This is a genomic window from Proteiniclasticum ruminis DSM 24773 (genome assembly GCF_000701905.1).
GTDB lineage: Bacteria > Bacillota > Clostridia > Clostridiales > Clostridiaceae > Proteiniclasticum > Proteiniclasticum ruminis.
In genome coordinates this window covers 57,672-115,342 of record NZ_KL370832.1, presented here as the reverse complement: position 1 = coordinate 115,342, position 57,671 = coordinate 57,672, and the positions used below count along the sequence as shown (strand labels likewise).

Here is a 57,671-nt window from a genome sequence, read left to right as displayed (position 1 = left end):
TTGATTTTAAAGTTGATACCAACGCCCATTGGCAGGGTAAATCTTCCTATTACATTTTCTACCATATGATCTGCAATTTCTTCAGGAAGGGCATCAGGATTTCTTAAAATATTACTTTCTTCATCACTAAGCTCTGCAAACTCGCTAATAATGCGTAGTCTTTCCTCCAATGGAAGTTTGTAAAACCCTCTATAACTGCTGCTTTTCATATTTATTCATCCTCCAGTTCAATTTTCATTCTCATAAATGCGGATGCCATAGACTTCCCCAGACTATCCAGCCTTAGAGATAGAGTAGCTCCTCCACCGAGAGCTTCATACATCACAAAGTTCATTCCACATAATGAATCAACTTCATACCGAATGATTTCCCCCTTTACCATATCACCAAAATGGTCTTTAACTTTTTCAATAGTGACTTTTTCTTTCAATAGTTCATAATCTTTAGGGTTTCTTGCGAATATACAAACATTGCTGATATTTCCTTTATCTCCGGATCTTCCATGTGCAAGTTCATTCAGGAATACTTGTCTCAATTATCTCACCTCCAGTACATGGGATGTCAGATTAACTGCGTCTCTAGGAATAAAGGTTGGCCATAATCCAATGACTTCACGAACCTTGGCGCGTCCGCCAAAGAAACTCGAGCCAGGAGGACCGTTGAGCTGTAGTGGGGCAATTTCAGGTACAATCTTCTCTGCTTCTTCTTTCTTCTCTGTGTGGATGGCAATTCGGAGCACCACTTCATTCAGATTCTTCACATGTTCTTCGCTGAGGTCTGCTGTATTCAGATGTAGAGCATTCAAGCCGATGTAGTCGATTCTGATGTCTTTATACACCAGGTTCTTACGTTTCATTTTTTTCATGATGATCTTAGAAGCGTATTCAGCTTTTTCATAAGCATCCGGATATGCAAAAGACAAGAACGTCTCGACTTTATAGCCATCTAGATAACCCACACAAAGCTTCAACTGATCTGGTCTTCCTTTTCCTTTGATGTCTTCTACCGCAACTCTGTTTTTCCCAACTTCTTTCAACTTGACAGCACTGATGTCTACGTTAACATCTGGTGTGATATAGTTCCCAGGATCATGTACTTCATATAGAATCTGTTCTTTCAGAGACTGCTCCGTGATCAGTCCTCCTGATGTTTCTGATTTTGTAATCACAAGACTGTCTTCTTCAACCTCAGCAATAGGGAACCCTAAAAGATCCATGTCAGGTACATTTCTCCAGTCATAGTCATAGTTTCCTCCAGAAGCCTGGCCTCCACATTCCAGAAGATGCCCTACCATAATCCCTCTTGCCAACTGATCGTAGTCGTCATTCTTCCAACCAAACTCATATTTCAATGGAGCCATAAAGAGTGCAGAGTCAGAGGATCTTCCTGTAATGACGGCATCCGCACCCATTCTAAGGCATTCTTCAATGGGCTCATGACCATGATACACATTTACATTAACGATCTTGTCTTTAATTTCTTCCAGCCTTCGGCCATTGTCTGTGTTGATAAATGGAATTCCTTGCTCCATATACATGGGCATTTTATCCATAATATCATCTCCAAGGACATAACCAATTTTATAATTAGTTACGCCCTTCGCCCGAACTACCTTTTCAAGCGCTTCCACCGCGCTGATAATATTGGTTCCACCAGCATTCGTAATAATCTTAGTTCCTTTTTTCTGAGCGGTTTCAATAATTTCATTCATAATGCCAATAAAGTCTCTTGCATATCCTGCTTTAGGATTTTTAAGTTTCTGTCGTTGCATAATTGATAAAGTCAGCTCCGCAAGAAAGTCCATGGCCATATAGTTGAGATGTTGGGAGTTTATCATCTCTATGGCCGCATCCGGACTATCCCCCCAGAACCCTTGCCCTCCACCAATTGTTATTTTTTTCTTCATGAAGCACCTCCAAATTTTCTCTTCACTTATACTATAGCAATTTCCATGCCAACTTCTCCAAAACACCGAAAACCTTTGGAAACGATTACCCACAGATTGGTATCTAAAATCACGCATAAGAAAAACCATGCCATTTCTGACACAGTTCACACTTTACAAATGCCAAATTTGTCACTAGTGCCAATTTTGACATTTTTTCTATTCTTTACCAACCTCTTCTTTAATCTCTTCTAGACGGCGATAAAAGGTACGCTTGGCAAGCCCCAGCTCCAGCATGGCTGTATTGTAGTCGCCTTTGTGCTTTTCTAATGTGTGGAGAATAATGGACTGTTCAAACTTTTTTATACGATCTTTGAGCGCTCCTTCTTCTTCCAATAAAGGATGCACCTCTTCCGAAACCATTGATCTCATTTCCGGTTCCATCTCAGTCATGCCCGAAGGCAAGTCCTCTAGAGTAATGAGGTTGTCTGCACACAAAAGCACTGAAGATTTCATACAGTTAATAAGTTCTCTCACATTTCCTGGCCAATCATAATTCATAAATGCATTGTAGACCTCTCTGGATATTTTGGCTTCTTTTTGGAACTCTTTGTTGAACTTCTCCAGAAAATACTGTGCCAGGAGGATTACATCCGTACCACGTTCTTTCAGCTGAGGTATGAATAATGAAATTCCATTCAAACGATAATAGAGATCTTTACGAAATTTCTTTTCTTTAATAAGAGTCTCCAGAGGTTGATTCGTAGCCGTGATGATCCGCACATCAATCTTTAGGCTTTTCTTGCTTCCTAAAGGCTGAATTTCTCCTTCCTGGAGAACCCGGAGAAGTTTAGATTGAAGATGCATCGGTAAATCACCAATTTCGTCTAGGAATAAAGTTCCTTTGTCTGCCAGTTGAAATTTCCCTACTTTGCCTTGACGAACTGCACCAGTAAATGCACCCTCCTCATACCCGAAAAGTTCACTTTCAATGAGGTTTTCGGGTATTGCGGCACAATTAAGGCTAACGATTGGCATTTTCTTTCTTAGGCTGTTTTTATGAATCAACTGTGCGAATATTTCCTTGCCAACACCATTCTCTCCTCTGACCATCACAGAAATATCCGTTGGTGCTACAATCAGTGTTTTTGAGATTACATCAAGAAATGGTCCACTTTCTCCAATGATATTGTGATTTTTCAGTTCTTTCAGCGCTTCATTTTGCCTTAAATAATCACTTGCTACATTTCTGACACGCCGCACTTCTCTACCAAGTTCTTTCAGTTCTGTTATGTCTTTAAAAATAGAATAAGCTCCCTCAATCTGTTCGTCTTCCATAATAGGATAGATTTTCACATCCACATATTTTCCTATGGATTTAATCCTAAGGTTTTTTTGATGAATAGGCTCACCGGTTTTTAGAACATCGAGAATTGACGCCCCCTCTTCAATCTCATGCATGAACTTCCCAATGACTTTATGGACTGGCACTCCTAAAATCACAGCATACATGGAATTCACATAAAAAATTCTTCCCGACTTATCGATAGCAACTATGCCTTCTTCTATATTTTCCAATACTACACTTTTCATGTATTCATTACATTTCTCCACGAGAAATACTATCAGCTCCCTCTTTACTTCCCCAATAATTTCTTTCTCTTCATTCACAATACCCAGTACTTCTTCCTCTGACTGTGCTATTTGTATTGAATTGGTTTTTGTCAGTGACTGATTACCTGATAGTAAAACTTCATATATATTTCGAGAAGGCTTCCTCATAATATCAACTAACTTCATTAAACTTCTCCTTAACATAATTACTGAAATATAAAAGTGAAACATCGCAACTACTTGTATGAAAAAGCCACCTATTTCTCATAAGGTGGCTTTCATAAAAAATTCTTACTTCTTAAAAGTTGGATAGATGAAGGTCTGAGTGAGTCCTTTTCCGCCCGCTTTGATATAGTCTTCCATCTGAGTTTTTAGTCTGCCCGCCTGCTTAATAGCCCATCCGAGATCCGTGGCATACTGATGGCTCATGTTCTCTGCCATGTTGAATCTCATCTTATATAGAGTATTCTGCTTGGTGGAACGGTTGATGTAATTCTCACTGATCCACTTGGCTCCACCCTTGATGGCGTCCTCGACGGTGAACCACCCTTCTTTATATGCTCTCTGGGCCCCCCAGAAGTTTGGATTCACATCCCAGGCACCTATTCCAAAGACATTATAGACATTTTTTCGTTGTTCCTCAGGCAAACCGTCCACAATGATGGTAGAATTATCACCGAATTTAGTGTAGGTATCTTTCACCATTTGTCCTTTCGCCAAAACAGAGGTACCGTGTCCAGTCTCATGGATGGCGTGGGTAATCAGGTAGAAAGGATTCACCCCATAAAGGTCTGCCCCATCAAGGAACGCTTGCCCCATTCCTTCCAGGACACCTTTTCCTTTGAGAATCAGATTCAGGTCTTCCGCCGTAATAGACATCTGTCCTTTGGTATAGTTCAGCTGAAGGAACATATACTTATCCGCATCGCTGTAGATGTAGTTTACAGGATCAATATAGGATTCAATGGTTCTGAAGTCTTTGGAGGACGTGATGCTATTGTTGTATTCAAGGGCTGCATACTCATCCCTGGTCTTGGACTGCTGCTCAGATACAAAGTTCTCCGTACCTGCACCCTTCAGAACAATTCCGCTTCTGTATACAGTGCCGTCATTTCCGGTGATTTCAATTGCCACTGTATTCATCCCAGCCTTGAAATCTCCTGCACTGACGTTAAAGGAGAAGTTTCCAGCTGGAAGCGTACCCTTCTGAACGCCATTGATGTAGTATCTTACGGATGAAACACCATCTACATAAGAGGTGGATCCTGTTACAACTGCTGTTCCCGATGGTACCGCACCGCCATCTGAAAGACCTCCGATGGTGACCACTGGAGATGGCTTGATCATGGTAAAGCTTAGTGAGCTCTTTTTCACTGTACCATCTTTTCCTTTACTCTCCACTTCGATCTTGTGTAGTCCAGGAGCTAAGGATGCCTTTGGTATTGTAAAGGTAAACCCAGTATTCTCCAGGTTATACCCATCGCTGTATAAAGTATTAAGATCCGGTCTTGCCACGCGTTTCACAGTCATATCTTTTCCATCCACTTTTACAGTGACAGAAACTATGCCATCATAAGACAGAGCTCTACCGCTCACGGTAACGTCCACATTGTTATAGCTGGACTTGAGATCTTCCAAAAGAAGCACTTGAGGCTTCTTTTCTGCCACTGGTGGTTCTGGTGTTGGTGTAGGCGTTGGTTCCGGAGTTGGTGTAGGTGTAGGTGTAGGTGTAGGTGTAGGTGTAGGATTCGCCACAACCTTTGTCAGGTAGGCGTTGGACACCCAACCGGTTTTTCCACTATAAGTCACATTGGTCCATCCACCAGAAACCTTCAGCACCGTCACGGTCTTTCCCTTTGGAATGGTGAGCAGGATGCTGCTGCTTGTGGATGCACTGGAGCGAAGATTGAGGTTCGCTGTGGTGCTGGCAGTTCCAACACCAGCCGGAGCTTCCGGCGTCGGTGTTGGCGTTGGTGTTGGAGACGGTGTGGTTGGTGCTGTTACTGTTACAGTTTTTAAGTAAGCTTTCGACACCCAGCCTGTCTTGCCGCTGTAGGTCACGTTGCACCAGCCTCCAGATGTGCTGTTCACAGTCACTGCCTTTCCTTTAGGAATGGTTAATATCACTCTGTTACTTGTAGAGGCACCAGTTCTCATATTAAGGTTCGCTGTGGTTGTAGTCTGACTGGTGGAAGGTGCAGTCGGCGTTGATGGCGCTGGCGTTGTAGGTGGTGCTGGCGTTGTAGGTGGTGCTGGATTTGAGGTTACATTGCTGTAAGATCCCAAATAGCGACTTGAAACATAACCAGTTTTTCCATTATAAGTCACCTGTGACCATCCATTGCTGGAAGAAAGCACTGTGACCTGTCCACCTCTAGGGATGGTCAGAATGATGCTCTTGCTTGTAGAGGCACCCGTTCTCATATTTAAGTTCGCTGTTGTCTTAGCTGTCTGTGTTCCTGCAGGGGATGTAGGTCTTGGCGCTTCTGGAGTCACCACTGTGGTTCCACCGCTGGCAGTAAAAGAAACATACTGGGTATTGGCTGAAATATAAAGACCGTTGGACAGTTTGTACATCTCTCTGCCGCTGACCAGATACTTGGCCACCACATTCAGTTTGGTGCCCTGTGAAAATACCTTGGTTCTTGCATTCCAGTCTGCTCTGGAATAAGACCATAAAGACTGTGCTTTTACCGTAAGCACTCCCTGAGTCTGATTAACCAGTGTGGATGCTTCCACTGTAACCGGTGTGCTGATGGCTGGATTTATGACACTACTTAAACCAAGCGTCAGTACCACGCCTGTCTTCACCAGTAAATTTCGTGTATTCTTACTTAACATCGGATCCCCCTCACTTTACAAAAACATATCTCATCACAATCTTAATAATACATACACCATCTAAAAACTCATCTATTCATACAAGGTATATGATTCTGATGTTACACCCTGAATTATAGCATTAACACCTTGATAATTCTATAATTATTAAGAATTTCTGTTAGTTTTTACAATTTAGTTCAATTTTTTTCTGAATCTACCAAAGACTCTTCTATCCCCCCTCTTCCTTCCTAACATTTTCATTCTTCATCCGTGTATTTCCCCTATACTCATCTATGTTTTCCATAGACAAAATGACACAAATTAGAAGATACCATGGAAACTTTCATCCATTATGGCGTATAATGAGGAAGAAATGAATAAAATGCATGAGGAGGACAACACGTGAATATATTTGTGACGGGAGGTACTGGCTACATAGGAAGCCATACCTGCATAGAACTGATTAAATCCGGTCATCAGGTGGTCATAGCAGACAATCTGGTGAACAGTAAAATTGAAGTACTGTCCCACATCGAAACCATTACGGGAGTCTCCATTCCTTTCTATGAGGCGGATGTAACGGACGAAGCCAAGGTCCGGGATATTTTCCAGGCACATAAGTTTGACGGTATCATCCATTTTGCAGGCCTGAAAGCCGTAGGTGAATCGGTGGCAAAGCCTCTTGCTTATTACTACAACAATCTGGTTTCCACCATGGTGCTGGCAAAACTTGCCATAGAGTTTGACATCCCTAAGTTTGTGTTCAGCTCTTCCGCCACCGTATATGGAGATCAGCCATCTCCACTGAAAGAGGATATGCCCCTCATGAAAACCACCAATCCCTATGGAGAAACCAAAGCCATGAGTGAGCGCATCCTCACTGATGCCGCTGCAGCCAATGACAGATTTGCTGTAACGCTTCTCAGATACTTCAATCCTGTAGGCGCCCACGAAAGCGGCCTCATCGGAGAAGACCCCAATGGTATTCCAAACAACCTGATGCCTTTTGTCACAAGAGTGGCCAATGGAAAACTTGAGAATCTCAGCATCTTCGGTGATGATTACGACACCGTGGATGGAACAGGTGTAAGAGACTACATCCATGTGGTGGATCTCGCCAATGGTCATGTGAAGGCCATTGAGCATCTCACAGAAGGCGTGCATATCTACAATCTTGGCACCGGAAAAGGCACCTCCGTGCTGGAACTGGTCCAGGCCTTCATCAAGGAAAATCAGGTAGAAGTGCCTTATGCCATCGTGGGAAGACGTCCTGGGGACATCGCCACCTGCTACGCAGACGCAGAGAAAGCGGAGAAAGAACTTCAGTGGAAGACCACCTTCACCATTGAAGATATGGTGAGAGACTCCTGGAACTTTGAGAAAAACGCAAAATAAGAAATAGCAAAAGACTTCAGAACGTGAGCTTTTTCAGCTTATGTTCTGAAGTCTTCTTTTCTTTTACGGATTCTCTTTTCGGCTGCGAAGACCCTCAATGTGCTTTACCTTCACATCATCTTTCTGAAGCGCATACTGGGAAAGGTGATAATAGAGTCCATCCACCGTCCAAGTGGTCATGATCTCCTCTCTTCTTCTTAAGTCTTTCTCCAGAAACTCCCTCAACTGGTTTCGTTTTATGACTTCCACTTCTTCTTTATAAACTTCCACATTCTTCAGCTCGCACCGTTCACTGAAGATAATATAGGATTTGAAAAGCTTCGGATGGTTCATCTTCACAACGCTTTCCAATGCTTTGATGTGACCGTCATTTTGCCATACGGGATTATAAAAGGAATACTTTTTTCCTCCGGGCAAGGTTTGAACCCACTCTTTTTGCCTATTGTTTCCAAAGATCCATCCACTGTAGTTTTTAGATTCAAAGACGTAGACTCCAGTTTCTGCGATCATGATGAGATCGATCTCCGTGGTGGTTCCATCTTCTTTTGGAATATACACATTGGTGAGAAGCTTGTGATATCCATCCAGTTTCTCCAGGGTCAAAAAGGTCTGGTATTCTCCATAGAGTCCTTTATCCCGAAAAACTTCCATCATGGTTTTTCCGCTGGCTTCCTTATATCCTGATGTCCTATACTCACGCCGTTTGGGTTCTAGAAATAGTATAAATAGAATAATTCCTAGTATCAGTATTTCCATACCTTATCCTCCAGAATACACTTATACTATTATTCTATAATAGAACGGATGATAATTCTATAATTACTTTTCATTCTTTTCTCTATCACATCCATCATGTTTCAGGCTAAATGAGAGATGTTCATAAATAAAGAAAAGAACTTCTCTTCCGGATATCATCGGGTTTGAAATTCTTTTCCTATGGTTTTTATTTCAGTTTTCTATCGCGGTGGTTTTGAGACAATCTTTCCTGGCACATGTCCTTCGGAAAGCTCTTTTATGCCCTCTGGTATCTGTTCAAATGGTATTTCTTTGAAAATCACAGGTTTTACAGATCCTTCTTCTGCAAGCTTAGCGATGAAGGCCAGATCTTTTCCACTGGGCTTTGCCATGAGCACTTGAAAGCTCTTCCCATCTTTTTTAGAGAGCAGTGAACCAAAGATGGACATTCTTAAGAGCTCTTTTGTGGAGCTGCTGCCAATGAGGACAAACCGCCCATGAGGTTTTAGAAGATCTTTCACGAGTTTCACCGGATAGTGCCCATTCACGCCAAGAATGAGATCAAAGGAGCCTCTGAGCTTCTCGTAATCCATGGTCTTATAATCCAGCACTTCCGAAGCCCCCAGTGCTTTCGCCTGGGAAAAGTTCTTCTTTGAGGTCACAGCCGTGATCTCTCCTCCAAAGTATTTGGAAAGCTGCACAGCATAGGTGCCAACGCCACCGGAGGCGCCTAAAATCAGCACCTTTTCTCCCGCTTTCAGTCTGCCTGCATCTCTAACTCCTTGAAGGGCTGTGACCGAGGCCAGAGGCAGGGCTGAGGATTCCAGAAAACTCAAGTTATGCGGCTTTTTCGAAAGAATGGATTCTTTAGCGGAAACAAACTCTGAAAATGCACCAAAACCGCTGTCAGCAAGGTCCCCATATACTTCATCTCCCACTTTCAGATTCAGCACTCCTTCCCCCGTTTCCACTACGGTGCCAGAGAAATCTCCGCCTTTCACGGGATTTTTGGGTTTGAACAGTCCTGAGCTGAACCTTATGATAAAGGGCTTTCCTTCTAGAAGCCTCCAATCCGGAGCATTGAGAGATACGCCCTGTACTTTTACGAGCACCTCTCCTTTTCCGGGTTTGGGCTTATTTACCTCTTCAATGGTAAGCACTTTGTAGTCTCCATATCTTTTCTGAACAATTGCTTTCATTTACCTTCACCTTCTTCTTTTCAAAGTCTTAGTACTACATTAACTTTATTCTGAATACTCTGTCAATAAATATTTATACTTATATCCACTCACTTATAACCCCCCATTGAAAACACTGCTCCTCTTAAAACCTTCCTCTATTAGCTTCCTGATGTATGACCTTCCTTTTCATCAATGAAAAAGGATCCTTCCAAAGTTGGAAGAACCCTTTCTGATGCTATCTTATATTTTGAACTTCTCAATGAGTTCTTTCAGACGGTTTGAGATCAGCTGCAGCTTTTCTCCACTGGCCGCAATCTCATTGATGGTAGCGGCCTGCTCTTCTATGGCTGCAGAGGCCTCTTCGGTTCCAGCTGCATTCTCCTCGGAAATGGCAGAGAGGTTCTGAGTCAGCTCAATGATCTTTTCCTTGTTCTCATTCATCTTAAGGGAGGAGCCATTGAGAAGCCTTAGCACCTTCCTGATATCGTCGATGGAACTTGCTATGGATTCAAACTTCTCTTCAGTGGTGTGGACACTGCTCTCCTGATCGCTGATGATCTCTACTACCTTTTCCATGACCTTTACAGCTGTAATAGAGTTTTCTTTTAGTTCTTTAATATCGTTTTTGATATCGCTGCTGAAAGTTCCAGACTGCTCCGCGAGCTTTCGGATCTCCTCTGCAACGACGGAGAACCCTCTTCCAGCTTCTCCTGCTCTGGCAGCTTCTATGGCAGCATTCAGTGCCAGAAGATTGGTCTGGTCTGAGATGTTCTGGATCATGGAGCTGGCTTTGTCGATCTTTTCAGCGCTGAGATTGTTCTTTAGGATAGACTGATGAATCTCCTCTGTGGCTCTACTGCTTTCCTCAGTTTTCTCCACCAGTTTCTTCAGGGTTTCAAACCCCTCCACCTTCTCTTTTTCTATGGCCATGGCAGCCGTATTGAGGTTTCTCAGTTCTTTCTCATCTTCCTCCATAAGTTTACCCATATCATAGACTTTTTCTGCGGTGACTTCCGTGTCCAGTGCCTGATCGCTGGCTCCCTTTGCGATCTCCTCGATGGTCTTGGCCACTTCATCGGACACATGGGAAGCTTCTCCGGAGGTTCTTGCAAGAAGTTCTGTAAGCTCTGCCATTTCTTCCGCATTGCCAGAAACCTGCTCCACCATGGTTCTTAAATCCTTCAGCACTTGGTTGTAGGATTCTCCCATCTGGCCCAGCTCGTCCTTAGTTTTCACTTCCACAGGCTTTGTGAAGTCTCCTTCTGCAAGGAAAGAAAGATTATGTACAAAGCCTTTGATTCCTTTGGTAAGGGACGCACTGTAAAGGCTGATGAGAAGAGAGCCCAGAAGAAGAACTGCAAAGGCTACTATTGCTCCTTTCAGGACCATGGCATCCACTGCACTGTAGAGCTCATCGATGGGTGCCATGACCACCAGCTTCCACCCGGTGCTGGCTAAGGTGAGATAATAAGCATCAAAGTCTTTTCCATTCAGTGTTACAGGTGCTTTCCCATAGGGCGCTTCGCTGATCTTCACCGCAAGGCCTTTCATCTCTTCCTCTTCAGTGATGTTGACCTTCATAACCTTCTCTTCATCCTCATGGGCGATGTAGAGCCCTTCCTGGTCCAGAAGAAAAGCATATCCAGTCTCGCCCAGCTGAACTTCTCCGATTCTTCCCTGAATGGTGGAAAGATCATAGTCCGCTGTGACAACACCTTGAAATCCGCCTGATGAAATTATTGGCAGCGATGTGGTAATCATGGTGATGCCTGTGGTTTCGTCAAAGTATGGACTGGTCCATACACTGTCTTCTTTGATGGCCTTACCTGCCAGATACCAGTCGGTGCTGGGATAGTCGTATTCTTCTGTTTCATAGTCTTCCGTATACAATATGCTGTCCCCATCCCGATAGACATAGGGCCCGAAGTAATAGTCCTCAGGACTGAATTTATTGGGTTCCAGCCATAGTCCACTGCCTAGGGTGTTCTGGTTCATGGTGACCAGCTCTTCCAGCATCACCTTGTAGTCACTTTTCTCCAGCGTATTTCCTTTCGCACGATAGACCGATGCCACGGCTTCTGCCACTTTCTCATGGGCGGTGAACTCATGCTCGATGGATTCATAGATGGCCGTGAGTTCTTTTCCGACACGCTCCTCGATTTGCTTTTCCAGCGCGCTCTTTGCATCTGTTACTGAAACTGCTGCGATGGCACCTGTAGCGACCAGTAGAATTGGCAAGAATACCAGAAGCATTTTGGTGCGGATGCTTTTTCTTTTGTTGTAAAATCCCATTTCTTTCCCCTCTTTTTCATTATTTCGTCTTTTGTCTCCATCATCCTGTCTTTTCTTAGTATCGGCAGGAGGATTTTTTCCTTAAGGGAATCTCAATAATATTTTGGTGTTCAAATTAAGGCTTCGTTTCTATTAAGAAAGTGTTCTTCTGAGCTGATGGCATAAAAGTCAAATAAATGCAGCGGAGTGAGGTTTACGATCCTCTTCCGCTGCATCAGGCGGTGTCATGTATTTACTTTTCTTCATTCATAAGCTCTACCGCATCTATATATTCCCGTAGCGATTAGGGATCATTGAGACTCTTCCAGTATCATAATTCATTGTTTCCTAGTTATAAGTAGAATCAAATGGTTTTCCTATTCTAAGGCAGGAAAACAAAACACTTTATTCTTTAGTGTCTTTTGATTACGAAACCGCAATCAAGATGATCAGAACGATTCTATAGGCGTTGCGAGTTTCGAAGAGATTTATCTGCATATTTTATTTGTTATCTGCATATAATGATGATAAAATTATGCATATAGAAACAAAAATAGGCAGGTGAAGAAGTGAAGGAGTTTAATTACAAAAGTATAAACAGTGAATTACTGGTTCCTGAAATCATGAATCTAGTATCTCAGATTCATGAGTATAAAGGAAAACAAGAACTTTTCATGAGGGCTAAACCAGATATACTCAAAGCCATGCTGGAGGTAGCAAAGATTCAAAGTACCGGGGCATCTAATCGAATTGAAGGAATATTCACTTCTGATTCGAGGCTTGAAGAACTGGTTTCCAAAAAGGCAGAACCTCTGAATCGAGATGAAGAGGAGATTGCAGGATACAGGGAAGTGCTACAAACAATCCATGAAAATTATAATTACATTCTCTTAAGGTCAAGTGTAATCTTAGAATTGCACAGAGACCTATATAGTTTTCACCCCTCCACCTATGGGGGCCGATATAAGAATCAGGACAATGTTATTGAAGAAGTGGACGAAAGAGGAATTCATCGAATACGCTTTAAACCCTTATCCGCCTTTGAAACGCCCGAAGCAGTAGAGAAGTTATGTACTGCTTATCATGAGGCAATAAATGAGGGGAGAATTGACCCGTTAATTCTAATTTCAAAGTTTGTATTGGATTTTCTGAGCATACATCCGTTTAATGATGGTAATGGTAGAATGAGCAGACTCTTAACACTTTTACTGCTTTACCAGCAAGGCTATATTGTTGGAAAGTATATCAGTGTAGAAATGCTCATTGAAAGCACGAAGGAGAGTTATTATAAAACCCTTCATGAAAGCTCTATAGGCTGGCACGAAAACAAAAACAGTTATCTGCCTTTTGTAACATACTACCTAAGTATTTTATTGAAAGCGTATAAAGACTTCTCTGATAGGGTCGAAACTGTAGCTATAGATAAAATGGGGAAATCAGAAAGAGTAAAAGATCTATTCGATAAAAAGGTGGGAAAACTATCTAAGAGAGAAATCGCTGACACTTATCCCGATATCAGTGTTACAACCATTGAAAAAGCACTCTCTGATTTATTGAAAGATGGATACATCATAAAAGTAGGGTCAGGAAGAGGTACTGCATATATAAAGAATCTAGACTAGCAAACTACTCGTTGCTTAAATGATTAACCATCCTACCATGAGAATCAGCTTCTCTTTTCAGAATCAAACAGAATACTTTTTTCAAACCGATATATTTCACACCAGATGATCCACCAGCCTAAAAACGCAGACCAAATCTTTTTCCTTAAACGTTTTAAAGATACTAATTCATCCTCCACGAAGTGACGAAAAGAAAGATTTTAAAATGCGAATAAAAACAGAACCGCAGCAGGTACGAGGGGGGACCTCTCATCTGCTGCGGTTCTTTCTATTTTAACTTTTTTTAGTAAATAGCTTTTTATAAATCTTCGTGATTCCTCATCATTTTATGGCCGTTTATTACGTTGCATCTTCAAAGAATCTTCTAAAACTCCTCTTCCTGCTCCATACCGATGAGATCAAATTTCTCCCGGCTGATAATGATATCAAACTTCTCTTTATGAGGTCTTTCTGTCTTAATGAGGACCATCCTCGTACTGAGGTCATAATACCATCCTTTGTTAGCTTCATCGAGATTATCCTTCACAAGGAATCTTGGCAGCTGCTCACCGTCCACACTGACATATAAAGCACCCTTGTCTTTACTCATGACTCTCAATGTCATTTTCTCCACCGGATCTTCATAGGTACCCTCACTGTCAAAGGAGATGGTGATTTTTTCACCAGGTGTTACTGATATCCATGTTCGTTTGTAGACGCCAGATTCATAATCCTTTGAGTGTCCGTCATCATCATAATAGAGGAAGCTGGTCCCCTTTTCCGCACTGATGATAAAATCCAGACTCTTCATCACATCTGTAGATGCCTGATGGACATCCTCCGTGGTCATGAAGACGGCATCCCCTCGTAAAAACATGGGAATGGTTCCAAAATCCACAGGGATGGTGATGCTCTGGCCTCCTTCATAGCACTTGTACTTATCGTTCATATCATACCAGAGACTTCCTTTAGGTAAGTAGAGCGTTCTGGTCTTTGCATCTTTTTCCACCACATTGGCCACCAGGACAGATGGGCCAAACATGAAGGTCAGATGCTTATCACCATAGCAAAGTGTATCATCCGGAAACTCCAAAAATAGAGGTCTCATGGCTGGAACACCGGTCTCATGGGCTTGTCTCATGAGAGAATACAGATAGGGCATCATCCTGTACCGAAGTGCAAAGGCCTCCCTGATATGCTCAAGATGCTCTTCGTACATCCAGGGCTGTGTCACTGTATTGTCAGAGTTTGCAGAGTTCATACAGAATCTGGGCTGGAAAACGCCACTTTGTATCCATCTGAGGAGAAGCTCTCCTTCCGGAGCAGGTCCTGCAAAACCTCCAATGTCACATCCCATATTGGGTACCCCGGAAAGGCCCATGCCAAGAATGGTGGCAATATTGAACTTCACTGTACGCCAGTCTGTGAGATTGTCTCCCCCCCACACCTGAGCATACCGCTGTATTCCAGCGTAGCCAGCTCTATTTATGATATAGGGACGCTCAGTAGGATACATTTCATTCAGTGCTTCTTTTCCCACATAGGCCATCATATTGGAATGGATGATTTTTAAGTCTTCCATAGTTCCGCCTTTGCCGTTGTTGTCACAAATCGCTTTCCGATCCTCGATGCCATCATACTCGCAGTTGTCATTCCACACGGTTTTGGATCCTTTGGCCAGCAGCGTCTTTTTCAGCAGCTCTTTCCATGTATTTCTTCCGGACTCGCTGGTGAAATCCACAAACTTCCCTTGGCCACCCCACCATCGTCCTTCATAGTCCTTTTTCCCATCTGGCGTTTTCACAAACACATCATTTTTCACAAAAGTATCCATATATGGATGCTTTGGCAGTATGCCTGGTTTCATATTGGGGATCACATTGATGCCCATTTCCTCCATTTTTTGGAAGAACCCTTCCGGATCCGGGAATCTCTTACGGTTCCAATTGAAGATATACCGGAGCTTGTCTTCTTCCCCCGCAGAGTAGCCAGAAGCGAGCCAGAAGTTATCAATGTAGATTTTTTCATCAAAATGCTTCTGTATCACCTGATAGATCTCTTCATCACAGTTCTCATCCAGCTCCGCATAATACATGGTGGAAGCCGTGTATCCCAAGGACTGTTTTGTTGGTAAAGCTGGCCTTCCTGTAAGATAGGTATACCCATCCACTACTCTTTTAGCATCCGGTCCGTAAATCAGGAAGAGATCCAAGTCTCCTCCATCCACTTGATAGTAGGCATAACGTTCCCAATAGCCACTGATTTCATTTCCCATGTCAAAAACACTGTCGTGAGCATTATTGTAGAAAAATCCTACGGTCTTCCCTGTATTTTCATCCGTTCTCATATAGAAAGGAATGTGCTTATAAAGAGGCTCTCCAATTTCCGGATCGTGTCCTATGGCATCTTTAGGGGACATTCTCATGCGTCTTCCCTTTTTATCCAGATGACCTGTTTTTTCACCGAAGCCATAGAAATGATCTTTCTGTGGATCCATACAAGTATAATGGAAGAGTCTGCCCAAGTGGTCCTTCTCATAAGCTCTCTCTTTGAGATCCTTATAAATCAGATTTCCCTGAAGATCCTTCAGCACGAAGCTGAATGGATCCTTTCTTAAGGTGAGCACCATTTCTTTGGTGGTGAAAGTGATTTTCTTGTCTGTTTCTTCCACCTCTACCAAAGCGGGCTCAATCCTCTTCCGTTCCTCGGAAAGAAGTTCATCCAAATCATCCTCCCATGCCGTGGTGACCAAGGCATAGGAAGACTCTCTGAATGTTTTGTCAAAACTGGTCCGGATTCTGACGATATGCTCTGTCATGAACACAATCATGACATCTGCAGTATCTGCGTGAATCAGATATCCATTGTCCGTCTTTTCCATTGATACATATTTTTTAATGAGCATGGTTTTCTCCTTTAATTACATCCCGATGAGATCAAAATCCTCAAAGGAAACTGTCAGTGTGATGTCTTTTCCAGGATTCTTGTATTTTATCAGTACCGCTCGTTTTGTTTGGCTGTAATACCAGCCTTCCTCGGCTTCTTCAAACTTTCTTCGTGAGAAGTAATGTGTGATTTTCTCATCGCCAAGGGCTACCCAGAAAGGACTTCTGCTTTTTTTAATCATTTCCACAAAGAGTTCATCCACAGGATCTTCATAGCTGCCTTCTGTTAGAAAGCTCACCTTCACCACGTCTTCTCCAGTCATGGTGACCTTTGTTTTTCTGAAGCTTCCCTTCTGATAGTTATTGGTCACACCGTCGTCATCGTATAAAGTGAACTCGGAATCCTTACCAGGTGCAAGAATCCATTTCATCTTTGTGACCTTGTCCTTTTCCATGCTGAGAATTTCATTCTGAGCCATGGGAATCATAGCGCCTTCACGGATAAACATCGGAATGGTCTGAAGAGGCGCAGGCACTTCTATGGTTTGCCCTCCCTCGTAGCAGGTATAGTTGTCGTTCCAGTCATACCACTTGCTTCCTTGTGGCAGATAGACCTTTTTCGTGGTGGCTCCCTTCTCCAGGACGTTGGCCACCAATAGATCTCTGCCGAACATAAATTCAAAACTCTCGTCGTATACTGCAGCATCTTCCTGGAACTCATACACAAGAGGTCTCATGATGGGAGCTCCGTTGACAGAGGCCTCATATTCCAAAGAATACAGATATGGAATGAATTTGTATCGGAGAAGCATGGCCTCTCTACTCAGATCTTTCGAACCTTCGTACATCCAGGGCTCAGTTACTGTATTATCATTGCTTGCGGAATGTATAGAGAATCTGGGCTGGAAAATACCATTTTGGACCCATCTCACAAACAGTTCCTCTTCTGGAGCAGGACCTGCAAAACCTCCGATATCTGCACCTTCATTGGGCTGACCCGAAAGGCCCATACCCGTGATGATAGGAATGTTGTACTTTAACGATGCCCAACTGGTATAGTTGTCCCCACACCAGGTCTGAGCGTATTTCTGAATTCCGGCGCTTCCACTTCGGCAGACCACATAGGGTCTTTTCTCCGCATCGTGTTCCCTCACTGCATCTCCTGCAATCTTGCACATGATGGTGCTCATTAGAGGCTTCAGCTGACCGATGGTGCCGCCCTCTCCCTCATAATCACATAAAGAGTCTTTATCAAGAATACTGTCGTACTCACAGTTGTCATTCCAGATGGAGCTGGTACCTTTGGAAATAAGGCTTTCGATCATATAGTTCTTCCAGGTTCTTCTGGCTGCTTCTTTTGTAAAGTCCCAGAAAGCACCTTCTCCGCCCCACCACATGCCGGTGGCAAGGTCTTTGCCATCTTCGCTTCTGACAAAAACTTCTTTCTTTGAAAACTCTTCAAACCATGGATGTGACAATAGAATGCCAGGCTTGATGTTTGGCACATTTTGCGCACCCTTCTCATTCATGGCTTCAAAATACGCTTTGGGATCTTTAAACCGGTCCTGATTCCAGGTGAACACATATCTCTTTCCATTGGTGTTGGTGTATCCAGAGGAGAGATGGAACCCATCTATGGGGAATCCTTCTTCCTTTATGGTGTCAATAAAGTTTAAGATGGCATCATCACAGTCCTTCTCCAGTTCTGGATAGTACATGGAAGATCCCTGATATCCCAATGCTCTTTTAGGAAGCAGCATGGGTCTGCCGGTGAGGTAAGTGTAGTTGTCCACGATGTTTTTCATGGTGTTTCCGCCTATGAAGAACAGATCAATGTCTCCCCCATCAGCCTGCCAGTATGTGTACCGGTTCCAGTAATTGCTTTTTTCACATCCCATGTTGAACACGGACTCATAAAAGTTATGATAGAAAAGCCCCACCGCTTTTTGGGTTTTGCGGTTCAGACGGATATAGAAAGGAATATGCTTGTAGAGCGTATCCATTTTCTGGGCATCATACCCCATGGCATCTGTGGCTCTTAGCCTTAGAAAAGCCTTGTTCTTGTTGAGCTCTCCGCCTTTCTCCCCGAATCCATAATAACATTCTTCTTCTGACAGCATCTTGCTGTAGTGGTTCACTCTGCTGTTGCTGTCTTTGATATAGGGCGTACCTTCCAGATCACTATAAAGGAGAGTATTCTCCTCATCATAGAGTCTGAATCCAAAGGGAGCTTTCAGAAGTTCCAGCGTAAGCTTCTCTGTTTTAAAGAGAATTTTCTCCTCTGTCTCTCTGATTTCTGGCTGAACTGGCTCCACTCTTTTTCTGTCTTCTCCAAGAAAGCCATCTGCCCGGTCCTCCCAGGCAGTAAGAGAAAGCACATAGGATGCCTCATCCATCTCTTCTTCAAAAGATGTCCTTACTCGAACAATCTCATCGGTCAAAAACATAACAGCGATGCTGGAGCAGTTGGTCTTAATGACGGATACGCCTTGATCCGTTCTGATACTTCTAAATTCTTTTGTGATCTTCATATTGTTCTCCTTGCACATGAATGTTGATGCTCATAAGAGCAATTATGTTCCTAGAACCCTGGTACCAGACCAAAGAGTGACGGAATCCATAAAGACAGCGCCGGTATGTAAGTTACGAGCATTAACGCAACCACCATGGCGATGAAAAGTGGGATGATGTATTTGGTGACTCCCTCAATGGATACTTTACCCACACTGCATCCCACAAAGAGGCAGGAACCAACAGGTGGTGTGACGGAACCTATGCCTAGGTTCAGAATGAACATGATACCAAAATGTACAGGGCTCATACCGATACTTGTGACAATAGGCAGGAAAATCGGTGTGAAGATGAGTACGGCTGGTGTAAGATCCAGGAACATACCCATGACAAGCAGGAATATATTCATGATGAACAACAGTACATACTTGTTGCTGGAGGCTCCCATGATCATTTTGCTGATGGCAGCAGGAATTCCTGAATAGGACATCACGTAAGACATGATGGTGGATGCTGCTATTAAAAAGAGAATGGTAGCGGAGCTGATCATCGTATCTGCTAGAATTTCATAAAGATTCTTGAGGTTTAGTTCTTTGTAGAGGAAGCCCAGTAGACCGCAATAAAGAACAGCCACAACACCTGCTTCTGTTGGTGTGAACCAGCCTGCCAAGATTCCCGCCATGACAATAATGACAGCAAAAAGGGATGGGATGGCATCAATGACGATTTTTAAAGGTGAAGCTGTATCTTTGACCGTAGATTTTCGATAGCCTTTTTTTGCTGCCATAATAATGGCTACAACAAGTACACAAAGTCCAAGAAGAATCCCTGGAAGATATCCGCCCATAAACAGCGCTGCGATAGAAACGCCTCCTGCAGTGATGGAATAAAGAATCAGCGGGCCACTTGGAGGAATGATGATTCCTGTAGGTGCAGAGCATATGTTTACAGCTGCAGAGTAATTAGGATCATACCCTTCTTCCAGCTCCAGTGGACTCATGATGCTTCCCATGGCTGAGGTTGCTGCCACAGAAGAGCCTGAAATGGCCCCAAAGAACATGTTGGCCAGAACGTTGGTTGCGGCGAGGTACCCTGGAATCCAGCCCACAACAAGTCTTGCAAGTCTAACAAGCCTCTGGGCAATACCACCTTTATTCATGACATTACCTGCCAATGTGAAAAACGGCAGTGCCAGTAAAGCAAAGGAGTCAATACCTGAAAATACTCTCTGTGCTGCGGTGATGGCAAATACAGAAGGGTCAAAACTGAAAAATGCAGTGACAATGGATGCGATGCCGATGCCCACAGATATCGGTACTCCAGAGAAGAGCATCACAAAGAAAATAGTGAACAGAATGAGGGTTGCTTGTACTACCATCAGTTTTTCTCCTTTCTTACGTCTCTCATGATTGTATAATTCTGATAATATTTGAGAAATCTGGCAAGGACGATAAAAATACCAGAAATCGGGAGAATCATATAAAGCACTTTAAAAGGAATGTGCATTACCGGTGAGGTATTGGTGCTGTTGAATGCCTGTCTTGCACCTCCGTAGATGAATACGTAGATGATAAAAAATAGAATCATTGCTTCGATGAATATATTCAGCACTTTTTCTTTCTTTCCGGTGGCTTTCTTTTTAAACAGATCCAGAGCCAGGTGCTTATCGCTGTAGAAGCAGTAGGCAGAACCAATCATACTGGACCAGATGAGCATATATCTCATGAATTCTTCGGTGAAGGTGGATGGATCTTTTAGAATCCATCTGGAAAAAATCTGCCAGAATCCGCCCACTACTAAGGAGAGCATGGCGAGCGCCATGACAGCTTTCATGATATTATCAATGGTTTTATCAATGTTTTTCATATTTTCCTCCATTTATTCTTTGGACTATTTTCTTTATTCTCTTCTTCATTTTCATGAAAAAGGAAGGCTCTGCTCTTTTTGGGAGCGCTGCCTTCCTGATCTCATTTCCTATTTAGCAGCATCTCTAATTTTCTGAACTACTTCATAGACTTCAGGGCTTTCGGTCTTGAGTTTTTCATATAGTGGCTGCACTGCATCCTGGAATGCCTTGATGTCCACGTCTCTAACAAGCTCTACACCAAATTCATTGGTAGCTTTTTCAAGTACTTCATCTTCAAAATTCTTCCATCTTGTCTTATAGCTTTCGCTGGCTTCTTTTGCTGCAGTTTTCAGTACATTCTGCTGTTCTTCTGTCATTTCATTCCAGATTTTCTGAGAAAGAACGACAACGTCTGGAATTCTGGAATGTTCATCGAAGGAATAGAATTTTGCCACTTCACCGTGGTCTCTCAGAGCTGTTACGTTATTTTCTGCTCCATCGATGACCCCTTGCTGAAGACCGGTGTAAATGTCGCTGTACCCCATGACCGTTGCAGAGCCGCCAAGTGCATTCATCATATCTATCGCAACCTGGGAATCCATGGTACGGATCTTCAGACCTTTCAGGTCCGCTGGTGTTCTGATGGCTTTATCCTTGGTGTAGAAAGATCTTGAACCGGAATCCAGCCAAGTAAGTCCAATAAACCCATCCCCGGATGTACTTGCGAAGATGTCTTCTGTAATCTGACCGTCCATAACACTATAGAAATGTTCCTGATTATCAAAGACATAAGGTACAGAGTATGCATTATACTGTGTACTGAAGTTTCCAAGTGTGGAGGCTGAAACCTTTGCCATATCCAAAGCGCTGTTCTGAATCTGTGAAATCATATCGGTCTCACTGCCCAGGGTTCCATTGGGGAAAATCTGGATATTGATGGTACCATTGGATTTTTCCTTCACTTTATCTGCAAAGTCGGATAGCTCCAGATGCACTGCGTGGTCTTCTGCAAGATTGTGGCCAAGCTTCAGATCAAAGGTTTTTTCTCCAGTTGGAGATTCTGCCTTTTCACCACACGCGGCAAGTCCTACCGCAAGCATAGCTGCTAGAACAACTGATACTAGTTTTTTTGTTTTAAACATGTTTTTCCTCCTAAAATGTTGAAAATTGACATCTATAGTGAATCGACGGAGCGATGCGCTATCATTTCATTGTGGTAACCCTCTTATGATTTACGGATAAGCCCCATAAGGTCTTTTAGGCTCATGCTGAGGAAAGATCTGCTTTGACGAAAGGTCAGATTCGTTTTATCCTCTAAAAAGTCTTTCAGCTCTTCCATTGTTCCCCCAGTGAGACTTTCGTTGTCTATGACGATGGCACTGTCTTTTGAGAAGAAAATCATCATGAGACCGTTTACTTCAGAAAGATGTTCAATATCACGATACGAAAGCTTCATTTTCTTACCCGAGCTGAGTTCAAGATGACCGTCATAGAATTTCGTCTTGAGCTCTGGAAGATGATTCCCTCTTGTCTCCAGCACATCCTCTGCTTTCATTCTGGCTGGAAAGTCTTTGCTTACCATGAGCCAGGCGCCTGACATCAGAAGGATTCCCTGAAGAATCATCGGCAGATCAAGGAAGAGACCGGCCAAAGCCAAGGCAAAGCCCAGCAAAAGCTTTTTTAGGATTTTCTTCATACCATAGATTTCATTTGTTGTTTTGTACAGCTGATACAAGGTCTCTTTACTGTACTGAGAAGATCCTTCAAACTTTATCATGTTCTTTTCCTTCTTCCTTTTTTTGTTATTTCTCTAACAGTGACTTTATTGTATTACATCGATTACATTCAAACTAGACAAAAATTGCAGTGAAACCTCCATTTCTTTACATATCTTGCTCTTAGAGTTAAAATGAAAACGTAATAATTCTCTATTAGATATAGTTCTCCATCCCCAGAAAGGTGTGTTTTATATTGATTGATTATGCTGGAATCAGAATGACAGAAGGACAACTCATCGCCTGTGAACGTAAAGAAGGTGTCAATGATAATATGACAAAGTCCCACTTCCATGACTTCTATGAAATTTACTTTCTAGAGGAAGGTGGAAGAAATATCATCATAGAAAGTGACATTTTTAGTATTGAGCCTGGAATGTTTGCCCTCAAAGCTCCCTACGTCATGCACCACTCTTATGGTGATCTCAATGTACCGTTTAAGCGCATCGTTTTATACTTCAGACCCAATGCCCTCACTTCAAAAGAGTTGAGAGATGCCATGGAGAACTCTACAGGAACCTACAGGCCTGACCCTTCTCTTCAAAGAACCATGGAAGAGATTCTGCGTCAGATGCTGGAAGAGGAAAATGAGAATCCCGTCTTCAAGCAGGAGTCCATGCAGAGCCTTCTAAATACCATGCTGGTCACTTTTTTAAGGAAAGCGGATAATAAAGAAAAGAGCTGCAATAAACACCTCATTGGAGAAGTCATGGACTTCATTCATGAAAACTATGCGGAAAATATCTCCTTAGAAGGGTTGGCGAAGAAATTCTATGTAAGCCATTACTACTTATGCCGGGAGTTCAAAAGGATGACAAACCGCACCATTGTTCAGTATATCAGCGTCACTAGAATCTCCAATGCCCAGCGTAAGATCATGGAAACAGACCTTTCTATTACCGAGATCTCTAATCTTACAGGATTCTCCAACGTCACGCATTTCAACCGGGTCTTTAAAAAATATGCCGGGATCTCACCCTCTCAGTACAGAAAAGATTATAGAGAGATCGCAAAGCAAAAGCTGTAACCAATAAGTATCAGCAGTATAAATTGCATTTGGACACATAGTGTATGAAGACTGAATTTCTGCTATTAGGATCCCATAGCAGCATTGTATTGACACTCAAATCTTCTCAGCAAAGAAGACACTAAACAATACTCTAAACAAATAAAAACACTTCAAGCTTCATTCTCATGTAAAAAGACACCATAAAAACAACCCTCCCGCATTGGAAGGGTTGTTTTTTATGGTGTCTATCAATCATATTTAATATAGTTCATTAAGCTGTTTCATCATTATCAGACTTCATATTCTCACTCTTCTCACTGACTTTGTCCATCTTTGAATGCTTTTTCATCATAAGAACCAATGAAACTAAACTAAGTGCTCCGATAAAGAGTGCAGGAAAGCCTCCTAGATAGGACATCATTCGAATACCATCAATCCCCAATGTTATGAGGAACACAAGTGTTACAACTGTTATCACTGTACCCCACATTATCTTTATTGAAAGTGGAGCTTCTTTTGTTCCATCATCCATACCTGATGTGGAAATGGATGCCATAGCATTGGTTGTTGAATCTGTAGCAGTAATGAAAGAGATAAATACCGCTAAAACGTAAATGAAAATGAACAGGCCTGACAGAGGAAACTCCCTTAATATGGCATAAGCTGCAGCCCCCGCCCCCTGCTCATTCATGATACTTAGTATATCTACGCGGCCAGTCATTTGGAAGTTAATGCTGGTTCCTGAAAGAATGGTCATCCACACTACGCTGAAAATACCTGGGATAAACAGGTTCATCATAATGATTTCTTTAATTTTATATCCATATGCGATTCTTGCAAGGAATACTGCAGAAACTGGCGCCCAAGCCATCCAGTTGGACCAGTAGAACATTGTCCAATCGGATCCCCACGCATCTCCATACGCTGTACCTGTGAACATTGCTTTACTGAAGAAGTTGTCTAAGAAACCACCAAAGGCTTCTGTACCAAGTCCCATGAAGTACTTTGTAGGTCCAACAAGAAGCAGTGCGCCAATAATAACATAATAAATATAGACGTTAAAGTCCGAAAGATACTTGATTCCCTTCATCAAACCTGTGCCAGAGGAAATAATAAATGCTATGGCTCCTAGAATAGTAATGATAACCCATAGGTTTTTATCATTGTTTAACCCAAAAATCGCATTAAGTCCTCCTCCCATATTTAGCACAGCTGTTCCAAATGAGGAAGAAATCCCTGTGGCAACGGTAAATAGAACTATGGCATCAATAATAGAGTTCGCCTTCAGCTGTTTTTCCTCCCCGATCAGAGGAGCAATTTCGGATCCTACGCTAAATGGTCTTCTCATATTGTAATATGCAAACCCGAATACGATGGTAGGGAGGGCATACAATGCATAGGGCACAAAGGTCCAATGCAGATACATAGTTTCCATGGCAAATTTAGCCGCTTCAGGTGACATAGGCTTAATTCCAAGAGATGCAGGTGGATATGCCAGGTGATAAATAGGTTCAGCAGTTCCCCAGAACAGGATTCCAGCGGCTATGGTAGTACAAAGGGTAATTGCAAACCAAGTGGACTTCTTCAAAAGAGGCTTCGCGTCCGGTCCACCAAGTCTCACATCTTTCAGCGGTGTAAAATAAACTAGGATAAGTGCTAAAATACTGGCAACCCCCATGATGTTGAAAACCCAGCCCATATCAATCACCATAAAGTTTTTTGCTTTTGTCGTCACATCTAGAAATGCATCATAATTTATAAAGCTTAATACAACTGTGGCTACAAGAAGCGCTAATGCAGGTATGATTACCCATATTCGCAGCCCTTTCATCAAGTTATTTGCTGCCTTCTTTTTTTTCTCCAATAGTCAAAACCCTCCTTATGGTAGTAGGCAGACAGCTGAAATCTTCAGCTGTCTGCCAGATCATTTAACCGATTTCTTCTACTTTGTCCTGATTTTTTGCGCTTTTTGCCGCAAACCTCTTGAGGAATACCAGGGATACCAAGGATACTGCTAGAAGACCAAGGATGTACATAAACACAATTTTATAGCCTCCAATTCCAGGATTCGTATCAAGGATTCTGCCGACAATCTTGAAGTTAAAAATGTCAGAAGCAAAAGCAATGGTAGAAATTAGCCCCATGGCTGCTCCAAGAAATCTCTTTGGTGTTCCCACTTCTCCAACCGGTGCAAAATAAAGCCCACGAAGTACGAATGTCATGAGTCCAATCAGTGCTATGACCACAGAGATGATCAGGACAAATGAGGCATTGATTGGAAGCACCAGAGTGATCCCAATGAGCGCTGCCAAGAAGATAATACTGTATCTCATTGCTGGAATAGAAGATCCTGTTTTTGTTGTTAGGAATGTTCCAACAATACCGGATAATGGTCTAAAGAGGTGATTCTTGAAAGTAGCGACAACAGCAGCGGTTGCTGCGGATACACCAAATACTTCAGTCATATAAGGAGTAAAATAGCTGGAAGTTGTATAAACGGTGTAAATCGAAAAGATGCATACTGCAAGAAGCCATGTAATAGGGAGCTTTGCAACGTCTATCATGTCCTTAATGATATTTGCACTCTTTTCTTCAGGCCCCTTGACTCCCTTGTTATGAGGTACAAGCCAAAGTGCCCCTAAACCTGTAACAATACAGATACCTGAATACAGATATAATACATAAACAAACTTGTCTGGTGTTGCGCCAATCTGCGCAATCATAGCTGTTGCAATTAAAGCACTTAAGGATGTAATGATGCCTCTACCACCTTCTGTCAATGAGAACAGTTTTCCCTGTTCGCTCTTGTCCCCAAGAAGGCTGGTAGCTTTCAAAAGTGCTGACCAGAAAGTGAAAATAGTCGTGATCCCCCAGAACGCAAAGAGTATTCTAGCTCCTGTAAAGCTTGGCCAGGTAGACAGGTAGAACCCACCAAGGCCTGTACCTATCAATGAGAATCCGAGCAGCCATTTATGAGATACTCTGTCTGCAAGCCATCCGCTTGGGACATAGAATATAAATGCAAGGGTGCCATAGAAACTCATAAGTTCACCAAACTGTTCATGTGAGAGGTTCAATCCTTCTCTTAAAGGATCATAAAAAGTGTATCTCATATAGGGCAGTTCAAAGATTATACCAGCGGCAGTAGCAAGAATTGCGATGGTAATCCATTTTCTTGTTGAATCTTTCATATGTTGCCTCCTATTATTAAGGTTTAGGGTTATGGAAGATATTATGAGATTTTTTTAGAAGTTCATCCGTAACAGAAGGAATCTGTGAGTAGACCTCTGAGTTCATTCTGTGATAAAGTTCTGTATTTTTTAAGTTCGGCATGAATGTGTCTCTACGCTTCACCATATTCGTAATGGCCTCATGTCTGGAGCTGTATACTCCTAGTGCCAGTGCTGTACAAATGGCAGCTCCCATACTTGCAGATCCATTCACAACATTTCTGTGTGCAGGCACACCAAATACATCTGCAAAAATCTGCATAAAGAGTTCGCCGTTGGAACCTCCACCACTGACTACAAGGTTCTTAAGTTCGGTGCCACGTTCATCGCACATAGCCTGCGCGTTATTTTTCATGGTGAAGGCGATGCCTTCCAGCACAGATCTGAACATATGCTCCCCTTTATGAGTACCGTTGAATCCGATCATCATTCCTCTTTCATGTAGGACGTTGGGTCTTGCGAGCCAATGAAGTATGGTATAGAGTCCATTGCTACCTGCTGGAACCTTTGCTGCCAGTTCATTGAGGTATGCTTCTGGAGATATTCCTCGTTTTTCTGCTTCTCTTACCACGTCGCTGCCCATCAAGTCTTTAACCCAAGTGACAGTGGACATACCTCTTCTGATACCATTGCTCTCGTAGAGGAATTCCCCTTGCACTGCCCCTGGATTGCTCCAGTAGTTCACGGTATTCGGGTCATACTTATCTCCGACCATCATGGAAGTGATGTAAGTCCCTAAAGAAACCAGCACCGTACCATCATCTTCAAGTCCTGCGCCCAGCCCCTCCACCGCTTTATCATTAGAGGTCGCTACCACAGGAATACCTTCTGGAATACCTGTGATTTCACTGGCTTTTTGGGTTACATGTCCAAGAACTGTTGAAGGATCCACCAGCTCAAAAAGCATTTCTCTTGGTGTTGTGTATGCTTTGAATTTATCTTCGTCCACATACCAGTCCAATGTATCTGGATCAATGGGCCATGGTCCCACATAATTGGATCGCGTATCTTTTGCCTCTCCCGTAAGTCTGTATGTAAGATACCCTGTCGTCGTTGTCACATAACGTACTTCATCCAGTTCATGCTCATAAGGCTTTGAAAGTCTTATGTCCATCCAGCTTTGTACGGGTGCTGCAAGATTTCCATCTTCCTTAACAAGTGCTCTACAGCATCTAATGGATCCGAGCCCAACACCAATAATATCGTTTACATTTCCTTGAAATTTTTTTAGAACACCCTGGCAAGCTTCAATAAGACTTGTCCATAAATCATCGTCTGGATGTTCCGCTTTTCCGTGATTGTTCAAAATCATCGGTTTCAGTTTCACTGTAGTGGAGCAATATTCTGTTCCTTCTGTGTCAAAAATCACCACTTTGGTACTTTGTGTTCCACCATCGATGGCAAGGATGTACTTTGTACTCATAGTTCTCTCCTTTTCTTATCTCATCAGGTATCCGCCGTCTACAACAAGAACTGTTCCATTGACATAGTTTGACGCACTGCTTGAAAGAAATACAGTTGCACCCATTAGATCTGCTGTATAGCCCCATCGATTTGCTGGAATATGAGCAAGAATTTCCGCATTTCTTTTCTCATCACTTCTTGTTTTTTCTGTCAATGGGGTAGCATAGTATCCTGGAGCGATGGCATTCACCTGAATATTGAACTGAGCAAGTTCATCACACATAGCTTTTGTCAGTCCTACAATCCCGTGTTTAGTAGCAGCGTAGGCTGGTGACCACTGTCCGCCTAAGAAGGAGTAAAGAGATGCAATGTTGATGATCTTTCCACTCTTCTGAGGAATCATGAACTTACAGGCTTCATGAATCATTTCAAATGCAGCGGTCAGATTGACAGCAATCATCTTATCCCATTCCACTCGGGTGTATTTGGTAACATCTTCCACGTTAATGGAAATCCCTGCACAGTTAACCACAACATCAATACTTCCCCAAGTATTGACGCAGTCTTCCACTACTCTCTTACATTCACCAGGTTTTGTGATGTCTGTAAGAACAAGCTTATACTGCTGTCCTGTCGCTTCTATGAGTTCCTTAGTCTCTCCATTGTCATCGGCAAGACTTGTGACCATAACATTTGCACCTGCTTTAGCCAGAGCTAGACAGAATGCTTTACCCAGCCCACCATTTCCTCCAGTAACAATAGCATTTTTCCCTTCCAGTTTAAAAAAGTCTAAGTTGAAATCTTGAATATCCATAATTCCCTCCTATAAAATATTATTCTCGTGTAATACGTTCAATGAGTTTTTCTACAAACTGACTTGTGTCTCCCTGAACAACAATATCGGAAAGAGCACAAATAGGTGCATTTTTATTGAGGTTTACTGATATGATATGTTCCACATTTTTTAGACCCTCCACATGCTGTATTGCACCGTCAATCCCCAGTGCCATATAAAGCTTCGGCGTAACAGTCTTTCCAGACTGTCCGACTTGAACAGCACGGGTGGCCATACCCTGGTCCACCATTTTTCTGCTTGCAGAAACATTTCCTCCCAAAAGATCGGATAAGTCTTCCAGCCTATGGAATATCTGCTTTGCGCCTCCACCACCAGAAATGAGAACTTCACTGTCTCTAATATCATAAGAAACCTTTTTTTCTTCAGTTTCTATAATGGAGATGCCGAAAGAGCTTTTTAAAGCATTAGGCTCCCTATATACGGTAGTATCCATATTTGTTTTGCTCTGATATTGAAATACATTTTGTCTCACCGTCATCATGAGTGGTCCATCACTCATATTCAAGATTCCTGCCATGATTTTCCCACTGAATGCAGGTCTGATCATTTCCACAGTATCTCCTTCTTTTTGCAGATCTGTGACATCTGCCACAAGTCCTGTATGAAGCCGTCTAGCAATTCTTGGTGCTAATATTCTTCCGATAAATGTTGCCGGTATTAAGATAGCATCAAACTGTTTTTCCTTATGGAGCTTTTCTACATAGTCTGTTACTGCACCGGTGTCATAAAACATACTCTCATCAGAAGTTACGGAGTATAAATAATTAAAGTATCCCGCTGCTTGGGTGACATCACTCTCGTATAAGAGCCCAAAGGATTCTACTGGTTCGCCATAAATAATTCTTGTAACTTCCAAAAGATCAATGGAATTTTTGAGGTTTTCTGGATCTAGAAATATCAGCACTTTCTTATTCAGCATACTTCTTTCCTCCAATATAGCCATTGTTCTTGAGGAACTGATAGATTCTTTCAATACCATCCTCATCGGTTCCGATGACTTCCTGATTCCGAAGTTTGTATTCTTTAACAAAGGTTCTCTTTACTTTAGTTAGAGAACCTTGCAGTCCAACTTCTGCAATATCAAGATCCAAGTCTTCCAAAGTAAGAGTCTGTATAAATTGATCCACATTCAGATTTACGTCTTCATATCGGATATAAGGCAGTTTATACTTTGCATCTTTACTGAGGCTGAGTATTCCTGGCAGCTTCATAGAGAACCGGATACGTTTCAACTCATTTTCTGAAGTGAACTCGACCCGTCCCTGTTCCATGCCACTCAAGTGAAACTCTGTAACTCCAGTCATATGGGGTAAGCTAAGAAAATCCGCAACTTGTGAGGGGACATGGGACGTATCTCCATCTAGTGAGTGACTTCCTGTGAGAATCAGGTCCGCCTTCTGTTTATAGAGATAAGTCCCTAGAATCTTACTCGTAATATAACTGTCGCTGCCTACGAATCTGGCATCACTTAACAGTGTCACCTGGTCGACCCCCATACGTATCAGGTCTTTCGCCATGGGCAGCACAGATTTGGGACCCATGCAAAGTACTTCGACCTTTACCTTTGGATCGCTTTTCTTCATTGCCAAGGCAAGTCCTACTGCTTTTGTATCATCTGGATTCAAGATCATTCTGATATTATGTCGAACTACAACATTTTTTTCAAAATCAAACTGAAACTTATCTACGTCTGGTACGTATTTGACAGTACATATTATTTTCATTTCTTCCCTCGTTCTTTACTTAATGTATTTCATCCCTTCTTCTTGGGGGAATATGGTACCAAAATTCATAATACCATTTGGATCATATGCTTCTTTTAGCTTTTCCAGCATGAAATATGCTGAACCATGTTCATCTTTTGTCCATTCACTTCTATATTTTCCAATCCCGTGATGATGGCACATGGATCCACCCAATTTTAAAGTTTCTTCAACAATAATGGTCTGGAGAGGATGATGGTAGATTCTCATTTCATCTTCTGGCGCACAATGAATTTCATAATTGTATACAAAATACATATTTGTTCCGTTGATATAGCTGTGTGATGAATGCCCACCAAGCATTGTCAGATCATGCGCTCTTGGAAATTCCTTCCGGATTCTTTCTATGACATTGTTATAAATCTTAGGAATCGTTTCCCAGTCAGAAGAAATTTCTGTTGTGAATCCTGCGTGGTAATCATTTTCCAGCATACCTTCCACTTCATCATCAATGTCCTTCTGTGACCAGTTGAGATGATTAAACCAGTTTTCAATAAGTGAGCTATCCACTTCTTTCACAATACCGTCCTTAAACTTTTCCACAGCTTCATGGATTCCCTGGCTAGTCGCTTCAACGATATTCTCACGCCCTTCTGCCATAAATATCAACACACACTTGTTCTCATAGAAATGATAGAAATGCTGTGCTGCATCTTCTTCAGAGTACGTTCTTGCTACTGATGGCCGATAACCATTGACCATGACTTCTCTTAGGATTTTGATTCCAGTCTCAACATCCTTGATTAAGTACCCAAAAAATCTGTTGTTTTCCGGGAAATATTTAAAGATTTTCACGGTAACTTCGGTGATGTAGCATAGTGTACCTTCGTTTCCGATTACGATATGACGTATGTCAGGCCCGCCTGCTCTTCTGGAAACATTCTTTATTCTTGAAACATGACCGTTGGGGAACACGCACTCGAGTCCAACCACCATATCCTCAATCCCACCATATAAAGTGGAGAACTGTCCGATACTTCTTGTGGCAACCAGTCCACCAAACTTTGCAACTGGTTTTGACTGTGGTGAGTGACCTGTGGTATATCCAATCTTACGAAGTTCATCCTCTAAGTCCTGCAGAGCGACTCCAGCTTCTACGGTAGCCTGCATATTGTAAGGATCAATTTTCAAAATCTTGTCTAAGTAAAGCGCATCCAGAATAATTGTCGTTTCCTTCCAGTTTTCAAGTCCACCTTCAGTGGCAGTTTTTCCACCTCTAGCAATCACATTGATTTTCTCCTCATTGCAATAGCTGAGTATCTTTGCTACTTCCTCGGTATTTTTTGGATAAACAATCGCCACTGGGATTGGCACATCCAAAACCTTGCGGGCTTTGGCATATTTCTTATATCGGTCTGCTGCTGCATCATATAAATCTTCAGTACCAGTATTCACCTGGTCCGGTGTCAGCATCGCTTTCAACACTTCAATTAAATCTTCTTTCATGAATTGGCCTCCTTAAAGCACTTAGGCTACGAACATCTATAATCGTGATCACGAGTTGATTATCCCATAGCACTTTAGAAAAATCAATGATTTTTTGGAAAAATTTACTAAGTAAACGCTTATATTATTATTTTATGGAAAATTACTTATTTTATTTTCTATTGTCAGAATATTTAACAGTTCACCTTTACATCGAAACATTGCAATGATAAGATGAATTAACAATAATATTTGGAGGGATTTCGTGTTAAATGTGGATTTGAACAAACTAAACCCCTTGGAGAAGGAGTTATATACACTCATACGGCAATATGCAGATGAACATGAGAAAATGCGCATCACAGATGTGGCAGAGTATTGTGAGGTTTCTCCTTCAAAAATCAGTAAATTCGTGAAAAAAATCGGTTTTGCAAATTTTAAACAATACAGTGATTTTTTGAAGGATTTCGCCACTCCAGCTACATCCTCAAGTGAACTGAAACGCCTTCTTGGCTTTATGAAGGACTTTGATGATTCTCTTGTTGATGAGCTTGTCGAAGCCATAAAAAAATATCCAAAGATCATCCTCTTTGGATATGGCCCTTCTTTACTTTGCGCTCAATATTTCGAATATCGTCTTCGGACCTGCACCAATAAAATTATCGTTGCAACTTCTGATGAGCTTTCCGTTTCATCCATCATAGACAGCCAGACGCTTATCATCATTATGACCGTAACAGGTACGTTCAGCTCTTTCGAAACCATCTATGCAAAGGCAAAACAAAAAGATTCTGAAGTTATCATGGTGGTTGAAGAGTATAATAAATCTCTTCTTAATCAGTGTGACCGAATCTTCTGGCTGGCCAAAGAAAGACAGTCTGATATTCTGAAACCATATGAAAAGACAAGAACGATATTCTTCATCTTTCTTGAAGAAGTTGTACTGCGATTACAAGAAATGACAAGAGCATAGTATCATCCTAAACCAGCGATTCTTAAGAAAGTATCGCTGGTTTTATATTTGGATCCATTATTTATTCTTGATCGATTCAATTCCATTACTACTGCACCACTCCACCGCTATTTTTTCATATTCATCGTTCCGGTATCTGTACCATCTGTCTTCTAGATTCAAGAGGCTGACCTTCTCTTTAAAACGTCGGAATGCGCCTTTTCCTTGCATGGCGTGAAGCCGTTCATGGACTGCGCCTTCTTCCTCCATGCTTTTCACAAAACCCTCCATAATCTGATATTCATGAATCTCATATTCTGTAGGAAGCAGTATATAGCTGTCAGGGTCATTCAAAGCATCCTCTAGTGTTATGTTATCTTCTATGTCATCAGCTAAGGAGCCTTCAAAAAATAACAGTACTCGATTTCTACTTTTGCTGAACACAAAGACTGTACTGTCATTTGTCGCATCCAGTGCATCCAGGACTTCTCTTAAATGTACTCTCATAACTCATTCTCCCATAATTTTATCGAACCCAATAGTAAAGGATTAGATCCTATCCGCAAGAAATCCGCACTCTGCTCCCCTATTTCTTGAGATTCAGGTAAATGACTTTACCTGTTTCATTATTCTTATCACCTTTTTTTCGAGATAAAGGAACGACTCTGTTCTTGGATTCAGATCTTCTTTTAGGATTTTTCCAAGTCATTAACTCCGACTTTTTCTGCACTTGTTCTATATGCCTTTCCTTCATCTCAGTTGAAATGAACGCAAGCTCCTTCAGCCTCACGCTGATGGCTTCCATCATCTCCTTAGTCAGTATACGAGGCTTCTCACTCAACTCTACAAGCAAAGTATCATAAAGATCGGACCGGTTCATCACCACCACATGCTTTTTTGATACTGACATTTCCTTGATGGTGCATCGGTTGCTGAAGATGATATAGGAGCGGAACAACCTAGGATCTGCCTGCAGATACTGACTAAGAGCCCTGATATGGCCTTCATTTTGCCACACAGGGTTATAAAACCTGTTCTTCTCTCCACTTTTGAGCGTTTGTGTCCAGTACTTCTGCTGATCATTCCCAAAGGTCCATCCACTGTAGTTTTTTGATTCTATGACATAGATTCCTACTTCTGTGATGTAGATCAGGTCAACCTCTACGGCATTCCCTTCTTTGGTTGGCACATAGATATTTCGGAGAATTCTGTTCGAGGATGGAAACTTCAGCAATATCTTCTGGATATAGTCTTCTCCAATGGCTCCTTTTAGATTCTTCTCATCAGAAAATAGACTCTGTGGCAATGAGATCTCATTTAGAAAATCCAGTCCTATAAAGAGATCTTTCTTTCTGAGAAAATAAACGATCAGCGCAACAACAAGAATCGCCTTTATTGTTTACCATAATATAACGGTAAGTTTATCCGGCCTAATTATAGGTTGTAGCCGTATAACTTTATATTTATTAATAGTTTTTCGGTTATATCTTTAAAACTTTATGGTTATTAATAGTTTTTAGGTTATATCCGCAAAAAGATTGTAAGTTATTGTATTTCAGGCTATACTTTTAACAAGGGGTGATAACATGAAAAATAGAGATCTTTATCTTCACCGATTAATTGAGTTTAAAGATAAGAGTTTAATTAAAGTGATTACAGGATTAAGGCGATCTGGTAAATCAACCTTGCTTTCCCTTTTCGAAGAGCATCTTCTTAAAAGTGGCGTTCAAAAAAATCAAATTATCCGGATGAATTTTGAATCATTAGAGTTCGATGAGATTAACACTTACAAAACACTCTATGCATATATCATAGAACGAATATCAGATCAAAAAATTAAGCATTATATTATTCTAGATGAAATACAGCAAGTTGAATCTTGGGAAAAAGTTGTAAATTCTTTACTCGTAGATGTCAATGCTGATCTCTATATCACTGGTTCTAATGCTTATTTATTATCTTCCGAACTTTCCACCCTTCTTGCGGGACGCTACGTTGAAATCAAAATGCTTCCTTTATCTTTTAAAGAGTATCTTGATTTTCTTGATCAAGACAGTCCTCTAAGTCTGCCTGAGAAGTTTAATCAATACCTTCTCTACGGCGGATTGCCTACTATAGTAGAACTTCTGGAACATAAAGATACCATTGGACCTTTCCTTGAAGGAATTTACAACACAGTTCTAATGAAAGATGTAGTGGAAAGAAATGGAGTTCGTGATGCTGCACTTCTGGAAAGTATCTTGAAATATATCGCTTCAAACGTCGGCAGCGTGGTTTCCACCAAAAAAATCAGTGATTACCTTACAAGCAGCGGAAGAAAGACAACGGGCGAAACCATCGATAACTATCTTAAGATGCTAGAGAGTGCCTACATTATCTATAAAGCAAACCGATATGATCTAAAAGGGAAAATGTTCTTGAAAACATTAGAGAAGTATTACATGGTGGATATCGGGATACGAAACAAGCTTACTGGCCTGCAAGGAACAGACTACGGTCATGTTCTTGAAAATATCGTCTATCTCGAACTCATAAGAAGGGGTTATGATGTATCCATTGGAAAAGTTGGAACATTAGAAGTAGATTTTATTGCAACAAAAACCAACGAAAAATTTTATTATCAGATTTCCGCTTCTATTCTGAATGAAGAAACGAGAATCCGGGAACTTAGACCACTAGAATCCATATCGGATCATTATCCTAAATTCATACTTACAATGGATCAAAATATCTTCAACGATTTTTCCGGAATCAAAGTGAAAAACATCATGGATTTCTTGTTGGAGTAAATCAAAACCAACTCTTGAGAAGCTATCTTCAAAGCCTTCGCCAATAATAATGTGACAGCTCAGTGATTCATAATTCTATAACTTATTTACCTATCCAAAAAGGATCTGATGCTTATAAACAAAGCACCAGATCCTTCTTTTATGATTTCACTATGGGTTAGTCTTCTCTTCTGATCACAAAAGCCTTGTCTTTATTCAACATGTAGGGCCGATATAAACCTGTGATGTTTGATAAAGGAAGCACTTCCGGTTTCAGTCTTATGTTGAGCTTTTTCTCCATGAATTCTCTTCTTGCCATGATCCTGCCATACACTTCCGGATAGAGCGTTTTTATCTCTTCCCTCAGCTTCTCATCGCCAATGGCAATCCCGTCTTCACAGTTTGGCGCAGCATATATCTTTTCAAGAAATGGAATGATGTCCATCTGAAGTATCATACCGCTTTTCATGGTGATCTCGGATCCTTCATAAATGGGAGAAGACATCCATTCTTCCGTAGAAATGAGATGGCCTGGATTAAGAAACCATCCATGAACATTTCTAGGATAGGTTTCTTCCACCATCTGATAGATTTCTGATCCTTTGACGCCAATTTGCATATTCTCATACCAGTTGACCATGACGGTGAAATACGGTTTCGCGATTTTATCCAGAAAATCTCTGGATTCTTCTGGAAGGTCTGCTTCGGAATACACTGCAAAGCCTCTACGATTACTCTGCCCTCCAATAAGTCCCATGGACACCTGAAAGCGATCCCCCAGCTTCAATTTATTGGTGGTTGGACTGACCATTCCAAGGTCCATACGCTCCCCTGCCAGCACTTTCGGAAATAAGGATGTGGGCAGAGACCCAGAAGTGCTGTACTGTGATACTTCGATCTCTGTGAGGCCCGTCCGGGTATGACGAAGCATATTTAGCACCGCATCGGAGGCATAGGCTGCACCAAACTCAAAATAAGCGATGTCATGGGCTGTGTTTATGACACGAAGTCCATACTGGGGATCAATAAAGAGATCCGTGACATTTTCTAAAGATCCTTCTCCTGTGACCTCCTTCACCTTATCCACAATAAAGGACGGTACATCAAAGTCCTGTCTTGTGCCAAAGTCTGGATATAGAAGTTTCCATCCTGCCATACCCACCCGGACATTGGCATCCACACCTATATACCGCAAAATCTCCTTCAGAGTCTTATTGTCATGGATGGGCTGATTGGGAAGGGAAAATGCATGAAAGAGAATGCCTTCAGTGGTGATTCTGCTCTGCTTAGCCATGCCAAGACACTCATTTCCCAACAGTGTGTAGGATTCCCCACTCTGGTCCACAATAAGAAGCGCTTCTTCAAATCGTGGCCCATACCCTGTGAGATACTCAAAGTTCCCATAATGCTCCCGGTCAGCGTAGATCATAAGATACTTCAGATTTCTCTTACTCATCTCCTGAAGTGTTCGCTTCAGACGATTATGATACACATCATCAGGCAGCACCGGCTGTACACATGGTAATGCAATGTTTGGGTCTTCTACTACTTCGTAGTCAATCTGGTTTTCTATAATCAAAAACACGTTCCTCCATAAACTTTACTATTCTCTATTAGTATACCTGATAATAAATAAAATTGTAGATTGAAAGCTCTTTTGAATACTCTTTGGATGTTTTTGTACCGACTCATTGCAAGAAAGATTAAAGACGTTCATTACCTTCAGTGAACTACTCACCATATCTTTTAGAGTCATGATCTCACCTCATTTATCATATTTGCTCGTAAATACACTACTATATACGAACAAATAAGACAACTTCTCTTGAATCTAAGTGTTTTTTATATCGTTAGATACACAAAAATCAATCATTCAATTGTTATGTAGTAAAAAATCAAATACACTTGCATAGATTCATGCATATAACTTTCATGTAAATAAAGAAACACTATACAAATCAGGCACTACAACAGCGGTGAACTGTTTTCATTTAGATTTCACAATTCAATAAACTACTTTTGACAATCCAGCTTCGATGATAGGATTTATTCTTTTAAGTAAATAACTAGGCACGCCACATTCGGAATTCATCAGTTCGTTCTTCACTTATTTGTGTCAACCTCCGCAAAAATCTCATTAATCTTTAATTGATTCTTCTCACATTTATCAATGATGATTCGATAGAAGAATTGTCCTTCTTTTGACATCTAAAAATTCTAACTGACCTTTGTATCTTGTAAATATTACAAACACCGTTATTTCATTCAAATTGATTCAAGTTTAGATAAATCTGAATGAATTTGGCATATTTAATAGAAATTTCTTAAATGAATTTCACTAATTTCTCATTTGTAAATTTGTGTTTCTATCCTCTCGTTTTTTACCACATTTCTCCTGGATTATTCAACAGTTTAAACTAATTTTCTTGAAACCATTGGAATCCAATGATTTCAAGAATTGCTATCTGTAAAATGTACCCTATAGAGTAGACACCTGAAAAAAGGTATCTACTCTATAGGGTATTTTGTTATACTCAGAGAAATATCAGAAAAAGATTCAGGAGGAGAGCAGATGAGCAATAAACTGTTTACGAAGGAAGAGATAGAAGATCTATCCCAGAACCCACATGTCCTATCAGTCAGTTCCAAAGGCATCACCTATACCGATAATTTCAAAGAGATCTTCATCGCATCATATTCCAACGGTAAGCTTCCCAGGGAGATCTTCGAAGCCCACGGATTTAGGGTGGAGGTCCTTGGCATCAAGCGGATCCAGGCCGCTCAATCACGCTGGACCAAGGCGTATCAGATCGATGGGATTATAGGACTTAAGGATAGTAGAAAGGGAAATTCCGGAAGACCTATTACAAGAAATCTGACTTTGGAAGAAAAGAATGCTCGGCTTAAGGCCGAAATTCATATACTTAGGGTTGAGAACGAACTGTTAAATAATATCGACAAAGCCGAAAGGTGACTGAGAAAGAAGCGTTAGAGCTTAGCGCAGAAGACAAGTACCACCTGACCAGACAGGTCATCACGAAGTACACGCTAAAGAACATGCTCTCCTACCTGTGCAGCCTCAGCGGAACCTCGCGTTCCGGATATTACCGTTACTTCTCGAAGAAAGGTAAAGAATCCCGCAGAAAGCGCGAAGAACGTAAGGAAGAACTTAGAAAAACTATTCAGAATGCATACGACTTCAAGAGGTGAAAGAAAGGTGCAAATCAGATCAAGATGACCCTTGCGGGCCAGTTTGATATCGACATGAATCTCAAGCGCATCCGCTGGATTATGAAGAAGTACCATATCGTCTGCCCATACCGTAAGACCTGTCCTATCAGGAAAGCCTTGAAGGCGACACTGGAACATTCCGTGGTCCCTAACCGACTGAATCGAAATTTCAGACAAGGGATTCCTGGAATGAGCCTATTAGTTGACATCACCTATGTGCCACATCATTCACGTCGAAGGTCTTACCTGTCGTCAATCAAGAATACTTCTACCAGAGAAATCCTCTCTCAGAACCTATCCTCCAGCTTGGAGATGCCCTTGGTCACCAATACTTTGAAGAAGCTTATGGCGACGGGGATACCCTTCCCTGAAGGAGCGTTCATCCATTCGGACCAAGGCTCCCACTACACCAGCCCGATCTTCCAGAACATGGTGAAGTCCATAGGACTCGGTCAATCGATGTCCCGTAGAGGAAACTGCTGGGATAATGCACCTCAGTAGTCTTTCCATGGGCACTTTAAAGACGAAGCAGAACTCCGCACCTGCCAAACCTCTGATGCGCTCGAGGAAGAAATTGATGACTACATAGATTACTACAACAATTTCAGGTACCAGTGGAACTTAAAAAAGATGACCCCCGCACAATACAGGAATCATCTTCTCGGCCAACTATAGCTATACTTTTTTTCAACTGTCCTTTACAAAGGGTACAATTTAGCTTCATGAGCTCTTTAATATCTTTTACTCAGTTCAGATTACACTCGAAAACCTTTTTGTTATTTCCATTGGTCTCGTGATAGCCGATCCTACAACAGCACAATAAACAGGAAGTTCCATAACCTTACCTAGGTCCTCTGGGGTAGAAATACCACCTTCTGCAATCACAGGAAGTCCTACATCAATCATATTCTCTAGTAATCCATAATCAGGTAGATGTACTCCCTTTGTATCATCTGTATATCCTGCTAGTGTACTTCCTAATAAGTCGAAACCTAACTCTTTCGCTAGAATAGTATCTTCCAGTTTAGAACAATCTGCCATAAATAGCTGTTGAGGATACTTCTTTCGAACTTGCATAAAGAAATCTTTCAGACTTTTTCCATCTGGGCGGACTCTATTTGTAGCATCAACTGCGATTATTTCTACACCTTCCATAACCAGCTCTTCTACTTCGTTTAATGTTGGTGTAATAAACACAGGATTATCTCCATAGACTTTCTTGATGATACCAATAATTGGTAAATTCACATTCTTTCGAATTTCACGGATATCAGCTACCGTATTAGCCCTTATTCCTTTTGCTCCTCCCAGAAAAGCTGCATATGCCATTTTCCCCATAATATAGGAACTATGTAATGGTTCTTCAGGTAATGCTTGACAGGATACAACTAACCCTCTTCTAATTTGATTCATTGTTTCTTCATTGGTTTTTCTCATATTTTATCTAAAGACATCATGTCTTTCTCCTTATCATTCAATTCTTCTATCATATTCAACGCATTGATTTGGAGAAACAGTGAAAGTATAAACAGCCGCCATTCACTATCAAATCTGTACTCAGTTCATACCATCAACTTTCATAAGCAATACCAGTTTCCGGTGCATCGTCACTACGGATATACTTCTCTAGAAAGGCACCTTGCTTTATGAGGGTCTCTCTAAGTATATGAATATCTACATCTCTGGTATGTACATTAGCTTTTTGAGCCAAGGCCGCCGCTGTTCCACCTGCTTGACCGACCGCCATGGCAATAGGTGTTACTCTCACTGCGGCTAACGCACCATGTGATGCACTGAGTGATCTTCCGACCACAATTAGATTATCCACTTTTTCTGTCACTAGACATCTGTAGGGAATAGAATACCAGCTGCCTTCAATGAGAAACTGATGGTTCGTTACACCTTTTCCTTCTGGATTATGAATGTCTATGGGATAACCGCCCATGGCAATGGCATCATCAAACATGGTATTGACTAATAACTCTTCCTCTTTCAGTATGTGAACCCCATCAATTTTATTAGATTCTCTAATACCAATATTCGGCCCTGTATTTGCCAGAACACAGTTTTCAAATCCAGGTATGTACTTTCTTAGAAATGCGACTGTCTCCCGTACCTGCTGTCGGCCTTCTATTTCAGCCTTTGTCAAATCAAAGGGATTTAATGCGGATTTTCTTGGAATTCTGGACATATTGATAATAAATTCATTTTTGTTGTTTGTCTCAAAACAAAGAACAGAATCTCTACTATAGTTCAATTCTCTCTTCTCAATGGCTTCATGGATCAACTCTTTAAAACCTGAAATCCCGGTTCTTTCTGACCAATCGATGACCTCCAGGCGTTTCGCATTTGTATCTTGAACATTCTCACGCATAAACTTCTTTAATCTTTCACGGTCTACATTGTAAACCTTCGCATTCATAGTCATAGGCTGTGCGAGGTGATCTTTATCTCTTCCGTAGCGGGTACTGACTCCCGCTGAAACAGCCACATCTGCATCAGCAGAAGCATCTACAACAACATCAGCGGAGACAGTGAAGAATCCACCTTTTGAAAAGAGCTTCACGCCTGTTATTTTCTTGCCTTCTAGGATGGTTTCTACAAAGTTTGTGTGATAAAGCAGATCAACCCCATTTTCCATAACCATTTCTTCCATGACTATCTTAAGACCTTCCACATCGAAAGGTGTCACACTGGAGCAATAACCAACTACATCCTTCATATGACCTGGGCTATAGCCATTCTGGACAAGTCGATCTACAATTTCTCCCGGAACACCTTGAACTACCTGTTTTTCTCCCGCATGAAAACTCATCATAGGACCAGTTCCTGCATTTGTTAGCATACCGCCAAGAAACCCAAATCGCTCTACTAGAAGGGTCTTAGCACCATTTTTCCCTGAAGCAATCGCAGCAGATACTCCTGAGGGTCCCCCTCCTATTACAACAACATCATAATGATATTCAAAATTCATTATCATTTTCCTCCAATCTGAACACAGTGTTCACAAAAGCATTCGCTGCAATTTCAGACATTGCACGGATGCCAGTTTTTCCGATCTTTAGTTTGCCAATTTCTATCATTGGCACCATATAGAGTTTTGAAGTAAGTCCCAGTACAGTCCATTCCAAATAATGGAAGTACTCATGGGAGAGAATATAGTTTTTACTCACATCATAAGGAAGTAAATTTTTTTCTGCCCAGATTTCAATTGATTTTTTGTAAAGATGGATTTCTTTTTTCCCAGAGATATACTCACAAAAATACCTCGTTTCTCCTAAGGTATAGTCTTTGTCAAGCTCTTTTACTAATATGCCTGAATCATGAAGAATTTCTTGAAAATTACAGTTTCTCCCATACCTATCAATAAACTTCTGCCCCTCTATCTGCCCTCTGGACCATGCTGTTTCTACAATATCCTCATACTTGTCCTGAGGAATTTTTAAGAATGACGGATCTAGCTGGAGATCCTGAAATGCATTACTTTTTACTGGAAGCGGAAACTTATTTACCATTTTTTCTCCTCACTTTAGGTATCAGATCTGTTTGTGCTGATCACAAGGATCGGGGTCATTTCTTCTACATGAGACAGTTCTATCTTTGCGATGGATAAAACTTGTTGTTCATTTTGAAGTCCAGAGATATCAATAATTTTCTTCCCCTGTATCACAAAAAGATTTGGCAACTGCGTACCACCATCGTTATATTCAGTATATTCATTAAGAAGATACTGAATGGTATCAAATACCGTTTTTGCAGTACATTGCCTCACATCCGCATTATTCTTCTGAAGCCTTATGACACCTTCATGATCGATGAGTCTCAAGTTGTTCTTTTTAGACTTCAACAGACCAAAAAGCTTCCTTTCCTCTTGCGTATAGCAAATGGCATACATCATGCCATTACTTCCTTCTACTCTGAGTTTCTTGGGATCCACATCGAGATTATCAGAAACTTTCTCAATAAGCTCATGTTCGGTCAGTTTTTTTGACGTCAGGTCTTTCGCTCGTAGTTCACTGGTTCCAACCGCCACAGCTCTGATAACATTTCTTTGAGTATCCACTTCTACATGCACTTCCACACTTTCCGGTGTAGCACCTGACTTAATGACAGCGTTCTCAGCCTCTCTTCTCACAGAAAGAATATCTTCTTCTGATGGGTTAGCGACTACTCGTTCAACAAGTTCTCGTACCATAGCCAGCGCAACACCGATGGTAGATATTACTGGTGCATTTTTTGCAATTCTTGTCTTAACTCCCATGGTCTCACCAAGATGAGGAACCACAGTAGAGGCTCCACCACCACCGCCTATATAGGTCAGTGTTTTCATACTAATACCATAGTCTTTAACCATCGCTTCTACTACGGATCCATTTTTCTCTGCTGCATAGGCAAGTACCAATTTTGCTGCTTCAAGCACACTGATACCCATGGAATCCGCCAGAGGTGTCCAAGCCTTGACTGCCGCTTCCCTGTTCCCGAAAGCATAATCACCTTCTTGAATATACCCAGCAATCATCGCCGCTCCAGCCATTGTAAAGCAGAATTTTTTGCCGTTGCTGCACTCCACATATCCATACTCAGGATCCGTTTCCTTGGGGCGTACAGTTTGTAAAACCGGATCTACAATCTCATCCGGTGTGGTATAGCACTCATAGTCGATTCCAGCGATATGTGCGCTTCGAGGTCCAATCTGAACGGCTTTTCCATTTCTGATCTGTACCATACTTCCTCCTCCGATGCCAACCGTTCTTACATCAAGAGAATTCAGGTAAGTCTTATGACCTCCTATCTCAGAGTACTTAATCATGACTTTCCCATCTTTGATACAAGAAATATCCGTAGAGGTACCTCCTACTTCAAAAAAGATTCCATCGGTGATTTTTTCATACATCAATGCTCCTGCTACTCCTGCTGCAGGGCCGGAAAGCACTGTTAAGATTGGCCGGTTTCTTACTTCATCTATACTCATCACCCCACCGTCACATCTCATGACCATGAGGGGGGATTCTATTTTCGCATTCTTAATACTGGACTCCGTCATGTTTGCAGTCTCAAGCATTTTAGGTAAGATACTCGCATTGATCACCGCTGTTCTCGTTCTAACTTTTAAGCCATAAAGCTTAGAAATGTCATTGGTGGCGGTACTTGGAAGGCCCATTTCCTTTGCTATCTGCATAACCAGATTCTCATTTTCTGGATTGTCCACACTAAAAGCTTCTGCTGCCACAATAGATCTAGCATTTTTCGAAGTAAGACTACGAAGCTTCTCTCGGATTTCCATTTTAAACTCCTCTAAGGATATTCCACTGTTTACAAACTCATTTTCTGTATGCAAAAATTTCCCTGGTGCCAGTTCTATTTCTCCCATGAGTGTATCGTTTTTGGACTTCATGCCCTCTAACCCTGAGCCTATCGTCAAAATACCAACGTTCTCAACATCACCTTCAAGAAGAGCATTGGTTGCCTGAGTTGTGCCATGTGCAATAAACTGAACTTCGCTTGGTTTGATCTTATGAATTTCCATTAGTTTTTCTAGTGCTTGAACTATACCTTCAGCCACTCCACTTTCTGATTTATGGGATGTGGGTATCTTTATGGACCCAATCAGTTCATAGGTATCGCTATTGATTGCTGCTGCATCTGTAAATGTTCCACCTACGTCTATCCCAATTCTTACTGCCATCTTTTGCTTCCTCCTAATATAGGATTAGCGGTATGAAGCATACCGCTAAATCCTGTTTGTCATCTAAAAGTATAATACTGATGCTGCAATTACTAAGACTGCTGTCACTGCCCAAAGGTAAGGGACCAGTTTCTTGGTAAGTGTGTTGACTTCAACACCCGCAAAGTTTGCTGTCCATACATTCTGTGTATTGGTCGGGTCACCAACTGCTTGCATTCTTTCGACGGATAAGAATGCACCCATTACAGCCAATACAGGCATCAACCCAAGGCTAATAAAGAGAGCTGCAATTCCTGATCCTAAGCCGAAGAGATTCAGCGGCCCTCTATATAAAGCCAGAGGAGCCAATAGAATAAAAAATAAAATGTAAGTGATCCTGGTAGATGGGTTGATTGCTGTCATAAATGGTGCAAGTACATCTTTTACCATTGGGTGGGTTACTGCCAGGTATAGAATACCTATACCAACCATAAGTATGATGGCTGGAGCAGCATCTGAAATACCGTCATAACAAGTTTTTGTAAGCATGTTCATGGATTTCTGCCATGATTTGAAAGTGAAAATTAGAATCCAGAAGATACCTGCAAAGAACGCTGGGATAACTGGCACTTTAAAAAGTGCTACAAGGATAATTGGTACGATCGGAGTGAACATTGCCATTGCTCCGGTAAAGCCCTTGATCTCATTGGCTCTTGGTGCAACTTCGCTAGAAGGTGCTGAGAACGCAAACTTAATACCATTCATTTTAAACTCTCTTAGAATGATAACAACAGTTGCTACCGCAGTACATATAAACACAATATATGAAAATGACTTGATATCTTCAAGCGGTAGCCCGAAGATGTTACTGTAGTTTTGCCAGTTGGCAATGTTGAAGGATAGCCCCGTTGCAAATGACATCAAATAGATGGCAGCTGCAGAAAGAGCAGGTATTCCTATAGATACCATGATGGGCAGAACGATGGTTCCAACCATGATGACAGAGCCAAGGCCCGAGAGTGTTGTGAAGAGAAGTGCAACTACTGCACTTAAAATCACTGTGATGATCAACGGTCTGTCTCCCCCAAGCTCTGCAGCTTTCTTAATCATATTCTCTGTAACTCCGGACTTGTTCATAAGCTGACCAAGCCATGCACCAAATACTGCTGCAATATAAGCCGCTGCCATTCTTGTGGCACCCGCTTCAAATACTGTCTGCAGATATCCAATTTCCTGACCATCTGCATTTTGACCTTTCATTGGGACACCAGAAATTAAAAGTATGCCTAATGCCAATAAAGGTAGGGCAAGAAGAGTAGGGATTTTTTTGCTGATCATAAGACCTGCGATTACAATAAATAGAGCAATGATAAGGATTCCTTGAAACATGATAGCCTCCTAAAGTAATATATTTTAACACCGAAGTGTTAAGATCAAATATTATTTGATTCCTTCAAATAGCCCTGAAGAGTGTCTCTAAACGCTTCAGGATCAAGAGATGGAAACACGACAGCACCTACCATCAGGGCTTTGACACCAGCTTGCTTAAGATACTTCAGATCCTCTACTGTTACAAATTTCTGCGTCGGTACTAATACTGGTTGACTTACTTTTGTGATTTCTGATAAATGTAAATAATCCTTAATCGTGAACTTTTCCCCATACTGTTCGGGTTTCATAATGGATGCTTCTAAGACATCAATTCCTAATGCTTCCAAGTTCTTGTACTCATTCATGTCATACTCATGACCGATGGCAAAGACTTTTTCCAAATTTGTGACTTCCAATGCATAGAAGGGTGTATTCTGCACATAACTCGATACAAAATCAAATCCCATCTCTGAAAGTATTCTGAGTTCTTCTTTTGTCGCGTAATTTTTATGATCACCGGGTACTATACCAAGAATCATTTGATTATCTTTTGCAAATTTACACAGTTCTTCTAGAAAAGGTTTTTCCTCCTGAAACGTACCAAATTTCTGATTTGTGGCATGATGCATTGCATTGATATGCACTTTCAAGATTTTCGCTTCAGCATCTCTTGCAGCCCAAGCATAAGTCATCTCGTTTTTTGGTAAGCTCACGACAATACTGAATTCATTTTCTGTCAATAGTTTATGAATCATTTTTCTCCCCCCCTGTTATGATCCGAACACAACTCGCTCCGTCAGCCTCTTAACCATGTTTTCAGAATAATCTCCTACTGCAGCACCTAATACATAAATATGTTCTGGGTATCGTACTGTCTTTATTCTTAGCAGTTTTTGCACAGAATGTTCTATACCGGGAATATTTGTTCCGTTCCCCACCATAAATACTGCGTCTAAATCATAGAAGTTTAGAATGATAGCCAGTACCGATGCAGTAATTTCAGCAATAGTCTTTTGTGGTGATTTTTTTAAGCTGAGGAGTGATTTTCCTGATACGGTTCCTACTGGACTATTTTTTAATGTAGCAACAGTATGGAACACTTCTCTCCATTTATCCAGAAGCCCCATTTGTTCTAATAAAGGTGACATAGAAATCACAGTCTGACCACTATGGTCCACGAGTTTCCCCCTCATATATATTTGAGCTGTCATCTCATAATCAAGGGCAGTATAGATATAATTCTCTATGCCTTCTAGTTTTGCATTCGCAATCTCTTCTTCCAAGTGATACTGACTTGTAAATTCAATTTCCACTTGATCAATTTTAAACATTTTCAGTGCATCTCGAATCGGGATATTGTCTTGGGAAAGCCCGGTAGAGAGCATGTAACTTAATTCACTCTCGATCATGTTCTCATCAATAAGAAGACCAATTTTAACAGGTTTTTTCGCTAATCTTTCAAGTTCTTCCACCATAAATTCCACAATAGTATTACCGTTAACATAATTTGTTCGCATCACTTTCGTCTCAATGAGCTGCTTGGTGGTGTCATATATTTTAAATGAAATCTGTCTATGTTTCACTTCGACAAGTACTACATGATCTGCTGTCATTTGAATCACAAGTCCTACTCTTCTACGTCCACCAGTAGATTTCTGCTCGAAAGATTCTAGTATCTCTCCTGATGCCAGAAGTTCATTCACAAGATTTGTGATGGTGCCTCCTGAAAGCCCTGTATATTCCGCGAGTTCTACTCTAGATATTTGCGGATGATCAAAAATAGCTTTTTTTACAATTTCTTTATTTTTTTTTCGCACATCACTTAATGATGCTCTACTCATACCTCTCACCTACTTATTTTAATACTTGAAATAAGTTATTATTACTATAACAGACCTTCAACATCGTGTCAAACGTTTTCATTTGCATTTGCAGCATTACTTTTGATTTTCTGAATGCCAAAAAACAATAATCCTTTTGTACAAACATAAAAAGTCCGGATGGAGCAATAATTCCTCTCCATCCGGACTTCTATAGACTTCTTTGACTTTAAATTACAGTTACTTCTTAGTGACCAGCTGTAGATTTACAGGGATGGTCTTCTCCACAGATTCTCCATTGATGACCTTCATGGCGTTCTCAACACCCAGTGAACCAATCATCTTAGGCAGCTGCTCTACCGTTGCAGCCATGGAACCATCTTCCACTGCTGCTTTTGCATCGGCTGTGGCATCAAAACCTACCACAAGAATGTCTCTTCCGGAAGCCTTGATGGCTTCAAGAGCACCCAGTGCCATTTCATCATTATGAGCAAATACTGCATCGATCTCTGTCTGAGCCTGCAGGATATTCTCCATAACAGAAAGTCCTTCCGCACGATCAAAGTTTGCTGTCTGACGGGCAACTACTTCAATGTTTGTTCCTTCCAGAGCCTTGTTGAACCCTTCGCCTCTGTCTCTTGCAGCAGATGCGCCTGGGATTCCTTCCAGCTCTATAACCTTACCTTCTCCACCCAGCTGCTCTACGATAAACTCCCCTGCAAGTACACCACCAGCGACGTTATCAGAAGCAATATGGGCTACTACTTCTCCACCGTTGGCGCCTCTGTCCAGAGTAATCACAGGAATGTCCGCAGCATTGGCAGCTTCCACTGCACTCTTTACCGCATCAGAATCTGTAGGGTTAATGAGGATCAGGTCTACCTTCTGGTTGATGAGGTCTTCCACGTTGGACATTTCTGTGGCAGAGTCATCCTGAGAGTCCAGAGTAATGAGCGTTGCACCCAGCTCGGTTGCTTTTTCTTTAGCACCAGCTTCCAGATCCACAAAGAAGGGATTGTTTAAGGTTGAGATGACCAGACCGATTTTCTTTCCTTCCGCATCGCTTCCACCATTGTCAGAACAGCCAGCAAAAACACCCAGCGCCATTGCAGTTACAAGCATAAGACTTAGAATTTTTTTCATTTTCTTTCCTCCTAATATATATGTAATTTAATAACACAAAGTAAACAGAATCTGGAAATGTTATGTATCGTTTATCTGGAAGCTTTCTTTTTTCTGTCCATAAGAACAGCTACAAGAATCACAATACCTTTAGCCACATCCTGATAGTAGGATGAGACCTGCATGATGTTCAGTGCATTGTTCAGCACACCAATGATGAGTGCACCTATGGCAGTGCCTGTGATGGTGCCTATACCTCCCGCCATACTGGTTCCGCCAAGTACAACAGCCGCAATGGCATCCAGTTCATACCCTGCTCCAGCTGTAGGCTGTGCAGATCCAAGTCTTGCTGTGATAAGGACACCTGCGATACTTGCCATCATACCTGATGCGGCATAAACAAAGAGCTTTACGCGGTTTGTCTTGATGCCCGAGTACATGGTGGCTTCCTCATTGGATCCAGTGGAATAGATATATCTGCCCATTCTGGTATGGTTCAGCATGTAGTAAGCAATGATGAAGATGAAAAGCATCAGGTACACAGGAATGGGAATGGGCCCGAAGAATCCTCTTCCTATGGCATTAAAGAGCTCTGAACCTTCTGTATTTCCTGTGCCTATGGGTCTTCCCTGGCTGAATACAAGAAGCAGTCCTCTTAAGAGGGTCACTGTACCTAACGTTGCAATGAAGGGCTGAAGTCTCCCTATAGTGATGAGGCTTCCATTGACAAATCCGATGAATGTACCAAGGATCAGCACTGTGAGAATCACCACTACTATATTTGTACCCCCTGAGATCATGGTGGCGGCAATGGCTCCTGTAAATCCAAGAACGGATCCAACAGAAAGGTCAATGCCCCCCACCAGAATGACGAAGGTCATACCGGTGGCAATGACTGCGTTTATGGAAGTCTGTCTTAAAATGGTCATAAGATTTCCAGTGGTAAGGAACCTGGGCTCCAGAATGGAAATCACGATGGAGGTCACCAGCAGCACCATCAGCGGTTTGTTCTTTATGAATTTCATCAGGATGTCTTTCATTTTGTACTCACTTCCTTACCCACCGCAAGAGTCATGATCTTCTCCTGTGTGGCTTCTTTAATATCCATGAAGCCTGCTACGCTGCCTTCATGCATGACCATGATCCGGTCACTGATCCCCAGCACTTCCGGAATATCTGAAGATACCACGATGATGCTAAGCCCCTCTTTCTTTAGTTCGTTGATGAGATCATAGATCTCTTTTCTTGCGCCTACGTCCACTCCTCGTGTAGGTTCATCCAGGATGAGCACTTTTGGCTTTGTGAGGAGATTCTTGGCAATGGAGACTTTCTGCTGATTGCCTCCACTTAAATATCTCAGCTGCTGTTTTGTCCCTGCAGTCTTGATGGACATGCTCTTGATGTAGGATAGAGAAGCTTCTTCTTCCTTTTTCTTATTGAGGTTTCTCATGGGTCCCAGGAAGTCTTTTAACGAAGAGAGTGTCATATTGTCTCTTAAGGTCATGCCAGTGATGATACCGTTGGATTTCCGGTCTTCACTGACATAGGCAATGCCGCTTTCGTAGGCCGCTGCAGGGGATGTTATTTTCTTCATCTTGCCTTCTACTTCCACAACTCCTGAGTCCAGTGGATAGATGCCGAAGATGGAGCGCATGAGTTCTGTTCTGCCAGAACCCATGAGTCCTGCGACGCCCAAGGTTTCCCCCTTTTTTACACTGAAGCTCACCTTACGCACAAACTCGTTGTTGAGGTCTTTCACGTTCATTGCTTCTTCACCCAGGACAATATCCACACGTGGATACTGCTCACTAAGTTTTCTGCCCACCATCATCTCAATGATGGTGTCTTCATCAATATGCTCCACTTCCCGTTCTTCAATAAGCTCGCCATCTCGGAGCACCGTGATGTCATCACAGATGTCCAGGATCTCCTGGAGTCTGTGTGAAATGTACACGACGCTTTTCCCGTCTTTTCTCAGTTCACGGATGACTTCAAATAACTTCTCTGTTTCTTGAGGGGTCAGTGCCCCTGTGGGCTCGTCCATGATAATGACTTCGGCATTGATGGAGAGTGCTTTCGCAATTTCCACCAGCTGCTGTTTTCCGATGCTGATGTTTTTCACCAGCTCTCTTGGTTCTTCCGTTAAGCCCAGTTTATCCAGCCATTTCTTGGCATCTTCATTGAGTTTCTTCCACTGAATCCGACGGGTGGATGTCACTGGTTCTCTTCCAAGACAGATGTTTTCAGCGATGGACAAATCCTTGATGAGGTTCAGTTCCTGATGGATGAAGGCGATGCCCCCATCCTGGGATTCTTTCGTATCATGGAAGTTCACTGGTTTTCCCTGGAGAAGGATCTCTCCTTCTGTCTTTTCGTAGACTCCCGTGAGGATCTTCATCAGGGTGGATTTTCCAGCCCCGTTTTCTCCGATGAGAGCCATGACTCTTCCTTTATAGATGTTGAAGTCCACATTTTTCAGAACGTAGACACCGTTAAACTCCTTGCTGATGCCTTTCATGGAGACAATGGGCTGATTCAGCTGCTTTGCCATGCTCTCCCCTCCCTTTTCTTACTACTTCTCATTTTACTTCTCTCCTTAGAAGGTGACACTGGAGACCAGGATAATGTTGGCGTAGGCCTTATATTCTCCTGTTCTCACCACAGCTTTGGAGTCTCTTGTCTTCTTTTTGAACTCTTCATGGGGGACATACTCCACGTCGATGGTTTTTCCTTCCTTTACGCCAGTCCTTTCAATAAAACTAAGAATTTCGTGCAGAAGTACTGGATTTGCGCTTTTGATTTCTTCTGCCAGAATGACTTTCTCAATCTCCTGTTCTTCCAGGATGGCTTGAAGTACAGGCATGAATTCCGGCAGGCCTTTTACTACTGCAAGGTCGATCCTCTGGACACCATCTGGTACCGGAAGACCGCAGTCTCCAATGGTTAAAGTATCTGTGTGTCCCAATTTACTGATGACATAAGAGATTTCTGAATTTAACAGCATTCCTCGTTTCATTGGACTTTTCCTTCTTTCATAAACTTTTCCACTTCTTCCCTTAAGGGCAGTGATGTTTGGGCTCCTTCTTTTGTGACGCTCAGCGCTGCGGCTGCCATGGCAAAGGAAATAGATTCTTCCATGGATTTTCCTTCCGAAAGTCCCACTGCAAAGGCGCCATTGAAGCAGTCACCTGCGGCTGTGGTATCTATCGCTTTCACCACATGGCCTTCATAGTGTTTCATTCCTTCTTTCGTCACATGGAGAGCTCCATTTTTACCTAAGGTCACCAGCACATGGGTCAGTCCTTTTTCAAGGAGACTTTGTGCTGCTTTTTCAATAGTTTCCATGGTGTCTGTGTTCATGCCCGTGAGCAGATCCAGTTCTGTTTCGTTGGGGGTGATGAAATCTATATACTGGAAGATTTCTTCTGGCAGGCTTCTTCCAGGTGCCGGATTGAGGATGGTTTTCATGCCATGTGCTTTTGCGGCTTTCAGGGCATACTGCACCGTATCGAGGGGTGTTTCCAGCTGGGTCAGAAGAATTCCATTTTCTATAAATAGATCTTCCTTTGCTGCCACATCCTCTCGTGTAAGAAGAAAGTTTGCTCCGGAAGCCACGGTGATGGCATTGTTTCCGCTTTTCTCCACGATGATGGCTGCAACGCCCGTGGGCTCTTCTTTTTTCCTATAGATGCCTGAAATTTCCACACCGTCTTCTTTCAGGCTCTTTATTAGCGCATCTCCAAAGGAATCCGCACCAACGGCTCCAATCATGGATACTTCCCCTTTAAGCTTTGCCACTGCGTCTGCCTGGTTTGCGCCCTTTCCTCCTGGAATCTGTTTGAACCCGTTGCCAAGCACTGTTTCTCCAGGTCTTGGAATGTGCTGAGACTGGATCACAAGATCCATGTTGAGGCTTCCTACAACAATGATCATGGGCTTCTCCTCCTTTTTCTTTCAAATGGATTTTCGTTCGGTGATTTCCGTATTCAGCATCACCATGCTGGTTTTCTTTTCAACTGTATGTGATTTAGTGGACTTTTTCTCTTTCAGATGCTTGATGAGAAGATCCACAGCCTGGTAGCCCATCTCATAGTTGGGCTGCTTCACGGTGGTCAGTTCCGGTTCCACCATCTGGGCCATGTAAATATCGTCAAACCCCATGACACCTTTGTCTTCTGGAACTTTGTACCCATTTTTCAGAAGCTCTTTCATGGCTCCGATGGCAATGAGATCATTCCCACAGAAGACAGCATCGAAGTCTCTTTTTTCTGTGAGGAGCTCTTTTACGCCTTTTCTGCCCCATTCTGCCCGGTACTCTCCATATTTGATGAGATGTTCTTCCACTGGCAGATTTTTTTCTTTTAATGCTTCTTTATAGCCTTCCAATCTGTCCATGGCCGTTTGGGTTTTTAGGGACCCAGAGAGATAGGCAATCTTCTTGTATCCTCTTTCCACCATGTGGCATACAGCCTGGTAGGCACCGTCTTTGTTGTTCACCAGCACTTTCCCCAGGATGTTCTTTGAATCAAAGTCTCTGTCTATGAGGATGATGGGTATCTGAGTTCTTTCAAGAATCTCTCCCATTTCCTCACTGTTGGAGGAATGGGCGATGATGATGCCGTCCACCATTTTGCTGGAGAGAGACTCAATGTATTTTTCTTCCACTTCTATTTTGTCGTCGGTGTTGCAGAAGATGATGCTGTATCCTTCTTCATTGGCTCTGTCTTCTGCCCCTCTGGCGATGCCTGGGAAGAATGGATTGGTGATGTCCGGAAGGACTAAACCAATGATGCCTGTTCTACGGGTCACCAGGCTTCCCGCCATGGCGTTGGGGATATAGTTGTATTTTTTCATCACATCTTTCACTCTTTGGCGGGTGGCCTCTGAGATGTGCTGATCTTTTCCATTGACAATGAAGGATACGGTAGCAATGGAGACTCCAGCCTCTTTTGCGATGTCTTTGATGGTTTTCTTCATAAGTAATCGTCTCCATTTTTTAGTTAAACGTTTTACTAACTTTTATGATTTTATTATAGAGATAAAAAATAGAAATCTCAAGTGGTTTTGTAATCATTTACAAATTTCGTAAATTTTTTCTTGGATAATTATGCTAATTTATTTCTTCTTTGATCTTTTCTTCAATTCCATTGTAAATTTATAAAGAAACGACAAAAAAGCCCACCACATCGCGATGGACTTAAAATAAAAATCACTCAAGTTCATTCAGTTCTTTGTTCGCTTCTAAGGAAATCAGCAGCCCTTTTTGCTACGATTGGCATCCTTGGCTCTAAGTAAGTTTTTATCCATCATGGACGCAGAAACAAACTCATTCTCCTCACTTTCAGTATCCGGACATTCGAAAAAGTTCTCCTCATACTCTATAACTTCACCCTTAATTAACCCCTTTGTTTCTCTACTCTTTATTTCTAACTCGTGTACCTTATTACAAATCGGGCAATCAATTTTTATACTCTTTATCTCATCTTCTTTTTTCATTCACTACACCACTTTCTTTTAGAAATGAGGACCTTTCTATTCATTTGGTCGATTTTGCAGTGCTGGATATCTTGTAAAATGAAATGGCACACAGAAAACTTTATGTTTTCTCCTATCTCGAATTTTTACCTATATATATACATCTTTCTTTTTGATGACTCTGGTAAATGCAAAAAAAGTGGTAAATCAGGATCCTTGTCGTCAATAATTGTTTTCATATTCTCACATACATCAAGCGCTATAAATTGATTATGCACATCATAACTATTGAACTCCAACTCCAGTAAAGTATTTGCTGTAGTATAAAGATCTATTGGTGATTCATTTTTCATTTCAACATAATATCTAAATCCCGATGAATACGAAATGACGGATGGGATAGTACTTCTTTAATTTCTGTGAGAAACGTCCGAACTTCTTCTGAATAAATCATATTATAGTCCACAAAAAACCTCCAATTAATTTAATTATAACTATCAATTGATAGTTATAAAATTGGTTATGAACTCATGTTAGCAAAGCTCAGTATAATCATTAATTGACCTTTTTGAAAACTAATTGAATATCTGTATTGTACCAATATATATGATTGTAATCAAATTTAATTCAACTATATTTAGCAGGACCATTTTAAGATTACTGGAGGCTAATTTTTCCTTGTGTTGGATAAGAATTGCATCTGCGAACTTTGCCTACTATATCGAAATATGAAATAGAGAGATTTGATTCTTTTGGAAATAATCAAATCTCTCTATTTGCAATACGTTTATTTATTCATGAACTTAATCACATCTTCTTCGATGCTTTCCTCGTCCAGCCTATAATGTCTCAGAAGCTCTTCTGGCTTTCCAGATTGTCCAAATACATCCATGATACCCAATTTCTTGATTGGATACTGTCCTCTTTCTAACAGTATATCCGCTACTGCATCTCCAAGGCCACCATACACTGAATGTTCTTCTAAAGTAATAACTTTTTTGCATTTTTCAGCATACTTTTTAATCAGCTCAGTATCCATGGGCTTTATGGTGTGTATGTTCACGACGGAGATCTGCATATTCATCTTTGAAAGTTTCTCCGCTACGTGAAGTGCTTTATGTAGCATAAGGCCACAGGTGAAAAGAACTGCATCTTGTCCTTCTTTATAAACCTGACCTTTACCAATCTCAAAGGGTTTATCCTCTAGAACCGGTGAAGGCATTCTGGCTAATCTGAGATAAACCGGCCCTTCCATTTCCACTGCCGCTTCCAGTGCTTTTTTTGTTTGATGCGCATCTGCTGGACAGATGACGGTCATCCCTGGTATTCCTCTCATAAGTGAAATATCTTCAATGGTCTCATGACTCCCACCATCTTCTCCCAATGTAATTCCGGCATGGCTCATGGCCAGTTTTACATTGGAATGGGGATATCCAATGGAGTTTCGGACCTGCTCATATGCTCTTCCTGTTCCAAACATCGCAAATGTACTAATCACAGGAATATATCCCATTTCAGATAGCCCCACGGCCATACCTGTCATATTCGCTTCCGCAATTCCTGCGTTGAAAAACCGGTCCGGAAAAGCAGATGCAAATTTATGTGTCATAGTAGCATGTGACAGATCCGCGTCCAAGACAACCACTTTATTGTTTTCATGTCCCAGTTTAAGAAGTGCATCACCATAAGCTGCTCTAGTTGCTATTAATTCTGGCATAGTATCCTCCTAATAAAGTTCTTTCAATGCATCATTCAGTTCAGCGAGTGTAAGTCCTCTTCCATGCCAGCCAACCTCATTCTCCATGAAGGAAACTCCTTTTCCTTTAATCGTATGTGCAATAATACACTTAGGTTTGTTTTTGGATGGCATGTCAACTGCTGATATCATATCTGATAGATCATGCCCGTCCATGAGTTCTATGACCTCGAATCCAAATGTTCTATACTTGTCTGCAAGATTGCCTACATCCATGATATCTTCAGTTTTTCCATCAATCTGAAGTTTATTGTTATCCACAAGTAGCGTTAGATTATTTAGTTTGTAATGACCTGCAGCCATGGCTGCTTCCCAAACCTGCCCTTCCTGATGTTCTCCATCTCCCAGGATGCAGTAAACAGAGGCTCCAGCTCCAGAAAGTCTTGCGCCAAGGGCCATACCCACAGCAATGGAAACACCTTGTCCCAAGGATCCAGTTGAGGCATCCAGACCTACCAGTTTTTTCTTGTCAGGGTGACCTTGAAGTGGACTTCCAAACTGACGGAAGGTATCTAAAAGACCTTTGTCAAAATATCCTAAATCTGCAAGCACTGCATAAAGCGCAGGCGCTGCATGTCCTTTTGATAGAACAAAGCGGTCTCTCTTAGGATCTGAAGAGTTTTTAATATTTAGTCTCATCTTGTAGTAATAGAGTGTCACAATCATCTCCATCATAGAGAGTGAGCCTCCAGGGTGACCTGAGTTCGCCTTCTGAATCATGGTGAGTACGTCTCGTCTCAATTGCGCTGCTTTAATGCTCAAATCAGTAATTTGTGTGTTTTCAACAATATTTTCCATCTTTATCTCCTTATGAGGCGCCTAAATAACTAGCTCTTACGGCATCGTTACTTCTTAGATTTTCCGCGGTATCTGCAAGCACAACTTCACCGGTTTCAAGAACATAACCCCGATCTGCAACCTGAAGTGCTGCGTTGGAGTTTTGCTCAACAAGAAGCACCGGAATACCGTCTTTGTTGATTTGCTTAATAATGCTAAATATGTCTCGTATTATTAGTGGTGCAAGTCCTAAAGATGGTTCGTCCATCATAATCAGCTTCGGTTTTTGCATCAGAGCTCTCCCCACGGCAAGCATCTGCTGCTCACCACCAGATAGTGTCCCGGCTCTCTGTTTTTCTCGTTCCAGAAGTCTTGGAAACAGATGGAAAACATAATCTAAATCGCTTGTTATGCCAGAATCCTTTCTGAGATAGCTACCCATATTTAGGTTTTCACGAACCGTAAGATTACTGAAAATGTGTCTACCCTCAAGACACTGGGCAAGACCCAGTTCAGCAATTTTAT

Annotated in this window: 46 protein-coding genes and 1 pseudogene (2 of these 47 cut by a window edge); 6 read left to right on the top strand and 41 right to left on the bottom strand. The window is 41.8% G+C overall.

Annotation, left to right across the window (positions count from 1 at the left end; translation table 11 throughout):
- From T487_RS0113730 to T487_RS16080, 5 genes are all read right to left on the bottom strand, one after another.
- Positions 1–209, bottom strand: the start of a protein-coding gene (locus tag T487_RS0113730; RefSeq protein WP_031577705.1) for a hydroxymethylglutaryl-CoA reductase, degradative. 1,054 nt of this gene lie to the left of the window's left edge; only the first 209 of its 1,263 coding nucleotides appear in the window; it begins with the start codon at positions 207–209; its stop codon lies beyond the left edge, outside the window.
- Positions 210–211: 2 nt separating this feature from the next.
- The gene (locus tag T487_RS0113725; RefSeq protein ID WP_031577702.1) at positions 212–535 is read right to left on the bottom strand and encodes an AtuA-related protein; all 324 of its coding nucleotides are present in this window, start codon (positions 533–535) and stop codon (positions 212–214) included.
- Entirely contained in the window at positions 536–1,906 is a 1,371-nt protein-coding gene (locus T487_RS0113720; protein ID WP_031577701.1) for an acyclic terpene utilization AtuA family protein, read from the bottom strand. It abuts the gene before it with no gap.
- A 198-nt stretch (positions 1,907–2,104) separates the two neighbouring features.
- Positions 2,105–3,685 (bottom strand): sigma-54 interaction domain-containing protein, encoded by a 1,581-nt coding sequence (locus T487_RS0113715; protein WP_031577700.1) that lies wholly within the window; start codon positions 3,683–3,685, stop codon positions 2,105–2,107.
- Between the two features lie 105 nt (positions 3,686–3,790).
- Positions 3,791–6,340, bottom strand: coding sequence for an SH3 domain-containing protein (locus tag T487_RS16080; protein WP_051651739.1), 2,550 nt, complete (start codon positions 6,338–6,340; stop codon positions 3,791–3,793).
- Positions 6,341–6,724: 384 nt separating this feature from the next.
- On the opposite strand from T487_RS16080, the gene galE reads away from it, so the two are divergent.
- Positions 6,725–7,717, top strand: a complete 993-nt coding sequence (gene galE / locus T487_RS0113700; RefSeq protein WP_031577699.1) for a UDP-glucose 4-epimerase GalE — start codon at positions 6,725–6,727, stop codon at positions 7,715–7,717.
- A gap of 63 nt (positions 7,718–7,780) precedes the next feature.
- Here the strand turns inward: galE and T487_RS0113695 are convergent, their stop codons facing one another.
- The 3 genes from T487_RS0113695 to T487_RS0113685 all read right to left on the bottom strand — a co-directional run bounded on the left by T487_RS0113695 (position 7,781) and on the right by T487_RS0113685 (position 11,925).
- Complete coding sequence (locus T487_RS0113695) at positions 7,781–8,473, bottom strand: nuclease-related domain-containing protein (RefSeq protein ID WP_036909564.1); 693 nt, start codon at positions 8,471–8,473, stop codon at positions 7,781–7,783.
- Between the two features lie 200 nt (positions 8,474–8,673).
- Positions 8,674–9,651 carry an NAD(P)-dependent alcohol dehydrogenase gene (locus tag T487_RS0113690; protein ID WP_031577696.1) on the bottom strand — a complete coding sequence of 326 codons (978 nt, stop codon included), beginning with the start codon at positions 9,649–9,651 and terminating at the stop codon, positions 8,674–8,676.
- Positions 9,652–9,873: 222 nt separating this feature from the next.
- Positions 9,874–11,925: a methyl-accepting chemotaxis protein gene (locus T487_RS0113685; RefSeq protein WP_031577695.1), complete on the bottom strand. Its 2,052-nt coding sequence runs from the start codon at positions 11,923–11,925 to the stop codon at positions 9,874–9,876.
- Positions 11,926–12,473: 548 nt separating this feature from the next.
- Here T487_RS0113685 and T487_RS0113680 point away from each other — a divergent pair.
- A complete protein-coding gene (locus tag T487_RS0113680) occupies positions 12,474–13,526 on the top strand; it encodes a Fic family protein (RefSeq protein WP_031577694.1) in 1,053 nt (350 codons plus the stop codon).
- Positions 13,527–13,890: 364 nt separating this feature from the next.
- On the opposite strand, the gene T487_RS0113675 is transcribed toward T487_RS0113680, so the two are convergent.
- The 6 genes from T487_RS0113675 to T487_RS0113650 all read right to left on the bottom strand — a co-directional run bounded on the left by T487_RS0113675 (position 13,891) and on the right by T487_RS0113650 (position 22,524).
- Positions 13,891–16,410 (bottom strand): glycoside hydrolase family 31 protein, encoded by a 2,520-nt coding sequence (locus T487_RS0113675; RefSeq protein WP_031577693.1) that lies wholly within the window; start codon positions 16,408–16,410, stop codon positions 13,891–13,893.
- A 15-nt stretch (positions 16,411–16,425) separates the two neighbouring features.
- A complete protein-coding gene (locus T487_RS0113670; protein ID WP_031577692.1) occupies positions 16,426–18,921 on the bottom strand; it encodes a glycoside hydrolase family 31 protein in 2,496 nt (831 codons plus the stop codon).
- Positions 18,922–18,971: 50 nt separating this feature from the next.
- Positions 18,972–20,279, bottom strand: coding sequence for a TRAP transporter large permease (locus T487_RS0113665; RefSeq protein WP_031577691.1), 1,308 nt, complete (start codon positions 20,277–20,279; stop codon positions 18,972–18,974).
- The gene (locus T487_RS0113660) at positions 20,279–20,767 is read right to left on the bottom strand and encodes a TRAP transporter small permease (protein WP_031577690.1); all 489 of its coding nucleotides are present in this window, start codon (positions 20,765–20,767) and stop codon (positions 20,279–20,281) included. The genes T487_RS0113665 and T487_RS0113660 overlap by 1 nt, the downstream gene beginning before the upstream one ends.
- Before the next feature lie 108 nt (positions 20,768–20,875).
- Positions 20,876–21,889 carry a TRAP transporter substrate-binding protein gene (locus T487_RS0113655; protein ID WP_031577688.1) on the bottom strand — a complete coding sequence of 338 codons (1,014 nt, stop codon included), beginning with the start codon at positions 21,887–21,889 and terminating at the stop codon, positions 20,876–20,878.
- An 83-nt stretch (positions 21,890–21,972) separates the two neighbouring features.
- Positions 21,973–22,524: a YcxB family protein gene (locus T487_RS0113650; protein ID WP_031577687.1), complete on the bottom strand. Its 552-nt coding sequence runs from the start codon at positions 22,522–22,524 to the stop codon at positions 21,973–21,975.
- A 194-nt stretch (positions 22,525–22,718) separates the two neighbouring features.
- Between T487_RS0113650 and T487_RS0113645 the strand changes: the two genes are divergently transcribed.
- A complete protein-coding gene (locus tag T487_RS0113645; RefSeq protein ID WP_031577686.1) occupies positions 22,719–23,549 on the top strand; it encodes an AraC family transcriptional regulator in 831 nt (276 codons plus the stop codon).
- 253 nt (positions 23,550–23,802) lie between these two features.
- On the opposite strand, the gene T487_RS0113640 is transcribed toward T487_RS0113645, so the two are convergent.
- The 7 genes from T487_RS0113640 to T487_RS0113610 all read right to left on the bottom strand — a co-directional run bounded on the left by T487_RS0113640 (position 23,803) and on the right by T487_RS0113610 (position 32,230).
- Positions 23,803–25,395 (bottom strand): BCCT family transporter, encoded by a 1,593-nt coding sequence (locus T487_RS0113640; RefSeq protein WP_031577685.1) that lies wholly within the window; start codon positions 25,393–25,395, stop codon positions 23,803–23,805.
- 64 nt (positions 25,396–25,459) lie between these two features.
- Positions 25,460–26,722, bottom strand: a complete 1,263-nt coding sequence (locus T487_RS0113635) for an MFS transporter (RefSeq protein ID WP_031577684.1) — start codon at positions 26,720–26,722, stop codon at positions 25,460–25,462.
- A gap of 16 nt (positions 26,723–26,738) precedes the next feature.
- Positions 26,739–28,184, bottom strand: a complete 1,446-nt coding sequence (locus T487_RS0113630; RefSeq protein ID WP_031577683.1) for an FGGY-family carbohydrate kinase — start codon at positions 28,182–28,184, stop codon at positions 26,739–26,741.
- A gap of 15 nt (positions 28,185–28,199) precedes the next feature.
- Complete coding sequence (locus tag T487_RS0113625; protein WP_031577681.1) at positions 28,200–28,979, bottom strand: SDR family oxidoreductase; 780 nt, start codon at positions 28,977–28,979, stop codon at positions 28,200–28,202.
- A gap of 19 nt (positions 28,980–28,998) precedes the next feature.
- Complete coding sequence (locus tag T487_RS0113620; RefSeq protein ID WP_031577680.1) at positions 28,999–29,940, bottom strand: electron transfer flavoprotein subunit alpha/FixB family protein; 942 nt, start codon at positions 29,938–29,940, stop codon at positions 28,999–29,001.
- A complete protein-coding gene (locus T487_RS0113615; RefSeq protein ID WP_031577679.1) occupies positions 29,930–30,745 on the bottom strand; it encodes an electron transfer flavoprotein subunit beta/FixA family protein in 816 nt (271 codons plus the stop codon). The genes T487_RS0113620 and T487_RS0113615 overlap by 11 nt, the downstream gene beginning before the upstream one ends.
- Before the next feature lie 15 nt (positions 30,746–30,760).
- On the bottom strand, positions 30,761–32,230 hold the full coding sequence (locus tag T487_RS0113610; protein ID WP_031577678.1) for an FAD-binding oxidoreductase: 1,470 nt from the start codon (positions 32,228–32,230) through the stop codon (positions 30,761–30,763).
- A gap of 244 nt (positions 32,231–32,474) precedes the next feature.
- On the opposite strand from T487_RS0113610, the gene T487_RS0113605 reads away from it, so the two are divergent.
- Positions 32,475–33,182, top strand: coding sequence for a MurR/RpiR family transcriptional regulator (locus T487_RS0113605; protein WP_031577677.1), 708 nt, complete (start codon positions 32,475–32,477; stop codon positions 33,180–33,182).
- A 57-nt stretch (positions 33,183–33,239) separates the two neighbouring features.
- Here the strand turns inward: T487_RS0113605 and T487_RS0113600 are convergent, their stop codons facing one another.
- The gene (locus T487_RS0113600; protein ID WP_051651738.1) at positions 33,240–33,668 is read right to left on the bottom strand and encodes a UPF0158 family protein; all 429 of its coding nucleotides are present in this window, start codon (positions 33,666–33,668) and stop codon (positions 33,240–33,242) included.
- 79 nt (positions 33,669–33,747) lie between these two features.
- Positions 33,748–34,467, bottom strand: a complete 720-nt coding sequence (locus tag T487_RS0113595) for a nuclease-related domain-containing protein (protein WP_051651737.1) — start codon at positions 34,465–34,467, stop codon at positions 33,748–33,750.
- 280 nt (positions 34,468–34,747) lie between these two features.
- Here T487_RS0113595 and T487_RS0113590 point away from each other — a divergent pair, with 280 nt between their 5' ends.
- Positions 34,748–35,950, top strand: coding sequence for an ATP-binding protein (locus T487_RS0113590; RefSeq protein WP_031577674.1), 1,203 nt, complete (start codon positions 34,748–34,750; stop codon positions 35,948–35,950).
- A gap of 157 nt (positions 35,951–36,107) precedes the next feature.
- Here the strand turns inward: T487_RS0113590 and T487_RS0113585 are convergent, their stop codons facing one another.
- Entirely contained in the window at positions 36,108–37,508 is a 1,401-nt protein-coding gene (locus tag T487_RS0113585) for a M24 family metallopeptidase (protein WP_051651736.1), read from the bottom strand.
- Between the two features lie 993 nt (positions 37,509–38,501).
- Here T487_RS0113585 and T487_RS16315 point away from each other — a divergent pair.
- A pseudogene (locus T487_RS16315) lies at positions 38,502–39,835 on the top strand (IS3 family transposase).
- Positions 39,836–39,910: 75 nt separating this feature from the next.
- Here T487_RS16315 and T487_RS0113565 read toward each other — a convergent pair.
- The 17 genes from T487_RS0113565 to T487_RS0113485 form a co-directional block, all read right to left on the bottom strand.
- The gene (locus T487_RS0113565; RefSeq protein WP_031577671.1) at positions 39,911–40,597 is read right to left on the bottom strand and encodes an N-acetylmannosamine-6-phosphate 2-epimerase; all 687 of its coding nucleotides are present in this window, start codon (positions 40,595–40,597) and stop codon (positions 39,911–39,913) included.
- A 133-nt stretch (positions 40,598–40,730) separates the two neighbouring features.
- Complete coding sequence (locus T487_RS0113560; protein WP_051651735.1) at positions 40,731–42,134, bottom strand: FAD-dependent oxidoreductase; 1,404 nt, start codon at positions 42,132–42,134, stop codon at positions 40,731–40,733.
- Positions 42,124–42,675 carry a hypothetical protein gene (locus tag T487_RS0113555; protein ID WP_031577669.1) on the bottom strand — a complete coding sequence of 184 codons (552 nt, stop codon included), beginning with the start codon at positions 42,673–42,675 and terminating at the stop codon, positions 42,124–42,126. The genes T487_RS0113560 and T487_RS0113555 overlap by 11 nt, the downstream gene beginning before the upstream one ends.
- 14 nt (positions 42,676–42,689) lie before the next feature.
- The gene (locus T487_RS0113550) at positions 42,690–44,846 is read right to left on the bottom strand and encodes a hydantoinase/oxoprolinase family protein (protein ID WP_031577668.1); all 2,157 of its coding nucleotides are present in this window, start codon (positions 44,844–44,846) and stop codon (positions 42,690–42,692) included.
- 63 nt (positions 44,847–44,909) lie between these two features.
- The gene (locus tag T487_RS0113545) at positions 44,910–46,214 is read right to left on the bottom strand and encodes a C4-dicarboxylate ABC transporter (RefSeq protein WP_031577667.1); all 1,305 of its coding nucleotides are present in this window, start codon (positions 46,212–46,214) and stop codon (positions 44,910–44,912) included.
- A 44-nt stretch (positions 46,215–46,258) separates the two neighbouring features.
- Positions 46,259–46,951 (bottom strand): hypothetical protein, encoded by a 693-nt coding sequence (locus T487_RS0113540; protein WP_051651734.1) that lies wholly within the window; start codon positions 46,949–46,951, stop codon positions 46,259–46,261.
- A 15-nt stretch (positions 46,952–46,966) separates the two neighbouring features.
- Positions 46,967–48,037: a MarR family transcriptional regulator gene (locus tag T487_RS0113535; protein WP_031577665.1), complete on the bottom strand. Its 1,071-nt coding sequence runs from the start codon at positions 48,035–48,037 to the stop codon at positions 46,967–46,969.
- A 219-nt stretch (positions 48,038–48,256) separates the two neighbouring features.
- Complete coding sequence (gene rbsB, locus T487_RS0113530) at positions 48,257–49,159, bottom strand: ribose ABC transporter substrate-binding protein RbsB (protein WP_031577664.1); 903 nt, start codon at positions 49,157–49,159, stop codon at positions 48,257–48,259.
- 71 nt (positions 49,160–49,230) lie between these two features.
- Entirely contained in the window at positions 49,231–50,178 is a 948-nt protein-coding gene (gene rbsC / locus T487_RS0113525) for a ribose ABC transporter permease (RefSeq protein ID WP_031577663.1), read from the bottom strand.
- Positions 50,175–51,689: a sugar ABC transporter ATP-binding protein gene (locus T487_RS0113520; protein ID WP_031577662.1), complete on the bottom strand. Its 1,515-nt coding sequence runs from the start codon at positions 51,687–51,689 to the stop codon at positions 50,175–50,177. The genes rbsC and T487_RS0113520 overlap by 4 nt, the downstream gene beginning before the upstream one ends.
- 45 nt (positions 51,690–51,734) lie before the next feature.
- Positions 51,735–52,154, bottom strand: coding sequence for a D-ribose pyranase (gene rbsD, locus T487_RS0113515; RefSeq protein WP_031577661.1), 420 nt, complete (start codon positions 52,152–52,154; stop codon positions 51,735–51,737).
- Positions 52,151–53,071 (bottom strand): ribokinase, encoded by a 921-nt coding sequence (gene rbsK / locus T487_RS0113510; RefSeq protein ID WP_031577660.1) that lies wholly within the window; start codon positions 53,069–53,071, stop codon positions 52,151–52,153. Before rbsK ends, rbsD begins: the two co-directional genes overlap by 4 nt.
- A gap of 21 nt (positions 53,072–53,092) precedes the next feature.
- Positions 53,093–54,115 carry a LacI family DNA-binding transcriptional regulator gene (locus T487_RS0113505; RefSeq protein ID WP_031577659.1) on the bottom strand — a complete coding sequence of 341 codons (1,023 nt, stop codon included), beginning with the start codon at positions 54,113–54,115 and terminating at the stop codon, positions 53,093–53,095.
- Between the two features lie 273 nt (positions 54,116–54,388).
- The gene (locus T487_RS0113500) at positions 54,389–54,634 is read right to left on the bottom strand and encodes a hypothetical protein (RefSeq protein WP_031577658.1); all 246 of its coding nucleotides are present in this window, start codon (positions 54,632–54,634) and stop codon (positions 54,389–54,391) included.
- A 766-nt stretch (positions 54,635–55,400) separates the two neighbouring features.
- A complete protein-coding gene (locus T487_RS0113495; protein ID WP_031577657.1) occupies positions 55,401–56,330 on the bottom strand; it encodes a transketolase family protein in 930 nt (309 codons plus the stop codon).
- 9 nt (positions 56,331–56,339) lie between these two features.
- Complete coding sequence (locus T487_RS0113490; RefSeq protein WP_036909558.1) at positions 56,340–57,167, bottom strand: transketolase; 828 nt, start codon at positions 57,165–57,167, stop codon at positions 56,340–56,342.
- Positions 57,168–57,177: 10 nt separating this feature from the next.
- Positions 57,178–57,671: the 3' portion of an ABC transporter ATP-binding protein gene (locus T487_RS0113485; RefSeq protein WP_031577655.1), read on the bottom strand. The gene runs 214 nt beyond the window's last position; 494 of the gene's 708 nt are visible here — the last part of the coding sequence; the start codon falls outside the window, past its right edge; the stop codon is at positions 57,178–57,180.

Excerpts from the sequence above, each read along its gene's own strand:
- T487_RS0113550 (WP_031577668.1), bottom strand. The coding sequence starts at position 44,846 with ATGGCAGTAAGAATTGGGATAGACGTAGGTGGAACATTTACAGATGCA.
- T487_RS0113545 (WP_031577667.1), bottom strand. The coding sequence starts at position 46,214 with ATGTTTCAAGGAATCCTTATCATTGCTCTATTTATTGTAATCGCAGGT.
- T487_RS0113540 (WP_051651734.1), bottom strand. The coding sequence starts at position 46,951 with ATGATTCATAAACTATTGACAGAAAATGAATTCAGTATTGTCGTGAGC.
- T487_RS0113520 (WP_031577662.1), bottom strand. The coding sequence starts at position 51,689 with ATGGCAAAGCAGCTGAATCAGCCCATTGTCTCCATGAAAGGCATCAGC.
- T487_RS0113625 (WP_031577681.1), bottom strand. The coding sequence starts at position 28,979 with ATGGATATTCAAGATTTCAACTTAGACTTTTTTAAACTGGAAGGGAAA.
- T487_RS0113690 (WP_031577696.1), bottom strand. The coding sequence starts at position 9,651 with ATGAAAGCAATTGTTCAGAAAAGATATGGAGACTACAAAGTGCTTACC.
- T487_RS16080 (WP_051651739.1), bottom strand. The coding sequence starts at position 6,340 with ATGTTAAGTAAGAATACACGAAATTTACTGGTGAAGACAGGCGTGGTA.
- T487_RS0113685 (WP_031577695.1), bottom strand. The coding sequence starts at position 11,925 with ATGGGATTTTACAACAAAAGAAAAAGCATCCGCACCAAAATGCTTCTG.
- T487_RS0113655 (WP_031577688.1), bottom strand. The coding sequence starts at position 21,889 with ATGTTTAAAACAAAAAAACTAGTATCAGTTGTTCTAGCAGCTATGCTT.
- T487_RS0113660 (WP_031577690.1), bottom strand. The coding sequence starts at position 20,767 with ATGAAAAACATTGATAAAACCATTGATAATATCATGAAAGCTGTCATG.
- T487_RS0113675 (WP_031577693.1), bottom strand. The coding sequence starts at position 16,410 with ATGCTCATTAAAAAATATGTATCAATGGAAAAGACGGACAATGGATAT.
- rbsB (WP_031577664.1), bottom strand. The coding sequence starts at position 49,159 with ATGAAAAAAATTCTAAGTCTTATGCTTGTAACTGCAATGGCGCTGGGT.
- T487_RS0113650 (WP_031577687.1), bottom strand. The coding sequence starts at position 22,524 with ATGATAAAGTTTGAAGGATCTTCTCAGTACAGTAAAGAGACCTTGTAT.
- T487_RS0113490 (WP_036909558.1), bottom strand. The coding sequence starts at position 57,167 with ATGGAAAATATTGTTGAAAACACACAAATTACTGATTTGAGCATTAAA.
- T487_RS0113500 (WP_031577658.1), bottom strand. The coding sequence starts at position 54,634 with ATGAAAAAAGAAGATGAGATAAAGAGTATAAAAATTGATTGCCCGATT.
- T487_RS0113495 (WP_031577657.1), bottom strand. The coding sequence starts at position 56,330 with ATGCCAGAATTAATAGCAACTAGAGCAGCTTATGGTGATGCACTTCTT.
- T487_RS0113720 (WP_031577701.1), bottom strand. The coding sequence starts at position 1,906 with ATGAAGAAAAAAATAACAATTGGTGGAGGGCAAGGGTTCTGGGGGGAT.
- rbsK (WP_031577660.1), bottom strand. The coding sequence starts at position 53,071 with ATGATCATTGTTGTAGGAAGCCTCAACATGGATCTTGTGATCCAGTCT.
- T487_RS0113535 (WP_031577665.1), bottom strand. The coding sequence starts at position 48,037 with ATGAGTAGAGCATCATTAAGTGATGTGCGAAAAAAAAATAAAGAAATT.
- T487_RS0113615 (WP_031577679.1), bottom strand. The coding sequence starts at position 30,745 with ATGAAAATAATATGTACTGTCAAATACGTACCAGACGTAGATAAGTTT.
- T487_RS0113630 (WP_031577683.1), bottom strand. The coding sequence starts at position 28,184 with ATGAGTACAAAGTACATCCTTGCCATCGATGGTGGAACACAAAGTACC.
- T487_RS0113555 (WP_031577669.1), bottom strand. The coding sequence starts at position 42,675 with ATGGTAAATAAGTTTCCGCTTCCAGTAAAAAGTAATGCATTTCAGGAT.
- T487_RS0113505 (WP_031577659.1), bottom strand. The coding sequence starts at position 54,115 with ATGAAGAAAACCATCAAAGACATCGCAAAAGAGGCTGGAGTCTCCATT.
- rbsC (WP_031577663.1), bottom strand. The coding sequence starts at position 50,178 with ATGAAAGACATCCTGATGAAATTCATAAAGAACAAACCGCTGATGGTG.
- T487_RS0113590 (WP_031577674.1), top strand. The coding sequence starts at position 34,748 with ATGAAAAATAGAGATCTTTATCTTCACCGATTAATTGAGTTTAAAGAT.
- T487_RS0113600 (WP_051651738.1), bottom strand. The coding sequence starts at position 33,668 with ATGAGAGTACATTTAAGAGAAGTCCTGGATGCACTGGATGCGACAAAT.
- T487_RS0113695 (WP_036909564.1), bottom strand. The coding sequence starts at position 8,473 with ATGGAAATACTGATACTAGGAATTATTCTATTTATACTATTTCTAGAA.
- rbsD (WP_031577661.1), bottom strand. The coding sequence starts at position 52,154 with ATGAAACGAGGAATGCTGTTAAATTCAGAAATCTCTTATGTCATCAGT.
- T487_RS0113670 (WP_031577692.1), bottom strand. The coding sequence starts at position 18,921 with ATGAAGATCACAAAAGAATTTAGAAGTATCAGAACGGATCAAGGCGTA.
- T487_RS0113715 (WP_031577700.1), bottom strand. The coding sequence starts at position 3,685 with ATGAAGTTAGTTGATATTATGAGGAAGCCTTCTCGAAATATATATGAA.
- T487_RS0113560 (WP_051651735.1), bottom strand. The coding sequence starts at position 42,134 with ATGAATTTTGAATATCATTATGATGTTGTTGTAATAGGAGGGGGACCC.
- T487_RS0113610 (WP_031577678.1), bottom strand. The coding sequence starts at position 32,230 with ATGAAAGAAGATTTAATTGAAGTGTTGAAAGCGATGCTGACACCGGAC.
- T487_RS0113635 (WP_031577684.1), bottom strand. The coding sequence starts at position 26,722 with ATGAAAGATTCAACAAGAAAATGGATTACCATCGCAATTCTTGCTACT.
- T487_RS0113565 (WP_031577671.1), bottom strand. The coding sequence starts at position 40,597 with ATGAGAAAAACCAATGAAGAAACAATGAATCAAATTAGAAGAGGGTTA.
- T487_RS0113665 (WP_031577691.1), bottom strand. The coding sequence starts at position 20,279 with ATGGTAGTACAAGCAACCCTCATTCTGTTCACTATTTTCTTTGTGATG.
- T487_RS0113620 (WP_031577680.1), bottom strand. The coding sequence starts at position 29,940 with ATGCTGAATAAGAAAGTGCTGATATTTCTAGATCCAGAAAACCTCAAA.